At 45.1% G+C, this 57,671-nt stretch carries 56 protein-coding genes and 1 tRNA gene (2 of these 57 only partly in view); 32 read left to right on the top strand and 25 right to left on the bottom strand.

Annotated features, from left to right (window positions below; all coding sequences use genetic code 11):
- The 3 genes from QUA01_RS08440 to QUA01_RS08430 form a co-directional block, all read left to right on the top strand.
- Positions 1-284, top strand: the end of a protein-coding gene (locus QUA01_RS08440) for a glycosyltransferase family 39 protein (protein ID WP_333089113.1). 1,336 nt of this gene lie to the left of the window's left edge; 284 of the gene's 1,620 nt are visible here — the last part of the coding sequence; the start codon falls outside the window, past its left edge; the stop codon is at positions 282-284.
- 14 nt (positions 285-298) lie between these two features.
- On the top strand, positions 299-1,939 hold the full coding sequence (locus QUA01_RS08435; RefSeq protein WP_333089111.1) for a glycosyltransferase family 39 protein: 1,641 nt from the start codon (positions 299-301) through the stop codon (positions 1,937-1,939).
- A 153-nt stretch (positions 1,940-2,092) separates the two neighbouring features.
- On the top strand, positions 2,093-2,572 hold the full coding sequence (locus QUA01_RS08430) for a hypothetical protein (protein WP_333089109.1): 480 nt from the start codon (positions 2,093-2,095) through the stop codon (positions 2,570-2,572).
- A gap of 152 nt (positions 2,573-2,724) precedes the next feature.
- Here QUA01_RS08430 and QUA01_RS08425 read toward each other — a convergent pair whose 3' ends face one another.
- On the bottom strand, positions 2,725-4,770 hold the full coding sequence (locus tag QUA01_RS08425; RefSeq protein WP_333089108.1) for a S8 family serine peptidase: 2,046 nt from the start codon (positions 4,768-4,770) through the stop codon (positions 2,725-2,727).
- A gap of 103 nt (positions 4,771-4,873) precedes the next feature.
- Between QUA01_RS08425 and QUA01_RS08420 the strand changes: the two genes are divergently transcribed.
- Entirely contained in the window at positions 4,874-5,950 is a 1,077-nt protein-coding gene (locus QUA01_RS08420; protein WP_333089106.1) for a lysylphosphatidylglycerol synthase transmembrane domain-containing protein, read from the top strand.
- Positions 5,951-6,209: 259 nt separating this feature from the next.
- Here QUA01_RS08420 and QUA01_RS08415 read toward each other — a convergent pair whose 3' ends face one another.
- Positions 6,210-6,944, bottom strand: coding sequence for a Uma2 family endonuclease (locus QUA01_RS08415; RefSeq protein WP_333089105.1), 735 nt, complete (start codon positions 6,942-6,944; stop codon positions 6,210-6,212).
- Positions 6,945-7,105: 161 nt separating this feature from the next.
- Between QUA01_RS08415 and QUA01_RS08410 the strand changes: the two genes are divergently transcribed.
- Entirely contained in the window at positions 7,106-8,566 is a 1,461-nt protein-coding gene (locus tag QUA01_RS08410) for a 16S rRNA (cytosine(967)-C(5))-methyltransferase (RefSeq protein ID WP_333089103.1), read from the top strand.
- Positions 8,567-8,926: 360 nt separating this feature from the next.
- On the opposite strand, the gene priA is transcribed toward QUA01_RS08410, so the two are convergent.
- The 3 genes from priA to QUA01_RS08395 form a co-directional block, all read right to left on the bottom strand.
- Positions 8,927-11,512, bottom strand: coding sequence for a primosomal protein N' (gene priA / locus QUA01_RS08405; protein ID WP_333089101.1), 2,586 nt, complete (start codon positions 11,510-11,512; stop codon positions 8,927-8,929).
- A gap of 285 nt (positions 11,513-11,797) precedes the next feature.
- A complete protein-coding gene (locus tag QUA01_RS08400; protein WP_333089098.1) occupies positions 11,798-12,868 on the bottom strand; it encodes a sensor histidine kinase in 1,071 nt (356 codons plus the stop codon).
- Between the two features lie 152 nt (positions 12,869-13,020).
- Positions 13,021-13,263, bottom strand: coding sequence for a hypothetical protein (locus QUA01_RS08395; protein WP_333089097.1), 243 nt, complete (start codon positions 13,261-13,263; stop codon positions 13,021-13,023).
- Between the two features lie 175 nt (positions 13,264-13,438).
- Here QUA01_RS08395 and QUA01_RS08390 point away from each other — a divergent pair, with 175 nt between their 5' ends.
- Positions 13,439-14,383 (top strand): fused MFS/spermidine synthase, encoded by a 945-nt coding sequence (locus QUA01_RS08390; protein WP_333089096.1) that lies wholly within the window; start codon positions 13,439-13,441, stop codon positions 14,381-14,383.
- Between the two features lie 39 nt (positions 14,384-14,422).
- Positions 14,423-14,593 carry a YqaE/Pmp3 family membrane protein gene (locus QUA01_RS08385; RefSeq protein ID WP_333089093.1) on the top strand — a complete coding sequence of 57 codons (171 nt, stop codon included), beginning with the start codon at positions 14,423-14,425 and terminating at the stop codon, positions 14,591-14,593.
- A 185-nt stretch (positions 14,594-14,778) separates the two neighbouring features.
- On the opposite strand, the gene QUA01_RS08380 is transcribed toward QUA01_RS08385, so the two are convergent.
- Positions 14,779-16,038, bottom strand: coding sequence for a lipid-A-disaccharide synthase (locus tag QUA01_RS08380; protein WP_333089092.1), 1,260 nt, complete (start codon positions 16,036-16,038; stop codon positions 14,779-14,781).
- Between the two features lie 36 nt (positions 16,039-16,074).
- On the opposite strand from QUA01_RS08380, the gene QUA01_RS08375 reads away from it, so the two are divergent.
- From QUA01_RS08375 to QUA01_RS08365, 3 genes are all read left to right on the top strand, one after another.
- Entirely contained in the window at positions 16,075-16,551 is a 477-nt protein-coding gene (locus QUA01_RS08375; RefSeq protein ID WP_333089090.1) for an ankyrin repeat domain-containing protein, read from the top strand.
- Between the two features lie 217 nt (positions 16,552-16,768).
- A complete protein-coding gene (locus QUA01_RS08370) occupies positions 16,769-16,891 on the top strand; it encodes a hypothetical protein (RefSeq protein ID WP_333089089.1) in 123 nt (40 codons plus the stop codon).
- A gap of 38 nt (positions 16,892-16,929) precedes the next feature.
- Positions 16,930-17,088, top strand: a complete 159-nt coding sequence (locus QUA01_RS08365) for a hypothetical protein (protein WP_333089088.1) — start codon at positions 16,930-16,932, stop codon at positions 17,086-17,088.
- A gap of 78 nt (positions 17,089-17,166) precedes the next feature.
- Here QUA01_RS08365 and QUA01_RS08360 read toward each other — a convergent pair whose 3' ends face one another.
- From QUA01_RS08360 to QUA01_RS08350, 3 genes are all read right to left on the bottom strand, one after another.
- On the bottom strand, positions 17,167-18,210 hold the full coding sequence (locus tag QUA01_RS08360; protein ID WP_333089087.1) for a calcium-binding protein: 1,044 nt from the start codon (positions 18,208-18,210) through the stop codon (positions 17,167-17,169).
- Between the two features lie 171 nt (positions 18,211-18,381).
- Positions 18,382-19,443 (bottom strand): calcium-binding protein, encoded by a 1,062-nt coding sequence (locus QUA01_RS08355; RefSeq protein WP_333089084.1) that lies wholly within the window; start codon positions 19,441-19,443, stop codon positions 18,382-18,384.
- A gap of 526 nt (positions 19,444-19,969) precedes the next feature.
- Positions 19,970-20,956: a calcium-binding protein gene (locus QUA01_RS08350; protein WP_333089083.1), complete on the bottom strand. Its 987-nt coding sequence runs from the start codon at positions 20,954-20,956 to the stop codon at positions 19,970-19,972.
- 531 nt (positions 20,957-21,487) lie between these two features.
- On the opposite strand from QUA01_RS08350, the gene QUA01_RS08345 reads away from it, so the two are divergent.
- Positions 21,488-25,483, top strand: a complete 3,996-nt coding sequence (locus QUA01_RS08345) for a magnesium chelatase subunit H (protein ID WP_333089236.1) — start codon at positions 21,488-21,490, stop codon at positions 25,481-25,483.
- A 164-nt stretch (positions 25,484-25,647) separates the two neighbouring features.
- Positions 25,648-26,223: a Uma2 family endonuclease gene (locus QUA01_RS08340; protein ID WP_333089080.1), complete on the top strand. Its 576-nt coding sequence runs from the start codon at positions 25,648-25,650 to the stop codon at positions 26,221-26,223.
- A gap of 88 nt (positions 26,224-26,311) precedes the next feature.
- Here the strand turns inward: QUA01_RS08340 and QUA01_RS08335 are convergent, their stop codons facing one another.
- Positions 26,312-27,685: an ATP-binding protein gene (locus QUA01_RS08335; protein ID WP_333089078.1), complete on the bottom strand. Its 1,374-nt coding sequence runs from the start codon at positions 27,683-27,685 to the stop codon at positions 26,312-26,314.
- Positions 27,686-27,963: 278 nt separating this feature from the next.
- Here QUA01_RS08335 and QUA01_RS08330 point away from each other — a divergent pair, with 278 nt between their 5' ends.
- The 3 genes from QUA01_RS08330 to QUA01_RS08320 all read left to right on the top strand — a co-directional run bounded on the left by QUA01_RS08330 (position 27,964) and on the right by QUA01_RS08320 (position 29,380).
- The gene (locus tag QUA01_RS08330) at positions 27,964-28,203 is read left to right on the top strand and encodes a hypothetical protein (RefSeq protein WP_333089075.1); all 240 of its coding nucleotides are present in this window, start codon (positions 27,964-27,966) and stop codon (positions 28,201-28,203) included.
- A 77-nt stretch (positions 28,204-28,280) separates the two neighbouring features.
- A complete protein-coding gene (locus QUA01_RS08325; RefSeq protein WP_333089074.1) occupies positions 28,281-28,553 on the top strand; it encodes a hypothetical protein in 273 nt (90 codons plus the stop codon).
- Between the two features lie 164 nt (positions 28,554-28,717).
- Complete coding sequence (locus QUA01_RS08320; protein WP_333089073.1) at positions 28,718-29,380, top strand: GUN4 domain-containing protein; 663 nt, start codon at positions 28,718-28,720, stop codon at positions 29,378-29,380.
- 101 nt (positions 29,381-29,481) lie between these two features.
- Here QUA01_RS08320 and QUA01_RS08315 read toward each other — a convergent pair whose 3' ends face one another.
- From QUA01_RS08315 to QUA01_RS08290, 6 genes are all read right to left on the bottom strand, one after another.
- Positions 29,482-29,709 carry a hypothetical protein gene (locus QUA01_RS08315; RefSeq protein ID WP_333089071.1) on the bottom strand — a complete coding sequence of 76 codons (228 nt, stop codon included), beginning with the start codon at positions 29,707-29,709 and terminating at the stop codon, positions 29,482-29,484.
- A 92-nt stretch (positions 29,710-29,801) separates the two neighbouring features.
- Positions 29,802-30,056, bottom strand: coding sequence for a ParE family toxin-like protein (locus QUA01_RS08310; RefSeq protein ID WP_193972563.1), 255 nt, complete (start codon positions 30,054-30,056; stop codon positions 29,802-29,804).
- Positions 30,056-30,256, bottom strand: coding sequence for a hypothetical protein (locus tag QUA01_RS08305; RefSeq protein ID WP_193972564.1), 201 nt, complete (start codon positions 30,254-30,256; stop codon positions 30,056-30,058). Before QUA01_RS08305 ends, QUA01_RS08310 begins: the two co-directional genes overlap by 1 nt.
- A gap of 68 nt (positions 30,257-30,324) precedes the next feature.
- Positions 30,325-30,555, bottom strand: coding sequence for a hypothetical protein (locus QUA01_RS08300; RefSeq protein WP_194068128.1), 231 nt, complete (start codon positions 30,553-30,555; stop codon positions 30,325-30,327).
- A 298-nt stretch (positions 30,556-30,853) separates the two neighbouring features.
- Positions 30,854-31,048 (bottom strand): type II toxin-antitoxin system RelE family toxin, encoded by a 195-nt coding sequence (locus QUA01_RS08295; RefSeq protein WP_194068127.1) that lies wholly within the window; start codon positions 31,046-31,048, stop codon positions 30,854-30,856.
- Positions 31,048-31,263 carry a hypothetical protein gene (locus tag QUA01_RS08290; RefSeq protein WP_194068126.1) on the bottom strand — a complete coding sequence of 72 codons (216 nt, stop codon included), beginning with the start codon at positions 31,261-31,263 and terminating at the stop codon, positions 31,048-31,050. Before QUA01_RS08290 ends, QUA01_RS08295 begins: the two co-directional genes overlap by 1 nt.
- A 74-nt stretch (positions 31,264-31,337) precedes the next feature.
- On the opposite strand from QUA01_RS08290, the gene QUA01_RS08285 reads away from it, so the two are divergent.
- Positions 31,338-31,574 carry a hypothetical protein gene (locus tag QUA01_RS08285; protein WP_333089064.1) on the top strand — a complete coding sequence of 79 codons (237 nt, stop codon included), beginning with the start codon at positions 31,338-31,340 and terminating at the stop codon, positions 31,572-31,574.
- 164 nt (positions 31,575-31,738) lie between these two features.
- On the top strand, positions 31,739-32,314 hold the full coding sequence (locus QUA01_RS08280; RefSeq protein ID WP_333089062.1) for a hypothetical protein: 576 nt from the start codon (positions 31,739-31,741) through the stop codon (positions 32,312-32,314).
- A 93-nt stretch (positions 32,315-32,407) separates the two neighbouring features.
- Here the strand turns inward: QUA01_RS08280 and QUA01_RS08275 are convergent, their stop codons facing one another.
- Positions 32,408-33,088, bottom strand: a complete 681-nt coding sequence (locus QUA01_RS08275) for a class I SAM-dependent methyltransferase (RefSeq protein WP_333089060.1) — start codon at positions 33,086-33,088, stop codon at positions 32,408-32,410.
- Positions 33,089-33,148: 60 nt separating this feature from the next.
- On the bottom strand, positions 33,149-34,327 hold the full coding sequence (locus tag QUA01_RS08270; RefSeq protein ID WP_333089059.1) for a glycosyltransferase family 2 protein: 1,179 nt from the start codon (positions 34,325-34,327) through the stop codon (positions 33,149-33,151).
- Positions 34,328-34,483: 156 nt separating this feature from the next.
- Here QUA01_RS08270 and QUA01_RS08265 point away from each other — a divergent pair, with 156 nt between their 5' ends.
- The 4 genes from QUA01_RS08265 (at position 34,484) to glcD (ending at position 39,308) form a co-directional block, all read left to right on the top strand.
- Entirely contained in the window at positions 34,484-34,876 is a 393-nt protein-coding gene (locus tag QUA01_RS08265; protein WP_333089056.1) for a transporter, read from the top strand.
- A gap of 99 nt (positions 34,877-34,975) precedes the next feature.
- Positions 34,976-36,925, top strand: coding sequence for a hypothetical protein (locus tag QUA01_RS08260; protein WP_333089054.1), 1,950 nt, complete (start codon positions 34,976-34,978; stop codon positions 36,923-36,925).
- Between the two features lie 30 nt (positions 36,926-36,955).
- Complete coding sequence (locus tag QUA01_RS08255) at positions 36,956-37,819, top strand: DUF6671 family protein (RefSeq protein WP_333089052.1); 864 nt, start codon at positions 36,956-36,958, stop codon at positions 37,817-37,819.
- Positions 37,820-37,832: 13 nt separating this feature from the next.
- Positions 37,833-39,308, top strand: a complete 1,476-nt coding sequence (gene glcD, locus QUA01_RS08250) for a glycolate oxidase subunit GlcD (RefSeq protein WP_333089050.1) — start codon at positions 37,833-37,835, stop codon at positions 39,306-39,308.
- Positions 39,309-39,366: 58 nt separating this feature from the next.
- Here the strand turns inward: glcD and QUA01_RS08245 are convergent, their stop codons facing one another.
- The gene (locus QUA01_RS08245) at positions 39,367-41,259 is read right to left on the bottom strand and encodes a PAS domain S-box protein (RefSeq protein ID WP_333089048.1); all 1,893 of its coding nucleotides are present in this window, start codon (positions 41,257-41,259) and stop codon (positions 39,367-39,369) included.
- Positions 41,260-41,789: 530 nt separating this feature from the next.
- Here QUA01_RS08245 and purH point away from each other — a divergent pair.
- A complete protein-coding gene (purH, locus tag QUA01_RS08240) occupies positions 41,790-43,334 on the top strand; it encodes a bifunctional phosphoribosylaminoimidazolecarboxamide formyltransferase/IMP cyclohydrolase (protein WP_333089047.1) in 1,545 nt (514 codons plus the stop codon).
- A 364-nt stretch (positions 43,335-43,698) separates the two neighbouring features.
- On the top strand, positions 43,699-44,634 hold the full coding sequence (locus QUA01_RS08235; RefSeq protein ID WP_333089045.1) for a 2OG-Fe(II) oxygenase: 936 nt from the start codon (positions 43,699-43,701) through the stop codon (positions 44,632-44,634).
- A gap of 402 nt (positions 44,635-45,036) precedes the next feature.
- On the opposite strand, the gene QUA01_RS08230 is transcribed toward QUA01_RS08235, so the two are convergent.
- A complete protein-coding gene (locus tag QUA01_RS08230) occupies positions 45,037-46,518 on the bottom strand; it encodes an ankyrin repeat domain-containing protein (RefSeq protein WP_333089044.1) in 1,482 nt (493 codons plus the stop codon).
- 96 nt (positions 46,519-46,614) lie between these two features.
- Between QUA01_RS08230 and QUA01_RS08225 the strand changes: the two genes are divergently transcribed.
- Entirely contained in the window at positions 46,615-47,085 is a 471-nt protein-coding gene (locus tag QUA01_RS08225) for a DUF4079 domain-containing protein (RefSeq protein WP_333089042.1), read from the top strand.
- Positions 47,086-47,902: 817 nt separating this feature from the next.
- Here QUA01_RS08225 and QUA01_RS08220 read toward each other — a convergent pair.
- Both QUA01_RS08220 and QUA01_RS08215 read right to left on the bottom strand, forming a co-directional pair.
- A tRNA-Ser gene (locus tag QUA01_RS08220) sits at positions 47,903-47,987 on the bottom strand.
- A 34-nt stretch (positions 47,988-48,021) separates the two neighbouring features.
- Positions 48,022-48,939 carry a TIGR04168 family protein gene (locus QUA01_RS08215; RefSeq protein WP_333089040.1) on the bottom strand — a complete coding sequence of 306 codons (918 nt, stop codon included), beginning with the start codon at positions 48,937-48,939 and terminating at the stop codon, positions 48,022-48,024.
- Positions 48,940-49,164: 225 nt separating this feature from the next.
- On the opposite strand from QUA01_RS08215, the gene nadA reads away from it, so the two are divergent.
- From nadA to QUA01_RS08175, 8 genes are all read left to right on the top strand, one after another.
- Positions 49,165-50,133 carry a quinolinate synthase NadA gene (nadA, locus tag QUA01_RS08210; protein WP_333089234.1) on the top strand — a complete coding sequence of 323 codons (969 nt, stop codon included), beginning with the start codon at positions 49,165-49,167 and terminating at the stop codon, positions 50,131-50,133.
- 250 nt (positions 50,134-50,383) lie between these two features.
- Positions 50,384-51,001 carry a TIGR04282 family arsenosugar biosynthesis glycosyltransferase gene (locus QUA01_RS08205; RefSeq protein ID WP_333089038.1) on the top strand — a complete coding sequence of 206 codons (618 nt, stop codon included), beginning with the start codon at positions 50,384-50,386 and terminating at the stop codon, positions 50,999-51,001.
- 617 nt (positions 51,002-51,618) lie between these two features.
- On the top strand, positions 51,619-52,335 hold the full coding sequence (locus QUA01_RS08200) for a TIGR04283 family arsenosugar biosynthesis glycosyltransferase (RefSeq protein WP_333089036.1): 717 nt from the start codon (positions 51,619-51,621) through the stop codon (positions 52,333-52,335).
- 114 nt (positions 52,336-52,449) lie between these two features.
- Positions 52,450-52,959, top strand: coding sequence for a photosystem I reaction center protein subunit XI (locus QUA01_RS08195; RefSeq protein ID WP_333089034.1), 510 nt, complete (start codon positions 52,450-52,452; stop codon positions 52,957-52,959).
- A 57-nt stretch (positions 52,960-53,016) separates the two neighbouring features.
- Positions 53,017-53,133: a photosystem I reaction center subunit VIII gene (locus QUA01_RS08190; protein ID WP_194012095.1), complete on the top strand. Its 117-nt coding sequence runs from the start codon at positions 53,017-53,019 to the stop codon at positions 53,131-53,133.
- Between the two features lie 339 nt (positions 53,134-53,472).
- Complete coding sequence (locus QUA01_RS08185) at positions 53,473-54,030, top strand: hypothetical protein (protein WP_333089033.1); 558 nt, start codon at positions 53,473-53,475, stop codon at positions 54,028-54,030.
- A gap of 138 nt (positions 54,031-54,168) precedes the next feature.
- Positions 54,169-55,056: a hypothetical protein gene (locus tag QUA01_RS08180; protein ID WP_333089032.1), complete on the top strand. Its 888-nt coding sequence runs from the start codon at positions 54,169-54,171 to the stop codon at positions 55,054-55,056.
- A gap of 183 nt (positions 55,057-55,239) precedes the next feature.
- Positions 55,240-55,875, top strand: coding sequence for a DUF2996 domain-containing protein (locus QUA01_RS08175; protein WP_333089030.1), 636 nt, complete (start codon positions 55,240-55,242; stop codon positions 55,873-55,875).
- Between the two features lie 412 nt (positions 55,876-56,287).
- On the opposite strand, the gene QUA01_RS08170 is transcribed toward QUA01_RS08175, so the two are convergent.
- The 3 genes from QUA01_RS08170 to QUA01_RS08160 all read right to left on the bottom strand — a co-directional run.
- A complete protein-coding gene (locus QUA01_RS08170; protein WP_333089029.1) occupies positions 56,288-57,109 on the bottom strand; it encodes an alpha/beta fold hydrolase in 822 nt (273 codons plus the stop codon).
- Positions 57,110-57,291: 182 nt separating this feature from the next.
- Positions 57,292-57,450, bottom strand: coding sequence for a hypothetical protein (locus QUA01_RS08165; RefSeq protein ID WP_333089028.1), 159 nt, complete (start codon positions 57,448-57,450; stop codon positions 57,292-57,294).
- Positions 57,419-57,671: the 3' portion of a lysophospholipid acyltransferase family protein gene (locus QUA01_RS08160; protein WP_333089026.1), read on the bottom strand. 473 nt of this gene lie beyond the right edge of the window; the window shows 253 of its 726 coding nt (coding positions 474-726); the start codon falls outside the window, past its right edge; the stop codon is at positions 57,419-57,421. The genes QUA01_RS08165 and QUA01_RS08160 overlap by 32 nt, the downstream gene beginning before the upstream one ends.

Genomic DNA, 57,671 nt, shown 5'->3' with positions numbered 1-57,671 from the left:
TTAACTCAGCTTCTGGGCCTTTACTGGTTGCAGATTTGTGGGTGTATAGTGTAGATAAAATCGCTAATTTACTCAGTCTGAGTTACCTGCTGGTTCCCCAAACTAAATTTATCGTATTCCCGCCTCAAACCGTGGAAATTCCCCCAAATTTTAAGGAGATATTTTTATACGGAATTTCCCCTGAAGTAAAAGCCGAAATCGAAAAAAAGACTCCCTATGAAATCGAAAAAATTTATTCTCTAAAAGGTGGAGATACCATTTTGAGTAAGTTGCGAACCAAGTAAAAAATATTTAAAAAATGCGTTTTAATTTACCTAGAAATTGGTTGGGCTTTCTGATAATCGCCGTATTAACAATCGGCATTTTATTTCGATTTGTCAATCTCGATGGCAAATTTTACTGGATAGACGAAACCTATACTTCTTTAAGAGTTTCCGGCTACACCGAAGCGGAAATGCTCAAGCAAATTTCCTACAATAAAATAACCTCGCCCTCGGATTTACAAAAATACCAGCAGGTAAATTCCGAAAAAACCTTAAGCGATAGCCTGAATTCCTTAGCAACCGAAGACCCGCAACACCCGCCGCTGTATTACGTACTAGCGCGATTTTGGGCGCAATGGTTCGGCACTTCAGTTACAGCAATGAGAAGTTTGGCCGCCGTGATTAGCTTGCTAGTATTTCCCGCCATTTATTGGCTGGCTTGGGAGTTATTTGAATCCTCAGCAGTAGCATGGATGGCGATCGCAATTTTCGCGATTTCTCCCTACCAAATCTTATTTGCCCAAGAAGCCAGACAGTACAGTTTGTGGACATTAACTACTATTTTATCGAGTGCAGCCTTGCTGCGAGCAATGCGCCCCGAAGCAAATCAAAATCCAATTTGGCTGGTTTCTCACTGGGCGCTTTACGCAGTCACAGCAGCAATGGGATTTTACACCCACTTGTTATTTGTCTGCGTCGCCGCCGCCCATGCAATCTACGTCGCCTTGATTGCCAACTGGCGCGATATTAAAACATTTATTGCCTATTATGTAGCCGCTTTAATTGCTTTAATCGGCTTCATGCCTACCCTCGTAAATACTGTAGAAAATTTAAATCAAATTAGAAGCACAACAGTATGGGCAGAACAGACAAATCTCTTAAGATTAGTTAGCAGGTGGGTGGGCTCCCTCAGCATAGCATTTTTTGATATTGGCATTGATGGAAGTGCCAGTGCCACACAACTAGCCTTGATAATTCCCGCTGGTATCGCGATTCTAGCTTTAGTCGGCTATGCGATTTATTTTCTGTGCCGGCAAACACCAAAGCGGGTGTGGTTGATGGTATTGTTATTAATTGCCACAACCGCAATATTTTTAGCATTACCCGATATACTTAAAGGCGGCAGGCGATCGGCAAATCCGCGATATTTAGTTCCTTGTTATGTGGGAATTCAGCTAGCAGTTGCTTACCTGCTGTCTACAAAAATTAGCAACAAATGTGATAACTTAAAACAGCAAAGATTGTGGAAAATAGTTATAGTCTCACTGTTTTGTGCAGGCATCATATCCGGTGGAGTTAGTTCTGGGGCCGATAGTTGGTGGAACAAAGGCAGCGGCTGGCTGCGCGCCGAATTGGAAGTAGCGGCGATTGTCAATTCTGCCAGCAATCCCTTAATAATCAGCGATGCGAATATCGCATACATGATGGCTTTGAGTTATCGCTTGCAACCACAAGTCAAACTGCTAATAGAACCGCGCTGCTATACTTCTTGCTACAAAAATCAAGAATTGGCACGAAAAAAACCTGAACCCCCGACAATTCCCGGCGGTTTCAGCGACTTGTTTTTATACAGACCGTCCTCAAATTTGCGATCGGCAATTGACCAACAAAACTATCAAATAAATCCGGCGGTTAGTAATGTCGATCTCAATCTCTGGAAAATTACTAAGAAATAATCTAAAAGATTGGGGGAAAAAAATATCTGGTTCGCTGTGAAATACGGCCCAGCAACTGAATTTTTGAAAGTATGTCGCAAGTAGAGTAGAATATGGCTGCTTTTCGGGGTAAGCTAGAAATTAAGCATCTAAAAATAACATAAAAAATCTACAATGACAGTAACTGAAACCTCCAATATTCGCAAACTGCTGTGCGATCCAGAGTTAGGACTGATCCCTCATCTAGAAAAGTGCCTGAAAGACTTGCACTCGTCTGCGATCGCCAGCGGAGAGAAATTTAAGGTAGAACCTTACGATATCGAACTGCAAAGCTGCGACACCCAGAAGCATCCCAACGACCAAAGACCGATCGTCACTCAGTCAGTGTTAATCAAAATTCCCTTGACAGGGAAAGCTGAAGACAAGATGCACTTATTTCTGATTGCAAGTGACTTGCAGAACCAAATCGACATCAAAATTATCGACTGGAGTGCCTTAGAACGCCGCCAATATGACATTCACGGCATCCCCTTAAAGCAGCCGATTACCAAAATTGAGGGCGAGATGAAATACGATTTAGTATTCGATCGACCAAATCACTGCTGCATCACTCTGTGCCGCAAATTTGACTTGATTTACGCCGCCAATTATTAAGGATCGGAGTTGATGGTTGACGCTGCAACTATACAAAATTAGGATTAAAGTCATCAATACAAACCTACGATCAAGTTTGTAGTGAGGACTTTATTCCTTCTTGAGATTTTGATGAGAAAGGACTACAATCCTGACTACAAACCGGATTGAATTTAAACCGATCGATTGGCAGTTTCCGCCAGAATCTGCTTAATTTGAGCAGGAGTCAGACTCGGATTTGCCTGCAACATCAAAGCTATCACCCCAGCTACGTGCGGCACTCCCATTGAAGTACCCGCAAAATATCGATAGGGAATCCCCGGTTGAGAAAGCGGTACAGTTGAATAAACGTCACCAGAATCTGCCCTGCCACCATCACCACCCGGAGCAACAAAGTAATTAATTAGCTCTGATCCCGCCCGGTTAGAAAAATCGGCAAATAAGCCGTTGCGGCTAACCGCACCGACAGCAATTCCTACGTCATTTGCAAACCGAGCCGGATAATCTACCTGCGGGCGAGCATCATTTCCCGCTGCTGAAACTACGAGTATGCCGCGAGCTTCGGCAGCTTGAATTGCAGTCAATTCTCGATCGTTCAACTGTTGGCCACCCAAACTCACATTAATCACTTTTGCTCCATTTGCTACCGCATAATAAATCGCCTCAATTTCATTGTTAATTGTCCCCACTCCGGCGCTATCGAGTATTTTTAAAGGCATAATTTTCGCAGTCGGAGCCGTTCCAGTAATTCCCACTCCATCTTTTTTCGCAGCAACTAAACCCGAGATATGAGTGCCGTGACTGTTATCATCCATCGGGTCATTATCGCCGTTGACAAAATCCCATCCCCGGAAATCGTCCACAAAGCCATTGCCATCATCATCAACGCCGTTGCTAGCTTTATTGCGACCACCCGCATCAACGCCGCTTTCCCCCGGATTGCTCCAAACATTCCCGGTCAAATCCGGGTGATTGTAGTCAATTCCGCTGTCGATAACTGCTACTACAATGCCGTCTCCAGTCAAGCCTTGCGCCCAAACTTCTGGAGCTTTGATTAAATCTCGACCCCACTCGTCGCCGCCCAAGTCGGGAACGTCAGGAAAAGTTGGAACACCCGCAGCCTTAGCAACTGCTGCCGCCGCATTCACCAAACCGAAGCCGAAACGACTGTCAAAACCAGGTAAGTTGCTTGGATTGTTATCAGAAATAGTTGGAGGGGTTGCAGACAGATTTAGGGTAAAGTTTGTATTGCCTTGGTATTGAGAAACTCGGATAAAGTAAGTTCCTGCTGCCAAATTTTTGAGGTCGATTGACTCCGGCGATAAACCAGGTTCTTGAGAAGCAGCAATAATATCGGTAAAGTCAATAGAATTGTCGCCATTAATATCTTTAATCAGAGCAACGCCAACATCACCCGTAAAATTGTTGACTGTTAATTTAAAGTCGCTAGTTGCGGGCAAAGTAAAGCGGTAAATGTCGTCTGGTTGAGCGCTGCTAACCGAGTCGGTGATGGTTTGAGTGCTGTCCAAAACGCCTAAATCGCGGGCTTGGCTGAGTTGGTTTCCCAATAGGGTGCTTGCAGAGATAAATTTATCGGCGAGGTCTTGTGGAGATGCGTTGGCTACCAAGCCTAAAATAGCATTGGATTGGCGAATTTTAATTAATGTATTGGAAATGCCGGGGGCGATCGCGATTTCTTCGAGCATCAAGTCAGCTTCGGTAAGATTGTCAGTCAGTCCGATCGCATCGACAAAACTGTTAAAGTCTGTAATGATGTCAGCGGCTGCGGGATCGGAGACTGCCGTGTCGCTGCGGAGGACGAAGGTATCGGAGCCCAAACCCCCTGTCAGGGTATCTGTGCCTCCATCGCCTACTAAAACGTCGTTACCGCGGCCGCCGTAGAGGTCATCATCTCCCCTACCTCCCTGCAGGGTATCGCTGCCAGAATTGCCAAATAAGAAGTCATTGCCGGTACCGCCGTTGAGCAAGTCATTCCCGACGCCACCGAATAGTGTATCGGAATTGCTGCCGCCGAGGAGTCTGTCGTTACCGCTGTCACCGTTGAGGCGATCGGCATCCGAGGAACCGACAATCAAATCGTTACCTCCGAGGGCAAAAAGTCCGTTAGGATAAGGAGTCAAAAAGCCCGGAGTTAATGCGAAACTGTTGGGACTATCATCTAAAAGATAGGAAAGACCGTCTGGACTCGGGCTGGCCATAGAAATTTACTCCTTAAGTACGATCGATCTAAATTTTAGATATAAAACATGAAATTGTGGTTAAGAAATCTACAATCCCAAATTCACTAATCAGGATCGGAAAATGGGAAAACAACACTTGCATCGACTTCAGAATTTTTTCAAGCTGGCGAAATCGCGTTTAAAGCCTTATGTTCGCTATGTGATTCTGGGCGGGACGTTTTTATTTATTGCGAAAGCTTTTTTCACTCACTGGCGAGAAGTTGCGAACATCCAAATTCGAGCCGAAAGTTTTCCCTTGCTGGCGATCGCCCTCGGCATTACTTTAATGTCTCTGATTTTTGTTGGCTGGGTGTGGATGTTGATTTTGCGGGAATTCAATCAAGTTGTAAGTGTCCGGTGGGCGATTCAAATTTTTCTCAAAACTAATATTGCCAAGTATTTGCCGGGGAATATTTGGCATTTTTGGGGTCGAATTTCGGAGGCAAAAAAGGCTGGTATTTCGCCGAAAGTTTCTATTCTCAGCGTGTTGTTGGAACCGCTGCTGATGGCTTCTGCGGGGGTGCTGATTGGTTTGATTTGTTTTGACAAATTCAACGGTTTTTTGCGGATTTTCGGTTGTGCTGCGATTTTAACGGCGATTCAGCCCCGAATTTTAAATCCGATCGTCCTATTTGTGGAGCGGTTGAAGTTATCTAAGAAGAACGGGGAAAATTCTGAGATTGGGGAGGAAATTGGGGAGGAGATTGAGGAGGTTGCGGGCGATCGACCAACTTGGCGTTTGGGGTCTAGCTCCAATATAGCTAAAAACACATCTGGTGTCAAGTCTTCGCCGGCAATTAATTTACCAATTAAACGCTATCCTTTAGTGCCGTTAATCGGACAAATGTGTTTTATCGGATTGCGGGGCTGCGGTTTTTTGCTAACGGTAATGGCTTTAAATCCGGTGAATTTGATTGATATTCCGAACTTGTTCGGTGCTTTTTGTTTTGCGTTTGTTGTGGGTTTAGTTGTACCGGGTGCGCCCGGAGGGATGGGAGTATTTGAAGCAACGGCGATCGCCCTGCTGTCCGATCGCTTTTCTGTGGCTATAATCTTGAGTGCGGTGGCGTTGTATCGGATAGTGAGCATTTTGGCGGATGTTGCGGGTGCTGCTGTGGCTAAGTGCGATCGGCAGCGCAGACAGGTTAAAAAAAGGTAAATTTAACTGTTTCGGCATCAGTTACCCGCTGAAAATATCGGAGAATCTGTAGATTGCAGGTAATAGGAATAGTGCCATAGAGTAGGGAAACGATTAGAACCGTTGGTGTCAACTTCACCCAAAAAAACACTAACAGCAACAAATGGAAGAACAACGACAAAAAGCCGATCGCCTTTCCGACAAATTGCGAGAAATGGGCATCAATCCCGACGAAATTTGAACAAACAAGACAGCGGTTGAAACCACGTCTATACTGATTTCAATCGCCCTTTCCCGACTCTCCCGACAAAATCCCAACAAACTCCGCGTGTTCCGGCGAATTAATCCCCTCCTGCAAAACCGCCATCACCTCCGCCAAATCTCCCGAAAACAAAGCCGGTACAGCCAACCACAAACCCGGAAAAACTCTACTGCAAATAACACCATTATCATCCGGTTGGATAGAAACATAGTTGCCTTTTTCCAACCTAAACCCATGCAAACGTTGTTTGTTAATCTGCCAAACCATATACTCCTGCACCCCATTTCGCCGATAAGCATTTTTCTTATCATGCAAATCCTTAGATGCTGTACTTGCAGCTATTTCTACAATCAATTCTGGCGCACCTTGCACGTAATCATCATCAGTAATTCGCGAATTTCCTCCATTCTCAATTCGCAGCAAAGCGTCGGGCTGCGGTTCATTTTCTAAATCTAAAAATACAGTAGTTTCAATCCCTAAATCTACCCCTGGTGTTGCCACTTGGTAATTCAACAACAATCCAGTAATCGCAGCATGGGGTTTACCGTGGCTTCTGTGACGTACTGGGGATGGCATATACACAATTCCTTCAATTAATTCGGCTTTCTTGACCTGCGGCATGGCGAGATAGCGATCGTGAAATCCAGGTCGTGAAAGCCGATCGCCATTTTCCAGCTGCAGAATACTCGCATCGTCATCAGCAGGAGTTGGTTGCTCAATATTTCTTGTACTTTTTACAGATATTTGAGTCATCAGAAATCACCTTTTACTACAGGTATAGAAACTCGAAATAGTCAAATAAATAAGCAGTTATTTACATTATACACTTAACATCAACCTCGTTTCATCTTGTGAAAACAACGCTTTCAATCCTCAGACAACCTATAATAACTTGACATATCAACCAACCAGCCATGCAAAATCCGCGCCAAATAGCCTTTCTCGCACTCCGCGAAGTCCACCGCCGAGGTGCGTTTGCAGATGCCGCCCTCGATCGCACTTTAGGCAATTCTCAACTCAACGACCTCGATCGGCGTTTAGTCACAGAGTTAGTTTACGGTAGCGTCAGGAGAATGCGGTCGATCGACTTTATCATCGACAAACTAGCAACAAAAAAATCCTCCCAACAACCGCCAGACATCCGCACCATCCTACATTTAGGCTTATATCAACTGCAATATCTCAACCACATCCCCCCCTCCGCCGCCGTCAACACCACCGTTCAACTAGCAAAAGAAAACGGATTTTCAGGACTCAGCAGTTTTGTCAACGGTTTGCTGCGACAATACATCCGTTTAACCCCCTCAAGCGGGGCCCGCACGCACCATCCATTACCCCTAGAAGAAGGGGCTAAGAGTATTCCGAATTCCCCTCAGCAACCAGAGACTGAAACCACATCAAATCCCCCCCCTTACCAAGAAGGGGCTAGGGGGAGTTTGAATTTCCTAACATTACCGGAAAATCAAATCGAACGCCTAGGAATTCTGCACAGCTTCCCCGACTGGATTGTCAAATTGTGGATCGAACAAATAGGCGAAACCGAAACCGAACAACTCTGTGAATGGTTCAACAAATCTCCCAAAATTGACCTAAGAATAAATCCCTTAAAAAGCTCGATCGCCCAAATCGAAGCCGCCTTCACAGCTTGCAACATCTCAACTAGCAGAATCCCCAACTTACCCCAAGCATTAAGACTAAATAGCAGCACCGGCGCAATTAAAAACCTCCCCGGATATAGAGAAGGTTGGTGGACAATCCAAGACAGCAGCGCTCAATTAGTCACCCATTTACTCGATCCACAGCCTGGAGAAATCATCATCGATGCCTGCGCGGCCCCAGGAGGGAAAACCACCCACAGCGCCGAATTAATGCAGGATACAGGCACTATTTACGCCTGCGACAAAACCGCCAGCAGACTCAAAAAACTTAAAGAAAATGCAGACAGACTCCAGATGAAATCTATCAAAATTCATACCGGAGACAGCCGCCAATTCCCAGAATTTATCAACCTAGCAGACAGAGTTTTATTAGACGCACCTTGTTCCGGCCTCGGAACCCTCCACCGCCGCGCCGACGCCCGCTGGCGGCACACACCTGAAAACATTCAACAACAATCCCAACTGCAATCAGAATTATTAGCAAATGCAGCGAAATTTGTCAAGTCCGGCGGCGTATTAGTTTATGCAACTTGCACGATTCATCCCTTAGAAAACGAACAAGTTGTGCGATCGTTCTTAGACAACAATCCTCACTGGCAAATCGAACCGCCAACCATTGATTTACCTGTACAGCCATCACCCGAAGGATGGGTGAAAGTTTGGCCACACAAATATCAAATGGACGGCTTCTTTATGGTTAAACTCAAGCAAGATTAACTTGCAAGACGATTGAAGTTCGCAATTGCATCGGCGTTAATCAGTCTTAATCTGCGGTTGACCATTCACAATTTAGATTGTTACAATAAATCCAATGTACATTTAAATTGTTGGTTGGGCGAGGCGGTTTTTTTCAATTGTTGGTGGGAATGAAGGATTGTTGGTGAACCCTGCCCGGAAGGATTGTGATATCATGTATTTTTGATCAATGGGCGATCGCACTGGTATTGCAAAGAAGACCGGGCGGTTGAAACCGCATCTATACAGACAAAACCCGCCGACGCGGGTTGAATACCCGGCAGTTTAAATTACGTTGTTTTCTTCAGGTTTCAACCGCCGTCTTATCTTTTCCACCACCAATCAACCAAAATTCAACGGATCGACATCAATAGTTAGACTAACAGAACGCGAAGTGCGTGAAGCGAAGCTATCCCGAAGGGAATCGCGCAACCCGATCAAATCCGACAAATCCACAGACTCATCCACAGGTAACTTCAGCAAAATCTGCCACCGATAGCGATTCGCCACCCGCATAATCGCCGCCGGCGCAGGCCCCAACATCTCGCAGCCAGTCACCGAAAGTCGATCGATATACTGTTGACAAACAGACGCCAACTGTACCGCAGTCACCGCAACTTCCGCCGCATCAACACTACTCAACCGCAACAAAACCAACCGCCCCGAAGGTGGATAATTCAACAGCGCCCTTTCTGCTAATTCCGTCTCCACAAAACCCGCATATTCATGCCGCCTCACCGCTTGAATTACCCGATGTTCGGGAGTGTAAGTTTGGATAATTACCCGCCCCGGATCGTCACCTCTCCCCGCACGTCCCGCCACTTGAGTTAATGTTTGAAAAGCCCGTTCGCTGGCCCGATAATCCGATAAATTCAGCAACCCATCAGCCGACACAACTCCTACCAACGTTACTCCTGCTAAATCTAACCCTTTCGTCAGCATTTGCGTACCCAACAAAATATCAGCTTCCCCATTAGCAAATTGAGTTAACAATCTGCGGTGGTCGCCCTTATTTCTAGTAGTATCGCTATCAAACCGAATCGCCCGCAATTCGGGAAACAATCTGGTTAATTCCTGTTCCACTCGCTGGGTGCCGCTGCCGAAGTTTTTGAAGTAAGGAGAACTGCAATCTGGACAGTTTTGAGCGTGTCGTTCCGTGTGGTTGCAGTAGTGACAGCGCAAAATTTCGGCACTTCCTTCGCCGATGTGGTGATAGGAAAGCGAAACATCGCAATTCGGGCATTCCATCACGTAGCCGCAACTCCGACAAGAGACAAAGGTACTGTGTCCTCGGCGGTGAATAAATAGGATGCCTTGCTGTTGTTTTGCTTGCAATTGTTCCAGGGCATTTTGCAGGGAAGTGCTGAAAATTGAACGATTTCCTTGCCGCAATTCTTGTCGCATATCGACTACTTCCACGGGTGGCATCGGGCGGGAATAAATGCGATTTGGTAATGATAAATAATGGATGTTTGGTAATGAGTAATAATCTCGGCGCGTCCCCACTAATGTCTCTAAGGCTGGCGTTGCAGAACCTAAAATTAAGGGACAATTTTCTAATTCCGCGCGCCATTTGGCAACGGTGCGGGCGTGGTAGCAGGGCGCTCGTTCGTCTTGTTTGAAGCTGCTGTCGTGTTCTTCGTCGAGGATAATTAAGCCGAGGTGAGGCAATGGTGAAAAAATGGCCGATCGCGTGCCGATGACAATTTGCGGGGCTCCAGCGAGCATCTGCCGCCATGTATCGTAACGTTCGCCGTCGGATAGGGCGCTGTGGTACACGCAAATTTGCTCGCCAAAACGGGCGCGGAATCTGTCTGTAAGTTGCGGTGTCAACCCGATTTCGGGGACGAGCACGAGGGCGGATTTGCCACTGGCTAGGATTGGGGCGATCGCCTGCAAATACACTTCGGTTTTCCCGGAACCTGTAACGCCGTGCAGCAGCACTTGACGGAATCCCGAAAAACTGTTAATAAACGCTAAAGCTTCAGCTTGAAAATGAGTTAAAATTTTCGGCGCATCGGGTAATTGAGCAATTGCGCGATCGGCCCTGAGCACTTCCCTTTGATCGATCACAATACAACCTTTTTCTGCCAATTTTTTGACAACAGAAGAACTCGTACTGCAAATTCTCAGCAAATCGTTCATCCACATTTCACCGCCGCCCAGCCGCAAAACTTCTAATACTTCTTGTTGTCGCTTGGTTAAATCTACAACAAAGCCGCTAGGAATTAATGTCACTGCCGGTTTGAATTGTGCTTTGGGAGGATTGGGCGGTTCTATATAACTTTCTACCCAACCCCGTTTCAACAAATCTCGCAATCCCCGATAGCTTCCCTTGACTTGTCCCTGAAGATATTTCCAAGTGTAATCGCCGTTTTTTTGAGCTTGCAGCAATTGCAATATTTGACTAGCGGCGGGATTTAGAAATGTTTCGGCATTGGGAGAAATAGCTTCTTTAATTAAGCGAATGCGACGCACAGAACGGCTTAATAAACCGGGCGGTAGCGCAGCTCTAATTACTTGAATTAATGGCGTGCAGTAATAAGTAGATACTCGTTCTAGTAGTTGCCAATAACTAGCCGGAAAAAATCCCGTAGTGACAATATCTTCGACATCTTTCACCCGCGCCGGATCTAAGTCGGTTGGCAGTTGAGAAACGAACCGAATCGCGATCGCCCCTACCTGTTGACTGCCAAAGGGTACACTCAAAATATCCCCCGGCTGCACGTTCAATTGGGCTGGTAAGCGATAGGTGAATAGTTTGTTTTCCTCCCCCGGCAAGTCCCCCGCACCCCTGAAAGGAGAGTCCACCAACACCTCGATCCACTCTGCGCGCACGGTGGGGGGGTGCGGCGGTTGGCTGCTACCGTAGGATGCCCCGGCCTCTGCTGCGGAGGGGGTTGATAAACCAAAAGTGACAGTAGACATAGGGTTGCACATCAAACTAGGAGGAGCCGCGGTCATAGGGAATTTTTATTATCTCTCAATTTAGCTCGATCGATCGAGACTTACCCAGAACCTATAGGTGTGCGGTGCAGCATCAGCACTCAGCCCTATCTGGCACCGTCAAAAAGTCCCTCAAACCCTTGAGGTATGGTACTTTATAGGGCGCGCAATGTGCACTGGTGCGAGTCTGTAGATAATTAACCGCACCTGTGCGTCAGCGCGAAATTTCTTGAGTAATTACTAAAAAAACTTTCCCCCTCTCCCCCTTTAGCTACGGGATTTGGCGATCGGAATCTCGATCGCAAATTCAGTCCCTTCTCCCACTGTCGATATACACTCCAACCTCCCGCCGTGTTTGTCCACCACAATTTGATAACTAATTGACAGCCCCAAACCAGTCCCGTGTCCCACTGGTTTAGTTGTAAAAAACGGATCGAAGATTTTCCCTTTTACAGCTTCATCCATTCCCATACCATTATCCTTGATGCTAATTTTAGCCCAATCTTCTGCAAGACTAGAAGTAGTAATTTCAATTTGGCTGGGGTTGGCTTCCATCTCTTCTGGCGATCGGTTTTTTTCTTGATACCGCAGCGCATCAATAGCATTATTAATGATATTCATAAATACCTGATTTAATTGTCCTGGATAACATTCTATTTTCGGTAGATCACCATAATTTTTAACAATTTTAATAGCTTTACAATCCGGTTTTTCCTTAGTTGAGTTCTGCAAAATCAACAAAGTGCTGTCAATTCCTTCGTGAATATTAACAGGTTTCTTTTCAGCTTCGTCAACCCGCGCAAAATTGCGTAAAGTCAGCACAATTTCGCGGATGCGTTCGGAGCCAACTTTCATTGACGAAAGAGTTTTTAACAAATCTTCCCGCAGAAAGTTCAGGTCAATCTCTTCAATAAAATCCTCAATCTCCGTATCAGTTTCTGGATACCTACTCTGGTACATTTCGAGTAATTTTAAAATGTCGCCAGTGTAGTCATTGACATAGGTAATATTGCCATAGATAAAGTTGACTGGATTGTTGATTTCGTGAGCTATACCAGCCACCAAAATCCCCAAAGCCGACATTTTTTCAGCTTCGATCAATTTAATCTGCATTGCTTGCTGATTTTCCAGAGCTTTTTCTAGTTGAGACATTCTTGCTTTTAATTTATTTTCTGAATCGAGAAATTCTTGAGTAACTGTTTTTAGCAAAAATTCTTTTTCTTGATTCTGGAGTTCTAGTAGGCTGCGTTCGGTTTCCGAAATTTCTAATTTTTGTCGCAAGCTTAAATTTTCATCTTCAACATTTTTAATTGCATTTTCCCAGTCTGTTGGTTCCATTTGCTATTACTTTAAACCCAAAAATAATCTCACAAAAGTTAGATTGTGAATTTGAGTTGCACGCTTAACTTACTTATAATTTAGTCGCAGCTCGCTCCGGCATTTTTGTTGATAAAATTAATAACTCCTTTATTTTGCTCGATCTAAAAATCTTATCTAATATTCATTGAAAATGTCAAGAGATTAACAACAAAGCAAGTTAAAACCGATCGCAGTTTTTCATCCCTGCACTCGCCATCGTTCCCGTTGCGATCGCCCGGGGTCGATCGCACCGCACTCCGCAAGGGTTGCTTGCATTCGAGAGGATCGCGCATTTGTCGGAGGGCCAGGGCGTGAAAAATTGCCAGATGAGTGACAAGATTTGTACAAAAGCCGCCCAGGGCGATCGACCACAAGCAATCTCAACTAACGAGCCAAGTGCCCTATCTCCCAGAACGCAATCACACTATACGATTGCTGAGAAATTTCACTCTTGTGTGTCGATCGCACTTACGCACCCGCACCATTTTGTGCTAAGAAATACTACTTGTGACAACATCGAGACAGCATTCTATATTTGGAGAGTAATTGATGTCAGGTAGCGAAGTTCGTGCAGACTTTTGGATGAGCGAGTACATTACCCCCTGGGATATTTACGTTCACGGCATCATCAGCGTCCTCGCTTACAAGAAAACTGCCTATCAAGAAATGTACGTAGTTCAGACCGGTACCTACGGCAAAGGCTTAGTTTTGGACGGCAAATGGCAATCTTGTACCGGCGACGAGTTTCTCTACCACGAACCCCTCGTGCACCCAGCCATGATTGCTCACGGTTCGCCCAAAAAAGTGCTCGTGCTCGGCGGCGGAGAAGGAGCTACAATTAGAGAAGTGCTGCGCTGGAAAACAGTCGAAAAAGTCGTGATGATCGACATTGACGGCGAAGTAGTAGAAGCTTGCCGCGAACACCTGCCAGAAATGCACCAAAATGCCTTTGACGACCCGCGCTGCGAAGTAGTAATCGGCGACGCCTTGGATTATTTAGACAATACCGACAGCGATTGGGATATTGTCATTTCTGACTTGTCAGATCCTATTGAAGAAGGCCCATCTTTTCAGTTATTTACCAAGGAGTATTTTGAGAAAGTCCGCAAAATACTGTCACCTGACGGATATTTTGTAGTACAAGCGGGCCCCGTTTCTCCGGCAGAAATGAAAATGCACGCCCGCATCGTCAACACCCTGAAATCGGTATTTCCCAACGTTCAATCCTGCACCAGCTTTATTTCTACCTACGGAGCTCCTTGGGGTTTTGCCATAGCTTCAAGCCAGGAAATAAACACGCGGCCAGAACCCGAAGTTACCGACAAAATACTGGCCGAAAAAACAACCGGCGGGTTGCGGATGTTGGATGGGATTACACTGTTGGGGTTGATGCAAGTTCCCGGTCACTTGCGGCGGGTAATCGCCGAGGAAACCGAAGTTTACACTATGGCAGCACCGCCTAAGTTTTTCGGGAAAGGTTCTGTCAGTCAGTGAAGCTAAATTGAAAGAGAAAAGTCGTTTGGAGTAACTGAGATGAGCAATTTAATTCGCCTACTCGCTGCAATTTTTGTTCCCCCTCTAGGCGTATTTTTGACTGTCGGCATCGGCAGAGATTTTTGGATCAACCTGGTTCTAAGCTGTTTTTTCTTGTTTCCGGGTACGATCCACGCTGTTTGGGTGATTGCTAAGCACGATCGAGGTTAAACTATTTTTGTAAGGTGCGTCGCTGCCAAATTTTCGAGTTTATTTGGAGATGGTGGATAGCGACGCACCCTACAATATTTACAAGGTTAAGCTATTTTTGTAAGGTGCGTCGCTGCCAAATTTTCGAGTTTATTTGGAGATGGTTGATAGATCCGCACCCTACGATATTTACAAGGTTTTATTGATTATTGCACCTCAATTTCTTGACAAACCAATTCAGCAATTTTTTTCGCGGCACCGGATTCTCCTCGAACTGCACGCAAACGATCGCCCATTCGTGCTAATTTATCAGGATGGCTCAAATAGTCGATCGCCAAATCCGCCACAGCATCCGCTTCCAGCCGCCCGATTAACTCCGGCACAATCTCCTCCCCAGCCCAAATATTCGGCCAAGCATAAAGTTTTCCCTTCCCCAATTGCAAGATTGCCCAATTAATCGCCGTCGCAAAAACAGAACCGACTAACGGCAAATTTGCCAGCAATCCCGGCAAACCATCCCAAGCCTTCATCGCATCCAACTGCTGCGTCGGAATCAACACAATCATCGGTACAGCTAAGGAACCCAATTCCGCAGTATTCGCCCCCACAGTAGTCAAACACAAACTGCATTCCGATAGTAAATCATAAGCTGGAGTCTCAGTCCAAAGTTCTATTTTTAAGTTATTTGCTGTCTGCAAAAACGGCGATTCTGTTAAATGCAGTTCGGCGCTGGCGCTGTCAAATAAATGCAGGCAAGGATTTTGTTTTGGGTCGGCAAAACCTGCTATAGTTTGCACATCTATGGTAGGCGCAACCGGAATTACAAAGCGTGTTTGAGGTCGGATGCGGTGGATGGATTGGGCGATCGCCAAACATAAAGGCACACCTAAAGCTAATTTCGCCGCCTTAGAACCCGGTAACAATCCAATTAATTCTATTTCCCGTGGGGGCGGTGCGCCGTCTTTTGCCTCCGATTGGCGATCGCCTACTTCTGCAATCAAATCTCCCACAACCGTAAATTTATCAGCATATTTTTTCGGAACTTTAGCAAAAACTTCCGGTTTCATCGCCCCAAACTTATCAATCCAGCGATACCACCGCGCGTCCCATTCCGCATAAGTAACAGTGCGATATTTTAGCCTTTTGCCAATAACAACTGTAAAAAATTGGTCGCCACCTAAAAATAAAACAACTCCGGTTTCGTGCCAATCCCAATTTTGGGCAGTTTTGCCCGATAATAGGAATGAAAAAAAATGCTCCGGTGCTTGCACTCTGTCCACTTCTGGATAGGAAGATGCGATTTGTGCTTCTTTCCCCGTGGCGTGCGGACAGGGGGACAGCACTACCGAGATTCGGGCTTCTGTGCCGCTGTTTGCCAATTGCTGGCGCAATGCTTGCACGGCGGGACGCACCCAAGTTGCTAATTCTCCGGGCCCGTTGGAGAGGATTAAAATATCGACTGCCATAGGATTTAATATTTGAAAGGATACAACGGAGAATTTATGACCGATTTAATTGATGCCGTCAAGATGAGTGATATTGTGGCTGTGGAAAGTGCGATCGAACAACGCGCAGATATCAACGCCAAAGATGGCGAAGGCGCGACGGCTTTGACCGCTGCGGCTGAGGCTGGCAACGCTGAAATTGTCAAAAAAATCCTCGCAGCAAGCGCGGATGCTAACAGTCAGGATAATGACGGGTGGACGCCGTTAATGAGTGCCGCTGCTGCCGGACATAGCGAGATTGTACAGCTTTTGCTGGATGCGGGGGCGGATGTGAATGCTAAAACTAATTTTGGTTTGACGGCTTTGATGAGTGCGGCGGGTAGCGGGCGCGCTGATGTTGTGCAGGTTTTGCTGGAGGCGGGTGCTGATATTAAAGCTAAGGATAATAATACTTGGACTGCTTTAATTTGGGCATCTTCGGAACATCATCAAGATGTGGTTGAGGTTTTGAAGCTGGCGCGCGATCGGCATTAGAACTTTTGCAAAAATACAGTGCACCCCACCCCAACCCTCCCCGAACTCGCGGGGAGGAGGCAAGATTATTTCTTGTTTCCCCCCGCGGGAGGGGGGACTTGCGGGGGGTGAATTTGACTTTTCCAAGATATATATTAAAGACTTAGAAGCCGGGTTAATTGAATAAATCCGGTTTCTGGATGATACAATTAATTAATAAATTTGCCATTTTTATATCATGGTACCACTCGATCGAGAAATGCGTTTGCCAACCGGTGCCGAGCTTCCTTCTTCGGATGATACTCCTGTGGATAACGAAAATCAAAACTCGATCAACCGTTTGAAGTTTGCCAAACGATAAACGGCGAGTACGAACAACAAATTGGCAAACCTTTTTGGATGCCGGAAGTGGGTTTAGGCATTGGTCGAGGTCGATATAGGGAGGGAGAAAGGCAGTTAGAAGTTTTGTATTGGTTTGATGAAAGAGGTAGCAGGTATTTGACGGCTGAAGAATTGGTAGTTAGATACCGCGATCGCTTTGGCGAGTTGCCGGAATAGGCAAGGGCGATCGGGCTTAGTTGTTGAGAAACCCGGTTGCTGGGAGCGATCGGGTTTCTCGTTAGTATTAATTGCTTTCTAGCCGAGAAATACATAACCTATGTCAGGAATATTGAAAGGATTTACGATGTAAACCCGTTTCAGATTTAGATTTGCACCGCCCAGAATTTTGGCAATTGTGTCTCCCAATTTTTCGATGATTAAGTCTCCACCTGACGGAAATATGTTAAAGGGATCCAAACTCCCTGCAAGCTGGATAAAATCCTTACCTTTTTCAAAATTGACAATTGTTGCTTCGCCGTTACCTATATAGAATGTAATTGGGCCAATCAAACTCGGTCGATTGTTAGGAAAAACATCACCCAGAACGAAGTAATCAGAGCCGGGAGTGCCAATCAGGGTATCGAATTCACTGGTAGAAATGAAAAACTCCCTGGTGGATTCCTGGAATTTCACAGTTTCATAGCTATTGGGAGTAAATATATTCTTGGATAAAGCCACCTGAAGTCCATTGATTTGATTTTTACCTGTTTGAAAGCCAGTTACGATATCGTTTCCGTTGGTTCCAGTAAAAATTGCAGAGCGATTTGCCTCGAATTGCCCGAATTTGAGATAGTGTTCTCGCCCGGTTTTTAAACCTCCAGCCTCCACAACTGCGGCCACATCAGGGTTGTCTCGCAAGTAACGCGGTTCAAAGAAACTTGTGCCGTACCTACCTTCTGTTTTTCCGAATTTGATAAAATGCTGAAACCCAGATTTAAAAGTTCCGTTGTCCACGAATGGAGTTATCTCCGGATGACGTTTTAAATAAAAAACTTCGTCGTAGTCAGGCGATACGCGGGTGCGACCTTCTTCGTAGCCAAACTGAACAAAGTGGTCTAAACCTGAAGCAAAAGGCGCGTTTGGATTGTTTGGGGTGCGAACCAAGGGAGCAATATCTTGATTTTGAGCTAGATAAGTTTCTTCGTCAAAGTACCGCGATACTTTGGTTAAGCCGCCAGCTTGACCGAACTTTTCAAAGTGTTCTTTCCCAGATTTGATGATTCCTGCATCAATGGCAGGTTTAACCCAAGGATATTGCGAAAGGTAGTATTGTTCGTCAAAAATTGCGTAGTTAGCCATGTTTTTATACTGCGGCTTTAAATAGCGGTTTATGCAATTTATCAATCATCTGGAACTGAGAAAATCACCCTATAGGGTGATTTTTTTTTCAGTGTCTAATCTCATTAAAGCTCAATTAGCGATCGCACTCCCCAGCAACAATCAGCCAAATGCCCAATAGCTTAGAGATTTCTAGCCAAGTAAAAATCTAAAAACAGTAGATTCTGGTAATACATTCAAACTGAGATTTCCGCCACCTTCAATAACAGCGATCGTGTCAAAGCTACTAATTCCCGGACTTCCATCTGGACGGGAGACGAACAAGCCGTTCGTTTGGATAGCTAAATCTCGATTGTTGTTGATCGGCAATATCAAGAATTGATCTGAGAAAGGTGATAAATTATCTCCTAGCAGGATGCTATCCTCACCTTTCGTAAAGTTCCGAATTGTCGCAAAACCCGGCCCGATATAGAATGTTGCGGTTCCGGCCGGATTCCCCTTACTGCCTTCTATAAGGTCTCCGAGTACGAATTTATCGCGGCCGCTACCGCCAATGAGAGTATCGAATTCATTGCTGCCGTCACCTTCATACACTCGGCCCTCGCCAAAGCCATTACCTGTACGTAAACCTACTTCAGTTCCAATTAATTCGGTATTTCCCACCCCAGCACCGGCAATCATGTCATTCCCGGAACTTCCGATAAAAGTCGCAGAGCGGCTTGGATCGTTTTTGCCGAAATTGAAGTAGTGTTCCCGACCAGTTTTCAAGGCTCCCGATTCGACAAACGGCCGAACATCGGGATTTTTTTGTAAGTATTCTGTTTCAAAAAATGAAGTCCCAAACTGACCGTCTTTGATGCCGAATTCAATGAAATGCTGGTAGCCGTTTTTAAAAGTTCCATTCTGAATAAACGGCTGCAACTGTCGGTTATTTGCTACATAAAACGCTTCGTCATACTCAGGCGATACGCGAGTGCGACCTTCTTCGTAACCATATTGGATAAAGTGGTCTAGTCCGGTCGCAAAAGGTGCATTTGGGTTGTTGGGGGTGCGGACTAAGGCAGCGATGTCTGGGTTGCCAGCCAGGTAGGTAGCTTCGTCAAAATACCGCGATACTTTAGTTAAGCCGCCGGCTTGACCGTATTTTTCAAAGTGTTCTTGTCCAGATTTGATAACTCCTGTGTCGATCGCTGGCTTGACCCAAGGATACTGCGAAAGGTAGTATTTTTCGTCAAAAATTGCGTAGTTAGCCATGTTTTCCTCCTGCGGCTTTAATTGGCTGTTTGTGCAATTTATCAATCATCTGGAATTGAGACAATCACCCGATAGGGTGATTTTTTTTCATTGTCTAATCTCATTAAAGCTCAATTAGCGATCGCACTCCCCAGCAACAATCAGCCAAATCCCCAATAGCTTCGAGATTTCTACCCAAGTAGAAGTAGAGAACCATTAAGTTGTGGTAATAAATTCAACTTGACATTTGCGCCGCCTTCAATGACAGCGATCGTGTCAAAGCGACGGGTTGTATTGTTCGTCAAAGATATCGTAATTCATTTTTGCTTTTTTAAGTAAGAATAAAAAGTGCGATCGATCAAACTATTTTACGGCACAATTGCCCAACCAATCAAAAGTCATCAATCAACAGCATTAGCTAGTGACTGATGACTGATGACTGATGACTAATCACTAATCACTACTAAGACGGCCCGCACGGGGAACTGCCCCTACTGACTACTAACTAATGACTAATGACTACTGACCAATGACTAATGACTAATGACTAACCAATTAAGAAAGTACCGTTACCGTTAGATTCTTGGAAAGTCAAACCCAAAGTTGCACCTCCTTCAATCACGCCCAGCACATCTCCAAAACGCTGGATTGATAAATTGTTGCCAACGGGATTCAGAGTGTAGCCGTCGTTTAAAGAATTTCCTTGCAGTTGGATCAAATCGTTTTCTATGTCGAAGTTCCGAATTGTAGCTTGACCGTTACCCGTATACAGGGGTGTCGCGGAGGGATTCTGGGCTGCTGCTGGAACTCCGAGGACGAATGTATCAATGCCCGGACTGCCGGTCAGCACATCGAATTCATTGGTGCCAAAGCTTTCATACTGCCGGTTCCCGTTGCGATCGATGCCTACTTCCACTCCGACAAGTTCCGCATTTCCCGCGCCTGCACCAGTGATGACATCGTTGCTGCGGCTGCCGACAAAAGTCGCAGACCGGCTGGGCTCATTTTTGCCGAAATTGAAGAAGTGTTCGCGACCGGTTTTCAAGTTTCCTGAGTTGACAAACGGTACGATATCGGGATTTTCTTTTAAGTATTCCGGTTCAAAAAATGAAGTTCCAAAACGACCTTCTTTGGCCCCGAATTTAATGAAATGGTCGTACCCAGATTTGAAAGTTCCGTTCTGAATAAACGGTTGCAGTTCTGAGTTGTTTGCTAAATAAAAGCTTTCGTTGTATTCGGGAGATACGGAGGCCCGGCGCTGTCCTTCATCGTAGCCGAATTGAATAAAGTGATCGAGACCGGTTGCAAAAGGTGCGTTGGGATTGACTGTGCGGACGAAGGGTTGAAGGTCTGGGTTGGCGGCGAGGTAAGTAGCTTCGTCAAAATACCGCGATATTTTAGTTAAGCCGCCGGCTTGACCGTATTTTTCAAAGTGTTCTTTGCCGGATTTGATGATTCCTGCATCAATGGCGGGTTTGACCCAAGGATATTGAGCTAGGTAGTATTGTTCGTCGAAAATTGCGTAGTTAGCCATGTTTTCCCCCTAGGGTTTTGATGAGCCTGACAATAAAAAGCAATTAATTTCGCTGGCGATCGATCGCGGATCGGGAACTTATACAATACTGAATTTATGAAACTGTTTTAAGTTCCCGACCAATATATAAATTTTCTCATGCGGAACTCATCAGAACGGAAAATTGCAGATTCGGAACTGATTTTTTTCTGCATTTGATTAATTGCTCGATCGCCAGTTTAATTAGTTCTACAAACTTTGGAACCTTGGTCAGGAGCGTTTTTCTCAAAGATTGGTCTATCGTTTATTTTTTTATCATATTTTATGAATTCATATATTTGTTTTTCTGTCAAGTAAAGATTTACTAATAAAATTTGGAGTGTTTGCTCAAGGAATTTGTCAAATAATGTAACGAAAAATCGTCATAAATTTGTCGAATTGTGTCATGTGCAGGCTCAAATCGCCCAATGGCAAGCGTTTTCTGGTAAAAATGCTTATGGGATAAAAAAATTCCCGATTGCCGAAAACAGCATCTTAAAGGAGCCTAACCGGATGTTCACTCACGTCAAGCCCACCATTCGCCACGTCGTGCCGGAAAACTTGCAGGGGCGATCGCTCATGAAGGTGGTCTATGTCGTACTAGAACCGCAGTATCAAAGCGCCCTGTCGGCAGCGGTTCGAGCGATAAATAACAAAAATCCGAATCTGGCAATAGAAATCAGCGGCTACCTGATCGAGGAACTCCGCAGCCCGGAAAATTACGAGGCCTTCAAGCGGGATGTGGCCGATGCCAACGTATTTATTGCTTCTCTAATTTTTATCGAAGATTTGGCCGAAAAAGTGGTAGCGGCTGTAGAACCGCTGCGCGACAGCTTGGATGTCGCCGTTGTCTTCCCGTCGATGCCGGGGGTGATGCGCCTGAATAAAATGGGCAGTTTCTCGATGGCGCAGTTGGGACAAAGCAAAAGCGCGATCGGCGAATTCATGAAAAAACGGAAGGAAAAATCCGGGAGTTCCTTCCAAGACGGAATGCTGAAACTGCTGCAAACTTTGCCGAAAGTGCTGAAATATTTGCCGATCGACAAAGCCCAAGATGCCCGCAACTTCATGCTGAGTTTCCAGTATTGGCTGGGCGGTTCCCAAGAAAACTTGGAAAACTTCCTGCTGATGCTGTCCCATAAATATGTCTTCAAAGGCCAGGAACAGCTAAGTTTTCAAGAACCGGTTGTCTACCCAGATATGGGGATTTGGCATCCCTTGGCACCAGGAATGTTTGAGGATGTCAAAGGATATCTGAACTGGTATAATGCCCGCACAGATATTTCCGCAGACCTCAAAGACCCCCTCGCACTCTGCATCGGTTTAGTGTTGCAGCGCACTCACTTAGTTACCGGAGATGACGCGCACTACGTCGCAATCGTGCAGGAATTTGAGGCAATGGGGGCGCGGGTTTTGCCGATTTTTGCCGGCGGTTTGGACTTCTCTAAACCAGTTGAGACTTTTTTCTTGGAAGTCGGGGCCAAAGGTGTTACACCTCTGCCGATAGTTGATGCGGTAGTTTCTCTGACTGGTTTTGCTTTGGTAGGTGGCCCGGCGAAACAAGATCACCCAAAGGCGATCGATACTTTGAAAAAGCTCAATTGCCCTTATATGGTGGCTTTGCCGCTGGTTTTCCAAACGACGGAAGAGTGGGAAAATAGCGATTTGGGCTTGCACCCGATTCAAGTTGCTTTGCAGGTTGCCATTCCTGAGTTGGATGGTGCGATCGAACCGATTATTTTGTCGGGAAGAGATGGCGCAACTGGCAAGGCGATCGCCCTACAAGACCGAATCGAAGCAATTTCCCAGCGTGCCATGAAATGGGCAATGCTGCGCCGCAAACCAAAATTAGATAAGAAAGTTGCGATCACAGTTTTCAGTTTTCCTCCCGATAAAGGCAACGTCGGAACAGCCGCTTACCTCGACGTTTTCGGCTCAATTTACGAAGTATTGAAAGCCCTAAAAGGCAACGGTTACGACTTGCCCGAACTGCCGGAATCTGCCGAAAAGCTGATGCAAGAAGTCATCCACGACGCCACAGCCCAATACCAAAGTCCTGAGTTAAATATTGCTCACCGGATGTCCGTAGCTGAGTATGAAGAATTCACTCCTTACTCGGAACGATTGCAAGAAAATTGGGGCCCGCCTCCGGGACATTTGAACAGCGACGGACAAAATTTGCTAATTTACGGCAAACATTTTGGCAATGTGTTTATCGGAGTGCAACCTACTTTTGGATACGAAGGCGATCCGATGCGGTTGTTATTCTCTCGTTCCGCCAGCCCGCACCACGGTTTTGCTGCTTACTACACATATTTGGAGCGCATTTGGGGTGCGGATGCGGTGCTGCACTTCGGCACTCACGGTTCCCTAGAATTCATGCCCGGTAAGCAGATGGGAATGTCTGTCGATTGTTATCCTGACAGTTTGATCGGCAAGATTCCTAACCTCTATTATTACGCTGCTAATAATCCTAGTGAGGCAACAATTGCTAAGCGCCGCAGTTATGCTGAAACAATCAGTTATCTGACTCCTCCGGCTGAAAATGCTGGGTTGTACAAAGGTTTGCAGGAACTCAGCGAGTTAATTGCTTCTTATCAAACTTTGAAAGAGACTGGGCGCGGTGTGCCGATTGTGGATGCGATCGTCGAAAAATGCCGTTTGGTCAATTTAGACAAAGATATTGACCTACCTCCCGAACAGGAAAGAGGCGTTGCTGCGGGGATGACTGCCCAGGAACGGGACAATTTAGTTGGCTTGGTTTACCGCAAGTTGATGGAGATTGAATCGCGGTTGTTACCTTGCGGTTTGCATATTATCGGTAAGCCGCCAACTGCCGAAGAGGCGATCGCAACTTTAGTAAATATCGCCAATTTAGACCGCGAAGAAGACAACTTGATCAGCTTACCGCGAATTATCGCTAACAGTCTGGGACGCGATATCGAAGAAGTTTACACTAACAGCGACAAAGGCATTTTAGTTGATGTCGAATTGCTGCAAAACATCACCCTAGCCTGTCGGGATGCAGTCAGCGCTTTGGTGAAGGAACAAACCGACGCTGAAGGCCGAGTTTCCCTAGTTTCCAAGTTGAATTTCTTCAACATGGGCAAGAAAACACCTTGGATTGATGCCTTGCACGCCGCTGGTTACAAAAAAGTCGATCCAGAACCGATTAAACCGCTGTTTGAGTATCTGGAATTCTGCTTGCAGCAAGTTTGTGCCGACAACGAATTAGGCGCTTTGTTGCGCGCCCTAGAAGGCGAATACATTATCCCTGGGCCCGGCGGCGATCCGATTCGCAACCCGGATGTTTTGCCGACTGGCAAGAATATGCACGCTTTAGATCCGCAGTCAATCCCGACGACGGGTGCGGTGAAGTCTGCTAAAGTTGTGGTTGACAGACTATTAGAAAGACAGCGCACCGATAACGGCGGAAACTATCCCGAAACCATCGCCGTTGTGCTCTGGGGAACCGACAACATCAAAACCTACGGCGAATCCCTCGCCCAAGTAATGTGGATGGTGGGAGTTAAGCCAGTTCCTGATGCTTTGGGCCGGGTAAACAAACTGGAATTGCTGTCTTTAGAAGAGTTGGGACGGCCTCGAATCGACGTAGTAATTAACTGTTCCGGCGTATTCCGCGACTTGTTCATCAACCAGATGAATTTGTTAGATAAAGCCGTGAAAATGGCAGCGGAAGCCGACGAACCGTTAGAGATGAACTTCGTCCGGAAACACGCATTGAAGCAAGCGGAAGAAATGGGAATCAACCTGCGACAAGCAGCAACCCGGGTATTTTCCAATGCCTCTGGTTCCTATTCATCTAACGTCAACTTGGCGGTGGAAAACAGCACTTGGGAAAGCGAAGCCGAGTTGCAGGAAATGTATTTAACCCGCAAATCCTTCGCCTTTTCTTCCGACAATCCGGGAACAATGGAACAAGACAGGCAGATTTTTGAGTCATCCTTAAAAACTGCTGATGTCACCTTCCAAAACTTAGATTCTGCGGAGATTTCGCTAACTGACGTGTCGCACTATTTCGACTCCGATCCGACTAAATTGATCGGCAGTTTGCGCGCAGATGGAAAGAAACCGACATCCTTTGTTGCTGATACAACCACAGCCAACGCGCAGGTGCGGACGCTATCAGAAACCGTGCGTTTAGATTCGCGCACCAAGCTGCTGAATCCGAAGTGGTACGAGGGGATGTTATCCCACGGTTATGAAGGCGTGCGGGAGATTTCTAAGCGTCTGGTAAACACGACTGGATGGAGTGCGACTGCTGGCGCTGTGGATAATTGGGTGTATGAGGATGTCAACACTACTTTTATCGAAGATGCGGAAATGCAGAAGCGTTTGCTGAATCTGAATCCTCATTCGTTCCGCAAGATTGTGAGCACTTTGCTTGAGGTGAATGGCCGGGGTTATTGGGAGACTTCGGAGAACAATTTGGACAGGTTGCGTGAGTTGTATCAGGAGGTGGAAGACCGGATTGAGGGAGTAGAATAAACCTCCGAATTTCGGACGATAGCCTTTAATCTGTAGGGACACAGCAATGCTGTGTCCTTATATTTTTGGGAGGGTTTTGATGAGTAGGAAGCGATCGCCCTCGCAACTCACTCGATATGCTACAATCGCCAATAAAGGTCGTTTAGCCGCGATAAAATACCGCTATGACTACCCTCACCCTCAACCTCAACCCAATTATCAAGCTGACAGACGAGCAGTTTTTCCAACTCTGTCAGGAGAATGAAAATATTAGATTGGAACGCACAGCTAAGGGAGAATTAATTATCATGTCACCAGCAGGAGGAGAAACTAGCAACAGCAATGCAGGATTAACTGCACAAATTTGGATTTGGAATCAGCGAAATAAACTGGGTAAAGTTTTTGATTCCTCTGGCGGTTTTAAACTTCCCAATGGTGCAAATAGAGCGCCTGATGCTTGTTGGGTAAAGCTAGAACGTTGGGATGCACTAACTCCCGAACAACAAAAGAAATTTCCGCCCATTTGTCCTGATTTTGTCGTTGAGTTAATGTCTCCCAGCGATAGTTTGAAAGAAACTCAGGATAAGATGAAAGAATATCGAGATAACGGTGCTGTTTTAGGTTGGTTGATTAATCGCAGATCGCGACAAGTAGAGATTTATCGTCAGGATCGAGAAGTTGAAGTTTTAGAATCTCCAGCCACTGTATCAGGTGAAGATGTTCTCCCCGGATTTATTTTGAATCTTGAGTCGATTTGGTAAAGTGCGATCGTACCTGTCCGATACAGTAAAACGGTAGGGAAACGGCAGTGCCGTGTCCTAGGGATACGGAAACGGCAGTGCCGTTTCCCTACGTCTGAGTTTTTACATACTGTTTCACCACTGAATTCAAACTAAACAAAGTTATCTGTTCCTGTTCCTGCGTATCCAATAAAAACCGATTTCCAAGAGATCGCACTGCATTGACTATTTCTGACGGCGAAAATGGTATTTTGTTGAAAATTTGCGACACAGCAACGGGTTCAGGTTGATTAGCTAGGTGAACCATAACTGCCAATTCTGCCGCAGTCAAACGCCCAAAAGGTTGAGATAACTGAGATTGCAACCCTTCATCTAAAATCGGCATCTCGCAGTGCAAAAATTCAGAAACTCTCCCCCCAAACAACTCTTGAATCAGCGTTGCAGTGAACTCCAACCACAGAGGATTGCCTTGATAAATATCAATCAAAGTTGACCATGTTTCCTCATAGGATAACTTTTGTGAGTGCAAAATTTCTTTAGCTGCGACTCCTAAACTTCCCAATACCAGACATCGCACGGGATGATTATCTTTTGATAATCTGGCAATTTCTCTGGGTTTTTCCCAACTATTCAATATCAAACAACTTTGATGACAAACTTCGCCAATTAGTTTAAACAATAACTGATAATCTTCATATCCAGTTTTATATTGTCCCGCTAGTTGCCCGCTGCCCAAAAGCATCTGTACGTCATCGAGGACAATCAGACATCGGTATTTTCGCAGGTAATCGAGGATTTGGGAAATTTTGGTTTCGATGTTTTGGGGAATTTCTGATTGTTGGGAAAAGATTTGCAGCAGGTTGGTGAGGGTTGCATCGAGGGTTGGGGAAAAGCGGAGGCTGCGATAGATGACGTAATCGAATTGGGTTTTGATGCGATCGATCAGGCTTAGGGAGAGGGTTGTTTTGCCGATTCCGCTGATTCCCAGGAGTGCGATCAGGCGTGTGCGATCGCCCGTTATCCAGTTTTCGAGGGTGGAGAGTTCAGAAGTGCGATCGAAAAAGGTGAATATTTCCGGTGCGTCGCCTAAGTCAATTTGGGGTTGTTTAGAAGTTAATTGGGAGTTTTGGGGTTCTGTTGGACTTCTCGCCCTTTCTTGACAAAAGTTGACGTTATGATTAACTGTTCCATAATTTTCACCAATAGCTGATGAATGATTATAAAAATTCGCTCTTTCCAGTATAGCTCTAACATTTACCTTGCTAACTTCTTCGCCGAAGACATCTGATAATATATTCCATAATTCAGAAGCAGCAACCCTAACATAACCTTCACTACAATCGCGGTCTTGCGCTACTCTTGTTGCATATTTTCTACCTTGCAGCACTTCTTTTAAAATAGCTTCTTGCAGGTCGTCTAAGTGCTTTCCTGTTGTGGAAAAAACTTTCTTATCTGCAAATCTTAAGACTTCGTTAAGCTCCATAGAGCGCGTCTGGGGTAATTTTTAGTTATTATAACTTATTTTTTATAACTTTTTAGATAACATTACATAACATTTTCTAAAGTGAGTGGGTGGGCGATGAGCCAAAGTGGTCATTGTATGATTTTTGGAGTAGAGGTTGGTTGCACTGAGGGCGATCGTGCTACAACCGGGCTTGTCGATATTTCTGGAATTTGCGGGGTGTCTGGGGTAAGTCCCGACATCTCTGACTTACTCAACCTCATGAACATCCCATATTCAGCGTTACAGAACTCAACCAAATGGAAACTGTCCCTGTAAAAATGTCAGATATTCGAGTCCCAAATAGAAGCGAACTCATTGAAGGAAAAATAAGGTCAATAGAAAATTCTCCTGACTCTATCTCAAGTCTGCTTCACGACGAAACAGATCCTATAACTCTGCATAAAGGTACACCACCTTACGAAGTTTATAGTGGAAGACACAGAGTTTATGTAGCCAATCAAAAGGGGATTAAGATCACTCCTGCGGTTTTTAATTAATCAGATATCACGCTTTTATTTTGAAAATGTTGGAGGGTTAATGGAACGCGATTGCCAACATTTATAGCAAAGGTTAAATGTTAGACGATAACTTCACCAAACCTGCTAGTCAGAGTTCAGTTAATACTGAGATTGAGTTGAATCTTACAAACATCAATGGAGTAGTTATGGCTAGAAAACACATGGGTACAGTTAAAACGCCAGAAGATTCCCCTTACGATTATTATTGGGATGAAGATACCGGCGAAGTATATGTTGGTAATGAATCTGCTGGTAAAGCCTCATCCGCTGATGAAGCTTGGCGTAAAGCGAATTTCTACGCAACTACGCTTAAGAAATGGAAGGATTGATTGAGAAAACTTGAGATCGCCCACATTTACAGGAAAAGTTAAAGGTTGGGCGATCGCTCTCTCGGATCTACTATGCGGTAGTGGGAAGGATGAGAGAGGGCGCAAGGGCCATCATTTCTTAAGCTCTCCGTTATATATAAAATATTTGTCGATAAGGATTGATAATGATGACATTAATTCTAATTGTAATTGTGATTGCCACTATTGCTTACTTTGTCTTAGTTAATAAAAAGGAAAATCAAACTCCTAGCCTTCCTAATCGTAATGAAATAAGATACCCCACTATTGATGAAAGTCAACTGAATGACGATCTGAGTTCAGCAGTAGGGATAGATTATCGAAACCTGCGGAAGTGTCTAGCAGTTAAAGATTTTGAATCCGCAAATAAGGAAACTAAATCTCTTTTTGAAAAAATTTCCTCTATAGACCTTGACCTAATGGATCCCGATCCTCAAAACAGGAAAATACCAAGAATTCCTTGCACAGATATATGTACTATAGACAGGCTGTGGGTCAAATACAGCGAAGGACGTTTTGGTTTTAGTGTTCAATTTATGATTTGGAGTGATATTTATCTTCGTCTTTACAATGAGAAAAAAGAATTTAACAGGCGAGAAAAAATTGAAAGTAGCGAGGACGAACTTGAATTATCAGCTAATTTCGATGCCATGTATAAATTCTATAACATAATAGGATGGGACGATTCTCGTCGAATTTATCAAGAGTCAGCACCAGAGGGTCATTTGCCCTCCCTATTTTGGCATCATCCATTTCATTACCGTACTATGGTAGGCGTGTTTCATCGACTTATGAGCTGTCGTAAGTAGAAAAAAAGATACCTAGGCTCAGTCAACACATCGCCCAACTTAATCAAATGGATTCAACATTCTTAACCCATCAACGCGCTTAAAATCCTCAGCATTGCGAGTTACCAAGACACTTCTCTAAGTTGCAACTGGAATTCCAAAGCATCCACACGATACGGCAAAAAACCTCGCCATCTCTTGAGATTTTTCCTGGGCAATCTTTGACTGCTACCCTCAGTCTGGGTTGTTACCCGATCGCGCATCAAAGCTGACAATACTTCTAAAAGCTGCTGTTGCTCATCAGGAGTAAGATTTTGAGCCTGACTCAGTACCTCGCTATAAGTAGACATAGGCTTTATGTTGAGATTTTTGGGCTGATTGTCATTATAGCAATTTAGGATCGAGGGAAGTACGATCGCCCCTTTTTTCCATACGATCGCCCTTATTTACCAATCAGCCGATCGTACTCTGCGTGAGTCCCAATCCAAAACCACAAAATACCTGTTTCAATTTCCACACCCAAGGCGCGATAAGCCTGTCCAGCCCTTACAGACCAATACTTACCAACTTTCTTAAAATGTAAAGAAGGATGAGACGGATCGACCCTCAGCAACTCATAACACTGATCTGCTGTAGCCTGTACCGTTGAGGGTAAAGCGTTATAACAGTCCCAAAATTTTCGAGTAGTATAGTGCATTAAATCTCTCGATAGTTACCACTCTCAAAATCGGCGATCGCTTCTCCTGCTAAAGCATCCAGTTTACCCTTAGCAATATCTTTCTCTAGCTGAATATCCCATCGTTGGTAATCCAAATTCAAAAACCACTCTAACAACTCTCCAATTTCGTTCGGCGGAAGTTCGAGAATCGCATTTTCTATCTGTTCTACAGTCAACATAGGCTGTCTTAGATTACACTTTATTTCGCTGATTTTATCGTAGCACTGCGATCGAAGTGATTGAGATATTACTCATCCCATTCTTCTCTTAGCTGCAACTGGAATTCCAAAGCATCCACACGCTTCGGTAAAAAACCGCGCCATCTCTTTAAATTTTTCCTGGGCAATCTTTGACTGCTATCCTGAGTCTCGGTTGTTTCCCGCTGACGAATCAATGCTGACAAAAATTCTAAAAGTTGCTGTTGCTCTTCAAGAGTGAGACTTTGAGCCTGACTTAGTACCTCGCTATAAGTAGACATAGGCTTTATGTTGAGATTTTTGGGCTGATTGTTATTATAGCAATTTAGGCTCTAGGAAAATGCGATCGCCCGTTTCTTCCCAAGTACGCCCTTTTCTTCCCGAAGTGCGATCGCACTTCAGTTAATCATAAATTTCTCTCCGGTGTCCAATCTGGTGAATAGTAATCACATTTAAATCATCATCAAAAGAATAAATTACCCGATATAGCAATCCTAAGTGATTTTCTAGATCCGTAAAATTTGAAAGCCTTGCTATACAACAAGTCTAGGAAGACAAGAGGGCGTTGTGTTGTGAGACTCAGATCGGATTGCTATAATCACCCACTCTTAACTTAAAGAAACCTGCCAGATTAGCCGACAACGGCATAGGAGTAATTTGTTCAAAATTTTCAGCCAACCAATTGATTTTATTACCTATACGCTCCCGCACAGGCTGAGTCAATCTTTCTTGGTTAACCAGAGCTTCTGCTGTCAACTCAACCAAATAGCTCATTACGCCTTCATGCCGAGTTTTTGATAAACTTCCCCCGCTTCGATGCTGCTTTCTCCTGCTTGCTTGCGCTTCATTGACTCTAACAATTTCAGCTTGACTTCTTCCTTAACTTCTAAACCTGCATCAGGATCGCCCAAATATTCTTCTAAGCATTGTTCAACGGTATGCCGAATCAAGTCCCGCAGTTGCTCAACTGTCATATCTTTGACTTGCATATTAATCTCCTAGTCTGTGGGATTATCGATAAATTATAGCAACTTTCTTTGAGCCAAACCCAATCAAACTGATTTTGGCTCAAAGAAAGTGCGATCGCCCTTTTCTTCCCGAAGTGCGATCGCGCGGATTAACTATCGATCGCCTGCCGGATCGCTTTGGCCCGCCACACTCAGCATCGGAAGAAAATCAGTATAATGCCAGATCCCCGCTAGCTTTTCGCGCGATCGAACGCCAGAGGATATTGCTGTTAGGGCGATCGACCTTTTGGTGCTCTCCTCGGGCGATAGTTAATCCCCAAATTTTAACTTAAAAATAAATTTTTCCACCATCGTTTTCCAACCGCCAAGCAGCTTTATCTATGACAATTGCAGCGGGATTGGCAATAGTTGCCGTGTACTTACCGAAAATGCCAACCCTTTTCGCTATTCTTTCTCCCACCTATTCCCAGCAATTTTAATATTGCTCGCAATAGCAATGACCGACACGGACCCATCAAATAAAAACAAAGCAGGCAATTTTTTTCTGGTTGCTGTATTTTGTGCTGGTTTGGCAATTAGCTACGATTGGGATACCACCAAACAAACTTATTCAGCGTATCTAAAAAACATTCAATTTGGACTAACAAATCCATCGTTAGCTACAGCCAAGCAAAAGTCGCAATATGCAGCCCTACAGCAGTCTATTCCACAAGGAGAAACAGTTTTGACCAGACTAGACGCACCTTTTATTCTCGACTTTAAACGCAATCAAATTTTTCTCGCTGACTGGCCCGGGGGAGCTAGTTTGCCACCCGGTATGCCTGCCTTCAAAGGCCCTGAAGCCTTGGCAAACTATTTAGCCACAAAATCTATTCGATACATAGCTTATTCGTCTTGGAGTCTCCATCATCCTGCTGTAGATACTTCAGGGCCTGGATTGTCATCTTGGTTTCGACTGCAAGCAAAACTTTCTCACGACTTTCGGGATAACGTGTGGGAACTTGCAAAAACTCGAAAACAATTGTATGAAGACGGAGAAAATTTTGTGCTGGATTTAGAAACAAAATTGTAGAAAGTCTTGGACGCGGAGATAGTCAGAAATTTGGTTTTTTCCAAACATCTTTCGTTGCAGCCAACAGTAAAAGTAAAAATCAGGTTTCTTCGATCACAGGGGATTTTTTACATAAAAAAGCAAATTGGATATTAAACCGAGAAGCCGGAAATGTTTGGTATCAATTTTAGCCTCTGCTGGCAGCATCTGCAATACATCTTTTTCGGATAAAAGATTGAGGTTTTCTTCTTGGGCGAAAAAGTTCTTGCCCAGCAATCTCAAAAGAGCTCGAAACGAAGAGGGGGGAAGCCAGTGAATTAAGGGGACAGCGGTGTGGAATTCTACGGGAAACCAGCGGTTAGGAGTAGTGATGCAGCAGGTTTTGCCGACGCGGCAAAGTTCTCGAATAAAAGTTTTTTGCTGAGTTCGATTGCCGACGTGTTCGATGACAGCAAAACTCACGACTAAATCAAAACTTTTGTCTGGAAATGGTAAAGTCAAACCGTTAGAACGGACATACTTTAAACCGGGATATTCTTGTTCTAAAAATGCAGCATCTTCCATGCCCACAGCGGTGATTTTGTGGGGGTAGGGATAGAGTTTCTCAAAAAAATTGCAATCTTCGCGGCGGTCGGAAGTTACTCCTACATCCAACACGGTTGTGTCGCCGCTGGGATTGGCTAATGCCATGAGTAAATTAAACATTTTTTGGCGGGCGTACCAAGATAGTTTGGTGGCGAAACCACCAAGCTTGGGGCCTACGTACTCGCTGGAGTTTTTTTGATTTATTGTCATAGGATTTGAGGTTTTGGATGTACTCAGAGCAGAGGTTGTAGTGTTTCAGTGATAATTAGTTTACCTGCGCTTCAAGCCCAGCACGCTGAGAAAAAAGCTGGATAGAACCATCTGTAAACCGACGGTCAGGCACGTGAGCGAGGGAATAACTAAACGGAGAGTTTTAGAAGGATCTAGAAAACCGAAAGCTGTATCGCTCCAGATAGTTAATGACAAAAACGAGCCAACTATTCCGATTAATATCAGCGTGACTCCGGTAATCAATCCTGTTTCTAAGGTAACGTAGCGAAATATTTTGTTGAGTTTGGGGTCTTCCGGCAGCAGTTTTTCGCTGATGGCGAAAACTTTGGTGAAGAAGGCGAAAGTTACTGCTTGAAAACCGACGATAATTGCGATCGCCCCATAAAGCAGCGTATGTACGTCAAAGTTAATACTGCCAATCTTTTGAGTACCGGGCAACAGCCAGATGGTAACAATTATACCCAAAATCATCAGCGCCACACCAGGATACAAAAACAGCCAGCGAGGACTGTAAAGCAACAAAAATCTGAGATGCCGCCAGCCATCTCGCCAAGTTCGCAAGTGCGGCGGGCGACTGCGCCCGTCGGGAGATAGTACCGTTGGGACTTCAGCGATTTTCAACTTGTACAGAGATGCTTTGACGACCATTTCGCTAGCAAATTCCATACCCGTTGTTTGCAAGTCGAGTTTCAAAATTGAGTCTCTCCTAAAACCCCGCAATCCGCAGTGAAAATCGCCGGCGGGACTTGCAAAGAATAACCGCCCAACCCATGTCAGCACCGGATTTCCTAAATATTTGTGCAGCGGCGGCATTGCACCCGGTTTGATGCCTCCTTGAAAGCGGTTTCCCATGACTAAATCGCAGCCTCCCCGCAATTTTTCGACAAAGGCACCGAGGTTAGAAAAGTCGTAGCTGTCGTCAGCGTCGCCCATGATAATATAAACTCCGCGCGCCGCTACGATGCCTCCCATCAGGGCGCTGCCGTAGCCTTTGGCTGCTACGGGCACGACTCGGGCCCCCATTTTGGTGGCGATATCTTGGGAACCGTCAGTGCTGCCGTTGTCTGCTATGATGACCTCGCCGGCAATATCCAGTTCGCGCAGTGACCTCTGAGCCTTCTCGATGCAAATTTCTAAAGTTTCTGCTTCGTTGAGGCAGGGCATGAGTATCGAGAGTTCGAGAGTGTATTCCCCGCTGGTGTTGGTCTGTTCTGCCATAGGTTTATTCCAGGCGTTGCTGGCGATCGACAATACTTACTTTTCCAGTATCTCTGCTTAAATTATTAGTTGTGAATAAAAATCAACAAAACTTAATTAAAGTTTTTCAATTTTTTCCCAACTGCCGTTTTTTTGTAATATTAGGTTAGTTAATTTATGAGTAGAAGCGTTTTTCTAGTTTTGCTCGCTGCTATTTTGTGCAGTGTAGTGGGTCAATTTAGTCTGAAAGCAGGAGCAAAAATCTTAGGGCCCATTGGCGCGGCTAATTTAGTGGAAAAAATTCTCGCAATGGCAACTCAGCCTTTGATAGTTGGAGGTCTGTGTTTGTATGCAGTTTCTTCGATCGGCTTTATCGTCGTTTTGTCTCGCGCCAACATTAGCATAGTCTCGCCTTTACTGTCAATTAGTTACCTGTTTACTGTGTTGGGCGGGAAAATTGTATTTAACGAGCCTTTGCCACCGCTGCGGTTGGTAGGCGTGGGGCTAATTATGACGGGAGTAATTTTTGTACTCCAAGGTCAAAGTGGGGGAACCGCTGGGGGCAACTAGCGATCGCTTTTAACATTGATCATTGAGTGCTGAGTTGATAACTTAATTCAAAGGGTGTGTCTGATCGTAACCTTCTAAATCGATACTGAGGTCACAATTATGAATTATTATTATTTTATTTCTTTTGCCTGGGGAATTTTCATTCTTGTATCCCTGATTGGTTGGGGTGGAGTAGTCAACCGCATCCTTTTTCCTCAGTACAGAGTTGACTGGGGACAAAGAGCCGCTTGGGGGATAGCTTGGACGATTATATTTGGTGGTTTATTAAATGTGACATGGACTATTTCGCAAGCAACTATTTTAATATATATATGCTTGGGCGCACTTTACGGAATAATAGATGCCTGGGCAAATAAAACTTTGATCGCCGACGAGCTGAATCGGTTAATTAATGCTTTTAAAGAAAATAGTTTTTTGGCGATCGGGACTTTTATCGCTTTGCTTCTGGCTGCTGTGCAATACAGTGGTTCAGTGGCCTGGTATAATTTTAATCCTCACGATGACTACCACGCCTATTTTGTATTCCCCCATAAAATGCTTCAAATAGGTTCTCTTGGTTCCGATCCTTTCAGCGAAAGAAGATTGGTATCTGCACTGGGAGGACAATCATTCTTGCATACATTAATTCTCAGCCTGTTGGATGAAAGAAGTTTATATCTGATCGATCCCGGATGCGCCTTAGTCGTAATGATAGGACTCACGATCGGATACTGTCAGCAAAAACAATTTTCAAAAAGCTCGACATTACTGATTGTGTTCGCATTTTTATTAATTAGCCGAGATCATACAAATACAACTGGTATATTAATTCCGGTATGTCTTTTCTTCAGCTTATTTAGAGTTTTTGATTGGGACAAGCTAAAAGCAACAAACATCCACAGTAATGCTGCGATTGTAGGATTGCTTGCAGCCGCCATCTGCGCTTTAAAAACCACCTTGATTCCCGCGTGTATTATTTTCTTCACCTTTAGTTATTTTTTCTATATCCTTGGCAGCCAAATAAAGCATAAAGCAATCTACGAATTTTGTTTGGCTAGTATTTTATTGGCTGTGTTTATTTTACCCTGGTCGATCTCACTGTATCAGTCATCAGGGACTTTACTATATCCCATACTTGGGAAAGGTTTTCATGGTTCTGTATACGGAGGCTCGGTCAAGCTTCCTAGCAATGAGATTTTTGGAGAGCTTTTTCGATTTTCAGCACTTAGACTCAAGCTATATGCAATTTTAGCAATTGTTTATTTACTGACTGTATTGAGAATTAGATTTTTCATGGTTGGTCTCCATAAAAAGCCAATTGTTAGGGAAGCAACTCTGTCTATTAATCTTAGTAATGTGATGGGCGTTGCAATCATAGGAATTTCTACTGGAGGCTCGGATATCGACCGCTATTCATATTCACTACTATTAGTTGTGTTCCTGATATTAATATTGGTTGTTATGGAAAACATCGAGCCAAAAATGTCAAACTTCAACTTAAGAAATAGGCGTTTCATTGGTGGATTATTTTTGTCATTGTTGTTAGCGATAAATTGTAAGGGCGACAAAATGTTTAGACAATATAATAATTATTTAGAGAACATTGCCTCTGGTTTAAAAAATGTACCTTTAGTGACACGAGACGAGCGAGAAAAATATTCAAAAATGCTAGATTCGGTTCCTGAAGGAGAAATAGTTTTAACAAGACTTGACAAACCTTTTTTAATGAATTTTAAGAAACATACAATCTGGATTGCAGACTACCCAGGCGGGGCTAGCCTTCCGCCCGGTATGCCTTCCTTTAAAGGAGAAGAAGCGCTAGCAGATTATCTAGTTTCAAAATCGATTAGATATGTTGCATATTCTTACGCTGATGAAGCGAACTTTCCTAGGAAATCTCTAGAATATAGACTCGAAGTCAAGGCACTAGGTTTTTGGCTCCGAAATCAGGCATTGAACACTTTTGAATTTCAAGATAGCTTACAAAAACTCGGTCAAACGAGAAAACGGATTTATGATGATGGAGCAAATTTTGTAATTGATTTGTCAAGCAATAAAAACAAGCAGTGATATCAGTTTTATTTGCAGTATTTAAAATAGATGAACCAACATCACTTATTGATCGATCGCACCGCCGTTATTGCTACAATGCACCAAAAAGAACGGGTGATGGCTCCCATTTTGGAACGAGAATTAGGCGTAAAACTCGTACTGTCGCCAGAGCTTAATACAGACGCTTTCGGAACATTTACTAGAGAAGTTAAACGCTTGGGCACTCAAATAGAAGCCGCCCGCCGGAAAGCAGAAAAATCTCTAGAAATTGCGGGCGAAACTCTGGCATTTGCGAGTGAAGGTACTTTCGGGCCTCACCCAATGATGCCGTATCTGCCAGCTAATCGAGAAATCGTAATTTTATTAGATCGAGCCAACAATCTCGAAATTATCGGCGAATCATTGTCTGTAGAAACTAATTACAGTCACCAGTTAGTTGCCACTATAGAAGAAGCAGATGATTTTGCTCAAAAAGCTGGATTTCCCGCACACGGACTGGTGGTTATAGTTGGCGATGCTGCTAAAGGGGAGGGAGACATTGTTAAGGGAATAACTACCGAAAAGCAGTTGTTTGAGGCGGTGACAGCAGGCTTGAAAAAATCTTCAACTGGCAGAGTTCACATCGAAACAGATATGCGGGCGATGTACAATCCCACTCGGATGAAAAACATCGAAAATGCAACTCTCGATTTAGTTAGAAAATGTCAGCAATTGTGCCCGCAGTGCGGTTGGCCGGGATTTGAAGTTACTGACAAAAAAATCGGATTGCCCTGCGGACTTTGCTATTTTCCGACTCAGCTAGTGCGATCGACTATTTATCAATGCAAAAACTGCGGTTATACTAAAGAAGAACTGTTTCCCGACGGTCGAGAGACTGCCGATCCAGCTCAGTGTCAGTATTGCAACCCTTAAAATTAAGTTACTAATGATAGCCGTAGCAACCGAACGCAACTGGAAACCCGTTATTAAAGAATTTGAGGCTGTAGTCGGCAAAAACGGGGTAGTGCAGCGCCGCGAAGAATTGATTGTTTACGAGTGCGACGGGCTCGCCAGCTACCGCCAGCGCCCCGCTGTGGTAGTGTTGCCGCGCACTACCGAGGAAGTGGCAAATGTGGTCAAAATATGCGATCGCAATTCCATTCCCTGGGTAGCTAGAGGCGCAGGAACCGGGCTTTCCGGCGGCGCTTTACCCGTAGAAAACTGCGTGCTGATTGTCACAGCCCTGATGCGAAAAATCCTAAAAGTAGACTTAGAAAATCAGCAAGTAGTCGTACAACCGGGAGTAATTAATAACTGGGTAACGCAAGCAGTTAGCGGTGCCGGTTTCTACTACGCACCCGATCCTTCCAGTCAAATTGTTTGTTCGATTGGTGGCAACGTTGCCGAAAATTCTGGCGGCGTTCACTGCCTCAAATACGGAGTTACAACCAATCACGTTTTAGGATTAAAATTGGTAATTCCCGACGGTTCCATTGTCGATGTTGGCGGCGAAATTCCCGAAATGCCCGGTTACGATTTAACAGGTGTATTTGTCGGTTCCGAAGGCACTTTAGGTATCGCCACGGAAGTTACTTTGCGAATCCTGAAAGCGCCGGAATCGATTTGCGTTTTGTTGGCGGATTTTGCCAGTATCGAAGCAGCGGGCGAATCGGTTTCCGATATTATCAGCGCTGGGATTATTCCAGGCGGTATGGAAATCATGGACAATATCAGCATCAATGCTGTAGAAGATGTGGTGGCAACTGGTTGTTATCCCCGCGATGCAGCGGCAATTCTGCTGATAGAAATTGACGGTTTAGAAGTGGAAGTTGCCACAAACAAACAGCGAATTGCTGATATTTGCAAGCAGAATGGAGCGCGAAATATCACTACTGCCCATGACCCGGAAACGCGGATGAAAATTTGGAAAGGGCGGAAAGCTGCTTTTGCGGCGGCGGGTCATCTCAGCCCGGATTATTACGTGCAAGATGGCGTAATTCCGCGCACGCAAATGGCTTATGTTTTGAAGGAAATTGAGGGTTTGAGCGAGAAATACGGTTATCGGATTGCGAATGTATTTCACGCGGGAGATGGGAATTTGCACCCGCTGATTTTGTACGATAACTCGGTAAAAGGTGCGTTGGAAAAGGTGGAAGAATTGGGGGGAGAAATTCTCAGGCTGTGCGTGAAAGTCGGCGGCAGTCTTTCGGGGGAACACGGCATCGGTGCTGATAAGAAGTGTTTTATGCCGGATATGTTTTCGGAGGTAGATTTGGAGACGATGCAGTGGGTGCGTCAGGTGTTTAATCCGAAAGGTTTGGCGAATCCTGGGAAGATGTTTCCGACGCCGAAGACTTGCGGGGAAGCGGCGAGGGCTAAGGTTGAAACTATGAAGAAGTTGGAGGGTGCGGAGGTTTTTTAATTCCCCAGATAAGACGGCAGTTTCAACCGCCGTCTTATCTAATGTGCGATCTAATGTGCTAATGTGCGATCGGCATTTTGATAATAAATTCCGTGCCCTTGCCCAATTCCGAAGTACAAGATAATTCGCCATTGTGTCTTTCTACAACAATTTGATAGCTAATTGACAAACCCATTCCCGTGCCTTTACCAACGGGTTTGGTAGTAAAAAATGTATCGAATATGCGCTGCTTAACTTCTTCAGCAATTCCCGGCCCGTTGTCAGCAATTTTGATTTCTACAAAATTCTCCCTAACTTCTGTGCAAATCTTAATCTGGCTGGGACTCTCTCGCATTTCTTGAAAACTTTGCTTACTATTCCCATCACCTAAAGCATCGATCGCATTACTGAGAATATTCATGAAAACTTGATTTATCGGCCCACCAAAACACTCCACAGGTGGTAAGTTTCTATATTCTTTGATAATTGCAATTGGCGGTATTTCACCATTTCCTTTCAAACGGTGATTTAGTATTAACAGCGTGCTGTCAATACCTTCATGGAGGTTAACGGGTTTCATCTGTGAATCGTCGTGCCGCGAAAAGTTCCGCAGCGACTTGACAATCTGGTCAATCCGCTCGATACCGACGCTCATTGAAGATACGATTTTGGGGAAATCTTCAACCAAAAAATCTAGCTCATTCTCTTCTATTTTCTGTTGAATTTCTACAACTGGATTGGGATAGTGCTTTTGGTAAAGTTCGAGGTAATTAAACAAGTCTCTAGTATAATTTTTGAGGTAAGCAAGATTGCCGTAAATGAAGCTGACGGGGTTGTTGATTTCGTGAGCGACTCCGGCAATTAGCAATCCCAAACTAGACATTTTTTCGCTCTGCACTAATTGGGAATGAGTGGATTTTATTTCTTTTAGTGCTGCTGCTAGTTGAGCTGCTTGTTTTCTGCTTTGTGCTTCCGAATTATGCAATGCTTCTTCGGCTTGTTTGCGATCGGTTATGTCTCTCTGTACACCGATGAAATGAGTTAATTTACCTGTTCTATCGCGCACTGGAGATATTGACAAAGCATTCCAAAAAGCGGTTCCGTCTTGGCGGTAATTTTTTAATCTTACCTTGCATTCGCTCTCTGTTTTCAATGCTTGGCGGATGGTGTTTAGCGCATCGGAGTCTGTATCGCTTCCTTGCAAAAATCGGCAGTTTTTCCCGATAACTTCCTGTCGCCGATAACCTGTCATGCTCTCAAATGCGGGATTGCAATAAATAATTGGATGTTCTGGGTTAGTTGCGTCAGAGATGACTATTCCGGTGCTGGTAGCTGCCATAGCCCGATCGTACAACCAAAGCATTTCTTCGGCGCGCTTGCGATCGGTAATGTCCCGCAGCGTCGCTAAATAAGCCATTTCTCCTTCCCATTCCGTTTCCACCAACCGCATTTCTACCACAGCATTTTCTTGCTGCTTGCGAATAACTTTAACTTCTGTTTGTACGACGCGAATTCCTGCTGTAGCTGCTTTTCCAACTGGGGGAATAATATCTGCGTTCATCTCCAGATCGCAAGCAGAACCTTCTACTAGCAAACCACCAAAAAACTCTCGACCTAAAAGTTCCTCCACCGTGCAGTTAAACAGCGCTTCTGCTGACTGATTTACAAAACAAACCAGTCCTCGTTTGTTGACAATTACCATGCCGTCTGCATTCTTTTCTATCGTATTCCGAAACCGACCTTCGCTAGCTTTCAAATCCTGCTTGAGCTGTTCCATTGCTCGCTGCATCTGCTGCATTTCACACAAACTCAGACTGTAAGCTTGTGAAAAGTTGGCCTGTGTCGAAGTTTCTGCTGATTTTTTGGATATCTCTTGAGAGTTTATTCTATTGGTCATGTTGCTAGCAGTTTGTTTCGGGTTCCTGCTAATATTACTGAGCTGATTTTCTGAATTTGCTTCTTGAAAAAACATATTTGAACCTACTATTTTTTTTATTAAGATGTCGCTCTTGCCCAATTTTTTGGCTAATTTAGGGATAGAACAATTTATAACCGATGCTAGCACATGAATTTGATAATTAATCCTAAAATATCCTTAAGATTATAGAGCGATCGCCAGCGAATTATCTATTACACTTGAATAAGTAATTTTAACAGCATAGACCTGGGCGCGGGAGGCTGCCGTGAAGGGGAAAGATGGCTTCAATCCCTCTGACAGCGGACAATATAATAGGATCGACGCACCAGTTATAAATATTTATAGCCTTTCTCCGAAAGGTGAGGTACTGTCCGGCATAGGGCATATGGTATACCTCACCACGCTTGAGAACAGCTATATAATTAACTGAAAAGTGTTTTATTGTATAGAAAAAATATACTTATAACAAGCCAAGTCATGTTGAGATAATGTAATCACAGTCACAAACTACCAAATTATTCCCCTACCACCAGATTTGATATAGAATATAACCTGTCTATTTTTGCGATCGCAATTTCAAACCAATGGCACGTCTAGCACTTCTGAGCGTATCCAACAAAACCGGGCTAATCGACTTAGCGCGCAGTCTAGTAGAAGAATTTGAATTTGACATAATTAGCAGCGGCGGGACAGCAAGCGCCCTCAAAGAAGCAGGAATCCCAGTCACAAAAGTTGCAGAATATACTGGTTCCCCCGAAATTTTGGGAGGGCGAGTCAAAACACTTCACCCGCGAATCCACGGAGGTATTTTAGCGCGCCGCGATGTAGCGCAAGATATCGCAGATTTAGCCGAAAATCAAATTCGGGCGATCGATCTAGTTGTAGTGAATTTGTATCCATTTGAACAAACAATTGCTAAACCGGGAGTAACTCTAGCAGACGCAATTGAACAGATCGATATCGGCGGGCCGGCAATGCTGAGAGCTTCAGCTAAAAACCACGCTCATTTGACAGTTTTGTGCAATCCCGAACAGTATAATACTTATTTAGCAGAACTGCGGGAAAACGGCGGGGAATCCTCTTTAAAATTCCGGCAAAAGTGCGCGCTAGAAACCTTCAAACATACAGCAAACTACGATCGCGCGATCGCCAATTATCTCAGCAGCCAATCCGAGCCAGAATCGAAGCTACCAGAAGATTTCAACGTATCGGGAACAGAACTGCAAACACTCCGCTACGGCGAAAATCCCCATCAAGCGGCCACCTGGTATCAAAGCGGAACTGCACCCACAGGCTGGACGACTAGCACCATCCTGCAAGGCAAAGAATTAAGCTACAATAATTTAGTAGATTTAGAAGCAGCAAGGCGGCTAATTGTAGAATTCCCGGACACTCCCGCCGCCGCTATTCTCAAGCATACAAATCCTTGCGGTACAGCCTTGGGAACAACTATTTCCGAAGCGTATCAAAAAGCTTTCGACACCGATTCAGTCTCAGCTTTCGGTGGAATTGTCGCCCTTAACCGCCCGATTGATGCTGCTACCGCAACGGCGTTAACTAAAACATTTTTAGAATGTATTGTTGCGCCGGGGTGCGAACCAGAAGCGGAAGAAATTATCAAGAAAAAGGCGAAAGTTCGAGTCTTGATTTTGCCGGATTTGACTCAAGGGCCGCCGCAAACTGTTAAAATTATTGCAGGTGGTTTGCTGGTTCAAGAGTCAGACAATGCAGTAGAAGAAACTAGCAATTGGCGCGCAGTTACTGAGAAACAGCCGACGGCGCGAGAGTTGGAAGAGTTGCTGTTTGCTTGGAAGGTAGCGAAACACGTTAAATCTAATGCGATCGTTGTAACGCGCGATCGCACTACAATCGGTGTCGGTGCGGGACAAATGAACCGCGTCGGATCGGTTAAACTAGCATTGGAACAAGCAGGAGAGAAGAGTCAAGGAGCGATTTTGGCTAGCGACGGCTTCTTCCCCTTCGACGACTCCGTAAAAACGGCGGCGGGCGCGGGGATAATTGCGATCGTCCAACCGGGAGGTAGTATGCGCGATAAAGATTCGATCGAAGCAGCCAACCAACTCGGAATCACAATGGTTTTCACCGATATCCGCCACTTTTTGCATTAGGAATAATACCTAGCAATTTTCAATTGTGTATCATAGGGTAGGGATACAATAGTGTTTGGGGATGTCAATAAGCGCCTAATTTTTTTGTATCCCTCGTTGATAGCAGAGTCTAGATCCCCCTAAATCCCCCTTAAGAAGGGGGACGAAAGAGAATACTCTTATCCCGTCTTAAGACGGGAGACTGTGACACTCTTATCCCCTACTAAGACGGGAGACTGTGACACTCTTATCCCCTACTAAGACGGGAGATTATGACATTCTTGTCCCCCCCTTTTTAAGGGGGGTTAGGGGGGATAGAAAAGACTGTGACACCAATCAAAACTGTTATATCCTAACGACTTCCCAGTTGCATCCTTAAAAAATTATGACTTACACTCAACAGCAAATTCAACCCCAAGACGTAAAAGTTAAAATCCTGCTCACCGGCGGACATCAGTGCACCATTACGCTCAAATCCGACACACCATTATTGCACAGCCTAGTCAAAACATTAGTCGATCGCACCCAAGCAACAGTAGGTTTTTCCACCTTATTTCAAATCCCCATAGACGATGGGCGTTCTAGCCTTTCCTTTCCCGGCGAACACCTAGTCGGATTAGTCACTGAACCCCCAATTTACTTGCAGCAACTGCAACCGCAGCAGCCAGCAACTCCCGCAGAAATCCCCGCCGAAATCCCCGCCGAAATTCCCGCCGCGCCTGTAAATGACGACTTAATATCTCGCTACGCCCAAATAGATAACTTTTTGACACCAGCCGAAAAAAACAAATTAATCAAATATGTTTTAGCAAAAGAATCAGAATTTGTGAGTACCAGCACCTCAACAAATGCCGAAGATTACCGCCGTTCTATGGTACTTCATTCATTCCCCGAATTTTCAACACTGATGGTAAATCGGATTAAAGGAATTCTCCCCGACGTGCTGCGGAAATTAAATATCCCATCATTTCCGCTTGGTGATATAGAATCTCAGCTAACCACACACAACGACCACAACTTTTATAAACTTCACAACGACAGCGGCTCGCCCGATACCGCGAGTAGATTTTTTACTTACGTTTACTATTTCTATCGAGAACCCAAGGCTTTTTCCGGTGGCGAATTGCTGATTTATGATAGCAAAGTCGAGAACAATTTTTATGTGGCGGCCGACACATTCAGAACGGTAGAACCTCGGAATAACAGTATCGTATTTTTTCTCAGCCGCTATATGCACGAAGTTTTGACAGTTAGCTGTCCCTCGAAAGCTTTTGCTGATAGTCGCTTTACTATTAATGGCTGGGTGCGGAAAGCGGATTGAGATAAGATTTGCGGGTTAATCTGGGTGCGCAAAGTAAAGATAAAACGGCGGTTAATATCAATTCCGGTTGCACTCATACATGATGTTAACTGTTAACAGTGAATTTATATCAATTCTGTTAGCATCAGAATTATTCATTTCTCTCTAATCTCTCTGTGTTCTCTGTGGTTAAATCATTCCGATGCAACCGGAAACGATATTACTATTCCGATGAAGAGAGAATTTGATATAAAACCAGGTTTACACAAACAAAACCCAATCTGAGAGGGGTTGAAGAATGGATGGTTAACATTACGTTTTTTTCTTGATACGGCATTTTTTTCAGTCGGCGGAGGCGGACTAAAGTTTTTGTAAACCTGGTTTCAACCGCCGTCTGCATCTGCATCTCCCATGATGCGATATTTATTCCTGTGCTCCTGCATCTTTTAGCAATTTCACAATAGTCGAATAACCTTTAAACTCAGCCAGCATTAAAGCTGTATAATTGCCGGGATTTTTGTGATTTAGTTCTGCACCGGCGGCGATTAAAATCTTAACTGCATGAGTATAACCGCGATGGGCGGCCCACATTAAGGCAGTTGCACCGGAATCATCCAGCAGGTTGACATCCGCGCCTTTTTCGACTAATAATTGGACGATCGCCAAATAACCGCGATCGCACGCCTTCATTAAAGCTGTCTTCCCCAAATCTGCCGGAACATTCGGATTTGCACCGCCGTCGAGCAAAACCTTCACCGTCTCAGTATGTCCGCCAAAAACAGCCAGCGTCAAAGCCGTCTCCCCAAAGTTTTTAGCATTCAGAAAATCTGCCTGATTTGAGTTGACTTTTTGCAGCAAAGCCGCTACGATCGCACTGTGACCGTGAACAGCAGCCACCAGCAAAGGCGTATCGCCCAACCGATTTCTGGCTCCGACACTAGCACCTCGGTTTAATAGCAATTCCACCACATCTTCGCAGCCTTCAACCACCGCAAAATTCAACGCAGTTTCATCATCTCTGTCCTTAGCGTTGATATCCGCTCCAGCATCGAGTAACATACGTGCGATCGGCAAATTTCCCCCAGCAGCAGCCGCCATCAAAGCCGTGCCCCCATCTCCATTCTTCACATTCGCATCAGCCCCCGCACCCAGCAAAGCCCGCACCGCATCAATATTGCCGAAATCCGCAGCCAAAGTCAAAGCAGTTTCGCCGTCTTTGTCGCGAATTTCCGCATTAGCGCCATCCGCCAACAGCACCCCGACAACCGCCAAATTGCCTGCCGTTACAGCCTGCATCAAAGCAGTTTTGCTCTCTAGATTTTTAAGATTAACATCCGCACCGCGATCGAGCAAAATTCTGACAATTTCAGCGCTACCTTGACTAACAGCTAAAAACAGCATGAAATTGTCAGCAACAGCACCCGCATCAGCCAAAACTTTCACAACAGCTTCGTTCCCGGACAAAGCCGCTATTTTCAGAGCAGAATCTCCATCTATATCTCGGACATTCACATCAGCCTTAGCATCAAGCAAAAGCCGCACAACATTAACATCTCCTTTGAGAGAAGCGGCCATCAAAGCCGTACTTCCATCATCATTTTTTGCATCAACATCAGCCCCCGCAGCCAACAACAGCCGCATAACATCAGCCTGTTTGTGAGCGGCGGCCAGCATCAAAGCCGTCAGCCCAAAACGCCTGCTCGTGAGGTTGACATTAGCGTCATTGTTTAGTAGGATACGCACGATTTCCGTATAGCCATTTTGGGCGGCAAACATCAAAGCCGTTGTCCCCTCAGAGTCTTTGGCATTAGCGTCAACGCCTTTAGCGAGTAAAGCTTGGACGTGAATAATATTGCCAGTCTTGGCCGCTTGAATCAATACAGCGTCTTGTTTAGTGGCAGGCATAATAGTATCTCGTTCTGTATGTTTTTACCATCACATGAGAGGGACTTACTGGTATACTAATTTTTATGAAGTTTTTTTGCTAATTCTGAGAACACTATGAACCTCGAAATTCCTGAGTCAGTGAAAGTTTGGAGCCAATTCTTCCACCCAATTTTAATGTGGGTATTGCTGGCTCTGTCATTTTATGCTTTGTATCTCGGTCTTCAAATCCGCCGTACCAGAAGTGCTGAAGGCGAGGCCAAAAAAGAATTAATTAAGGGCAAATTCAACATCAAGCATCACCAAATTGGTTCTTTGCTGCTAGCCTTGATGGTAACAGGGGCGATCGGCGGAATGGCTGTCACCTACATCAACAATGGCAAACTATTTGTGGGAGCCCACTTGCTAGCAGGCTTGGGAATGACCGCAATAATTGCCATTTCAGCCTCGCTGACTCCTTTGATGCAAAAAGGCAATGATTTGGCCAGATACAGTCACATCGTTCTAAATGTGGCGCTATTGGGGCTGTTTGGCTGGCAGGCGGTAACAGGTGTGGAAATCGTGCAAAGAATTATCAGCAAAATGTAATCGTTAAAGCACGATTCACTCTTGGACGCGCGAGTGTCCTGAAACCGGGTTTTTCACGAGAATAATTCGTTTGTAGACGTAGATTATCCTAAAAACTCGGTTTTTTTAGTCCCAGTGCGTAAGTGATATAATTGCGATCGGGCTGTCATATAGCCTTTCTCAAAAAAGTCAGATACAGGTTGAAATTTGAGACTTGAGATTGAGGGTTTGATACCTCATTTTTGTCAGAACTACTATAGCGATTCTCAAGCGTGGTGAGGATAGCCCAATGCCCTGCGCGGGCAAATGCCCTATCCCGGATAGTACCTCATATGAGAGCTTGAAAGGCTATAATAGATTAATCTATTTTTGTTGCCAAATTTTCAATTTACTCTAAATTGTGCTTTGCTCAAAGTATAAGTAAGCAAATTAGTTTGCGGTCAAGTTTAGTTTAGCAAAGCCAACCAACTAAAATGCCCTCTTTAAAAAAATATCCTTTATCAAAAAGTTTAGATGTTAGATTTTTCGGCTTCGCGAGCGAACAAGTTTTAGATGGGAGGATTGAGGGAGCGAGCGATCGGTCAATACCTCCTATGATATCAAATCCTCTCTTCATCGGAATAGTAAATAGACAGTTAACAGTTAACAGTTAACAGTTAACATCATGTATGAGTGCAACCTGAATTGATATGAGAGCTCGAACTGCGATAATTAATTTTGTTTAACTACTTATCGACTTTCTATCCAAAACTCTATCCAGTTCACTTTGTCGGGGGTTTTGCTGGAGCCGAGAGTGTTGCTAAAGCTTGATATTAATTGGCTCAAAGCCTTGAAAAAACGGAGAGGGTGGGATTTGAACCCACGGAACCTTACGGTTCACCTGATTTCAAGTCAGGCGCATTCGACCACTCTGCCACCTCTCCCGGTAGATAAACTACATCATACCAGTAGTTGCCACTAACTACAAGCCTTTGCCGATTCTGTGTGCCGGTAAAGAATTTGTTCTAAAACCACTGCGAAATCTTCCCCCAGCCAAACTAGAGACGCTTCCGACACTGTGCCATTTTCCAGCAGCACGATCGAGAAATTCCGCAGTTTCGAGCACTCTCTCTCGACAATTCGCGGTACGCTGGCCGCATTCAAATACACCGTACCCTCCGCACTCACCTCCAGCGACTTCCGCAACTCGTGCTTAGTGTGTCGCAGTTTGTGGTGCATATGACCAAAAGTTACCAGAGGTACGTGCTTCCCAGCACTCCGAGTTCGATCGATCGCCTCAGCAAAATCCGGGTCTCCCCAATCCCCTCCCAGCGGCTTCCAATCTCGACCGCAGGGGTCTTCAGGAGCCTCTCCCAGACCCGTCGGGCCCGTGTGACCCAAAAAAATCACATTTTCGCAATCCGCATCCGCCGCAGCTCCTGCAATGCGTTTGGCCGACTCCTCAAAACTTTCTACCCCAAACCATTCCGAGTAAAAATCGTTGTACTTCCACTCCGACCCCCCCCAAGTAAACGGGCGGCTTCCCACCACAGTTACGCCCAATTTGGGAAAATCTCGCTTGCTGTAACCGACGTGGGCTTCTCCCATTAAATCTAACTGCTGTTTTACCCAATTTTCTTTAGTGCGATCGTAGGGGCACTGACTCCGGCCCCACTCGGTTGCTGTGTACCAAGCGTCGTGGTTTCCAAACACCGCAGCTTTCGGAATGTCCAATTGGGCGATCGCCCGCACTACATCCACCGACTCGTTCCCAAAATCCCCCACAAACAGCACCAAGTCAACGCCCAAATGCTTCAGCGCCTCGCCGTCTTCTGCTTCCCAGTGATCGTGAACGTCCCCCACCACCGCAATTTTGATAGATTTAGCTTTATTCATTTGATTTGTTATGTGCGATCGAGCCCTAGCCCCTTCTTATCAGCATAGGAAACAGCGACCAATTTTTGCACTCTCCCCCAGGCAATTTTAGATTTTAGATTTTAGATTTTAGATTTTAGATTTTAGATTGGCCCAACCAGCCACTTGCAACCGTTTTTGGTGAATTCAACTATAATTCAAAATACATTTGAGTCCAGCCGCCACCATTCACCCAAGATTCTAACTGTGTTTACCACCGCACCTGCTCCCAACTTTACCCAAACCAGACTGCCCGACGACTTGTTTGCCGCAATCAACGCCCTCAAACAAGAGTTAAACGCCGTCATTCTCGCCCACTACTACCAAGACTCCGACATCCAAGACATCGCAGACTTCATAGGCGACTCCCTAGAACTTGCCCGCAAAGCCGCCAACACCAGCGCCGATGTCATAGTTTTTGCCGGAGTTCATTTCATGGCAGAAACCGCCAAAATCCTCAATCCAAACAAATTAGTATTATTGCCAGACTTAAATGCAGGTTGTTCCCTCGCCGACAGTTGCCCGCCCGAAGCCTTTGCGGCATTCAAAGCCGATCGACCAAAACACTTAGTTATTTCCTACATTAACTGTACCGCCCAAATAAAGGCAATGAGCGACATAATTTGCACCAGCTCCAACGCCGTCAAAATTGTCAACCAAATTCCTGAAAATCAGCCAATAATCTTTGGGCCCGATCGCAATCTCGGCCGCTACGTCATCGAACAAAGCGGTAGACACATGGAACTCTGGCAAGGAGCCTGCATCGTCCACGAAAACTTCTCAGAAAAAAAGATAGTTCAACTCAAAATCGAAAATCCCGAAGCCGAAATCATCGCCCACCCAGAATGCGAACCTCCCGTACTTCGCCACGCCAATTATATCGGTTCCACCGCCGCTTTGCTCAAATATACTCAATCGAGTTCCAGCCAAGCATTTATTGTCGCGACTGAACCGGGAATAATTCACCAAATGCAAAAGCAAACACCACACAAACAATTTATCCCCGCTCCTGGCAACAACAATACTTGTGCTTGCAACGAATGCCCGCACATGAGATTAAATACCTTGGAAAAATTGTACCTATCCCTCAAAAATCAAACTCCCGAAATTACCATGTCCCAAGAACTGCAACTAGCCGCCTTGAAACCAATCCAGCGAATGCTAGAAATGAGCTAACCATCAATCACTAATTTTCAGTTAACCTATTGTAGGGTAAATTGGGTGCGACAATTAACTTAAGCCACCAAAAAACAAATATTAAACCGCGCCCAACCCACCACTATTAGATTTGCATTGCACTCAATCGCCGACAATATTAAAATTATCTGCATTTATCTGTGTCGATCTGCTTAAAATCTGCAGTTTACCCGCTCTATCCTGTGATTTGTGCAAAAACTCCCCTCAAAAATCTCAAATTTCAAATGGTATGATTCCAGAAAAACTGATTGTTTTCAGCCGCTATCCCGAACCCGGAAAAACCAAAACTCGACTGATTCCTGTGCTGGGAAAAACAGGTGCTGCCAATCTTCACCGCTTGATGGCCCAAAAGGCGATCGCCCGCGCGCGCTCTCTCCAAAACTCCCGCCGATTATCAGTAGAAATTCATTACACAGGCGGCAGCCCACAACAGATGCAAGACTGGTTGGGAACCGATGTTATTTATCAAAATCAAACAGACGGCGATTTAGGGGCCAGAATGACCGCAGCATTTCAAAATTCTTTTAATTCGGGGATTGACAAAGCTGTAATTATCGGCACTGATTGTCCCGCTCTGAAACCAGAAATCATGGCAAAAGCTTTTGACGAACTGAGCCAACACGATTTAGTTTTGGGTGCGGCAAAAGACGGAGGTTATTATCTGATCGGGCTGGGGCGATCGATACCGGAATTGTTTGGCGGCATTAACTGGGGAAGCAGCGAGGTATTTGCTGCTACGCGGGCGATCGCCCAAAACCTTGATCTGAAAATTGCTTATCTTCCCACTCTTGCAGATATCGATCGACCGGAGGATTTGCTAGATTTAGATATGAATATGTTGAAATAATTAAACTCTATTGAGCAGATTTAATTCATTAGTAATTCTCATGTTTAATCAATAAAAAACACTTGTTTGTGAAACCAGAAGGTCATAATATAGTAATTGTATTTGTCTGACCAAATGCAGTGGTTAGACAGCGCTTGCGACAATAGTCGCAAGCGCGACAAAAAGCTAAAATACAACAAACTTTAGTTCAAAATAGAATCATGATTTGAGGGCGATACTCTACAATAATCGTCGCCAAAATCGTAGAAACTGGGTTTCTGACTGAATTTATCGTAAAGTCGCCCAACTCTTAGAAACCGGGTTTCTTGCTATATTTATCGCTACTCAACCCAAAACTCGTAGAAACCCGGTTTCTGATGGTGAGAAATCCGGTTTCTGACTATATAGCGGTTCTCCAGCGTGGTGAGGTATGCCCTATGCCCTATGCCCTAGGCTCTATCCCGGATAGTACCTCATATGACAGCACAGAAAGGCTATATTTATGGCTACTCAACCCAAAACTCATAGAAACCCGGTTTTTCGACCTTATCTGTAAAGCCTAAAACTGTCCCAAGCTGTTGAATAACAGATAAGCTTTGTACAACCCGCCCTCTATGTCACGGGTTGCTTAATTCTGTATGCCATCAGAAAATCATAATCTCAAAATTTCTATTATTATTCCAGCCTTAAACGAAGCACCTACGATCGCCCCCGTCATCTCCACCGCCCGAAATGCTAAAAATGTTGAAATCATTGTCGCCGACGGCGGCAGCAGCGATGGCACCGCAGATATAGCCCAATCTTTGGGCGTGCGAGTTATCTCTACCGCCCCAGGCCGCGCTACTCAAATGAATGCAGGTGCCGCCTCCGCTACTGGAGATATCCTGCTGTTCCTCCACGCCGACACTCTTTTACCCCCAGGCTACGACTCTGACGCGCGCATGGCATTAGCTAAACCGTCCGTAGTAGGGGGGGCATTTCCACTCAAAATTGATGGGCGCAGGCTCTGTCTGCGGCTGGTAGAAACAGGGGTAAACTGTCGATCGAACTTTTTCCAAATGCCCTACGGCGATCAAGCCATTTTTCTGTATTCAGCTACCTTTGACAAAATCGGCGGTTTTCCCGACTTACCCCTGATGGAAGACTTTGAATTCGTGCGCCGGTTGAAAAAACAAGGCCGCATTGCCCTATTACCCCAGCCAGTGCTGACCTCCGACCGTCGCTGGCAGCAGCTTGGGGTACTCAAAACCACTGCCATCAATCAAATAGTAATTATCGCTTATTTCCTGGGAGTGTCGCCCGATCGACTCGCTTTCTGGTATAGAGGACACAAGAAAAATTCTTCTGAAAACTAAAGAATAGTGAACTTTTCTAAAGCTCGGTAGCATTTATGCAAATAGGAAGCCCGTCCCTGCGTAAAATATGACTTGAACGCCTCAAAATTTACGCACAGCGAGGAAAAAGAGAATATGGCCGATCCCAGAGATGCAGAGCTTATTAAACCCTTTAACGGCGACCCCTTCACGGGTCATCTAGCAACTCCCATCAGTGCTTCTGATTTCACCAAAGCATTCATCGGGAACTTGCCTGCCTACCGCAAAGGACTCTCGCCCCTAGTTCGAGGTCTAGAAATCGGTTTGGCACACGGCTATTTCCTCGTAGGCCCAGAAATCGTCTTCGGACCCCTGCGGGATTATCCTGAAGCAGCTAATCTTGGCGGACTAATTACAGCCCTAGTCATAGTTCTACTCGGCACACTAGGTATGTCTGCTTACGGTTTGGTCTCTTTCAAGCAAGACAACACCAGCTACCCCAGTGCTAATCCCATGACTCCCGATTCCCTCAGAAATGGTGAAGGATGGAGTCAGTTGACCGCTGGTTTCTTCATTGGCGGCATGAGCGGCGTCTTTGCTGCCTACTTCTTGCTGGAAAACTTTAATGGCGTTGATGCCATTTTCCGGGGTTTAGTCAACAATTAGACTCCGCTGCTCGATATCCCTGTTGGAACACGCTAACTTTAGTTTGGAGAATTTGACATGACAGGTACCTACGCTGCCTCTTTCTTACCTTGGATTTTGATTCCGGTAATTACCTGGCTGATGCCAGTTGTGGTAATGGGTTTGTTGTTTATCTACATTGAAAGCGACGCCTGAGCTTTTCCCACAAAGCAACACCTCAGTTGGAAGATTGACAGACAACTTCTCTGAAACCTCTCTCATAAGTCTAGGGAAAATCCGAAAAAATTGTTTTGAGATTGCTGGTAATTAGGAAATTTGCTTTCTTTACCCCCACCCCCAGACTCGACTGTGTGGAGCAATCTTTCTGTCTTCTTCCATCTGAATTCGCCATTGCAAAAAATCCTCTGTCATGCGGGCAGAGGATTTTTTTACAAATATTTTTTTCCCGCAAGCACAAATCACCCGATCGCTAAAGACAAATTGCCAAATTCTGAGCCACAATTGTTATGGAAACCTACTCATCAGGAGACAGCGATGCAATTTCTCTCCGCGCGCAAAATCTTAGCTCCATTCCTGATCTCGGTACTGCTGCTGGTGACTTCCTGCGGTCAGAATCAGGCCTCATCCTCTCGCTGGGATCAAGCCCAGAAGGAAAGTACCCAAAAACCCGCGGCTAATACCAAGCAGGCTACTGACAAATCCATAGCTCAAAGTCAAAACCTTCCCAAGAAGGCAGTCGCAGGTGGCAAGTTAAATAAATACTTCCCCTCTTCAGGTGCCGGATTCGATCGCGTCTTCGCTCAAGAAAAATCCGGTTTTGCTGAAGCTAAGCTCAACAAAGGCGGTAAAAATGTCGCGGTACTCTCGATTAACGATATCGCCGGCAACCCCTCGGCTGGTACAAAATTCCAGCAAAGTACCAAGCAAATTAGCGGCTATCCTGCTGTCAATCAGGGTGCTAATATCACTGCTGTTTTGGTGGTAAATCGCTATCAGGTGAAAGTTCAATCCCGCGATCCATCTTTTACTGCTAGCGATCGCGAAGCTTGGCTGTCAAAATTTAACCTCCCCGGCCTCGCCCGCCTCAAGTAGCAATGTCCCCGATAGAACTCCCCGCCCGACTTTAGTCAGGCGCAATCAGAATTAAGTCTGCCCAGACAAAATTGTGAAGTTCTTGCCATCTGTCAAAAGTAATATCTTTGATTCTTGTTCAGCTATAAGGAGTTTTTTGTGAGCAAAACAGTCTTTGAATTAGTCGATCAACTGCCAAAAGACAACATGACTGTCAAAGCCCTGCGAGCGCTTGACTTTGTGGTTCCCGGCGAGTGGAACAATTTAGTGGGCTTTGAAAATACCATTCGCACTGTTACTGGCGAAACTGATGAAGATTTGATTCAGCAAATTGGCGATCGCGCCATCTATCTCTACAACGATAAGTCTGAGGGCTACCAGCGCGCTCTTTGGCTTTACCAAACGATCGACAGTGCTTCAGGTGCCCTAGGCGCTGCTGCTATGGCCAACAAAGTATCCGAAAATGTCCCGTTTTTGGGCTTCCTCGGCAATCTCACCCCGAAGCCAGAAAAAGCTCAGACGATCGACCTTTCTTTGAAGTTAGTCACTGAGTTGCTCGCTTTTTGCCAAATTAACGGGATTCCCGGCGACAGCATCGGCGATTTTGCCGGGGCTTTGGGCGACTACGGCGGCGAATCCCTGATGCGGATGGCTGCTTTGGTTTGTTTCGACGGTTTGATTCCCCTGGGCCCAGACTTTATTATGGCCACTCAGTCTTGGATTCAACGCCTCTCTCCGCAAGATTTGCAAGATAATGTAGTGTTTAAGTCGATCGGCGGCATGATTCCAGGCGGCTCTCCCGCAGGCCAGCTCGGCTTTATCGGCGAAAGCTTTAACTCGGTTTCCGGTTGGATGGGATCTTTTGTCAGCGATCGAGGTTTGACTCCCCAAAACGTACTCGGCCACTTGCAGAATTTTGTCGAAATTTCTGCCGATAAGGTGGACTATGTGGGCGCATTCCTCGACATGACTACCAATTACTACGAACACACCGGCGTTCAAACTCTCGCCCGCCGTTTGATTGAACGAGCTGTCGCTGAAATTTAGAGTCATCACAGGAGTTGCAATTTGTCAATAGGAAAACCCGGAAGCGAGTGTTTTGATCTCAAAGTTTTTTGACTGACAATTCTTTAAGCTTGGTTTTCGATAAAATATCTGTGCGATCGATCGAGTCGATCGCCCGGATCTCAACTCAAAACTCCTACCAATCAATTTTACAAGGAAGCCTTAATGCCAGAAGAACCGCAAAACCCTACCGCTGGCGAATCAGAAACTCCCAGTGCTGCGATCGAGAACGCCCCAAGTTCCGACGCACCCGAGACAACCGACTTACCCAGCACTGACAAGCCCGCAGCTAAAGCTAAAAAGCCCCCAGCTAAAGCCGCTGACGGCGACAAGTCCCCAGCTAAAGCCGCTGACGGCGACAAGTCCCCAGCTAAAGCCGCTGACGGCGACAAGCCCCCAGCTAAAGCTAAAAAAGAAAAAGCACCTGCTGTTGAAGACAAGCCCTTTGCAGAATTTATTCAACAAGATTATTTGCCCGCCTTGCAAACTGCTTTGACTAAGCAGGGCGTTAAGGACTTAGAGGTACGTTTTACCAAGCAAAAACTCCCCATTGCCGGTATGAGTACCGCTGGAGATTGCTGGCAGGTAATTGGTAAATTCCAAGAAGGTCAGCGCCAATTTAACCTGTATTTTCCTCAAGAAAATATTCAAAGTCAAAGGGCGTTTTCCTGTGCTGAAAATAATACCCATACCAGCACTTTAGAGCCTTTTTTGATAGACGAGCGCAAGATTACTCTCGACCTCATGGTGTTTGGCGTAGTCCAGCGGCTTAACGCTCAAAAATGGCTGAATCTTAATTAGTCAGTTGTTAGTAGTCAGTAGTCAGTAGTCAGTAGTCAGTAGTCAGTAGTCAGTAGTCAGTAGTCAGTAGTTGTTGGGAATTGGTTATTAGTTATTAGTTATTGGTTATTGGTTACTTGCTACGAATTCCCAATTTCCCATTCTCAATTCCCAATAACAACTAACAAATAACAACTAACAGCTAACAGTCATTAGTCATTAGCTATGACTTGTCATTTATTGGTCACTAGAAGCAAAATTACAGATTGAGCGATCGATAAAGTTCGTATCCAAATTAACGAGACCGTCACTAAAAAGTGCCTGGAGACAAGCAACTAATGACTGAGGACTATTGACTAATGACTCCAAACTAATGACTAATGACTAATGACTCCAAACTAATGACTAATGACTACTGACTATTGACTACTGACTATTGACTACTGACTAATGACTGCTGACTAATGGATTCAGTCAAAAAATTGCGCTCTTGCATAATCCCGTAAAGGTTAACATCTGTTTCTAACAAACAAGCATGACCGCTGTTACCCAGCAGCACCATCTCCGCGTTAGGAATTACCTTAACTAAAAGCTTCCCTTCTGCTAAAGAAGGTAGCAGCCGATCGGCACCGCTAGCAATTACTAACGTCTGCTGTTTGATGCCACGCAACTGATTTTGATCCACATCAAACGATCGCACTAACGCCAATCTCCACACAGACGTGTGTTGCGGTACCGCTTGCATCGCTTCTAGCAAAGCCCGCCGATCGTCGCGCCCAATCTTTCCTAATGATGCTAACATCGGCAACAAACCGATTACCGACAGCGGATAAAGATTCGCCGGCAACCACTGAGTTAGATGCGAACCCCACTGCACCCAAGGCTGTTGTCGGAATGAAGAAGCAGGATTCACTAAAATTAGTCGATCGCACAATTGAGGAGCTTCTAAAACAATTTTCATCGCTAAACAGCCCCCAAATGACTCCCCGCACAGATAAACCGGGCGCTGCTGCTTTCCGGTTTGTTTTTCTGCTTCGATTAAGGCAATTGTTTCGCTGACAAGTACCTCCCAACTAGCCATATCGTCAGCAGGTAAAGTTAAGCAGCGAATGTCGAAATGATTTGCCAATTTAGAAATTTGCGGCCGCAGCAGCAATCCGCTACCATCCATACCGGGCAGAAATATAAATAAAGGGCGATCGGCTTTCGGCGGTTTGGGGGTTAGAAAACGAACCTGGTTACTAGCATTTGGCATGATTAAAATCAGAAATTAAATTATATGAACTCTATCAGTCGGGGATTGCTGTCAAAAATAGGGGGATAATCAGAGAGCAAGAACAATCATCAATTAAGACATCAGACGAATCAAGAATCTTAAACCAAGAAGCGACTAAGAATCAGCCGAGGACGGCGACACAAGGAAAATGCGAGCAAAAATCACAAATTTATTCCCTCTTCCTTCTTCCCTCTTCCTTCTTCCCTCTTCCTTCTTCCGACGGACATCGGACTTACATCCGTTACATCCGTTACATCCCGTACATTGCTCGTTGCCGAACTTCCTTCGTTACAAACACCCTCGTTGGAGCAATTGTGCAATTTCCCCCTGACAGTGCTCTGTGAGTTCAGCAACAACGGCTTTGGCTTTTTTGCCTCGATATTGCTGCTGTCTCTCGACAGTAATCCAGTAAGGCCGACCGATTAAAACATTAACTCGCTGATAAACTATCACAGGATGCCACCCAGCGCGATCGAACAGCGGTTCGGAAGGATCGAACAAACTCAACAACTTGAGCGGTACACCAGAGCGCACCGACTTT

The sequence above is a fragment of the Microcoleus sp. S36a_B3 genome (assembly GCF_036700745.1).
Lineage (GTDB): Bacteria > Cyanobacteriota > Cyanobacteriia > Cyanobacteriales > Microcoleaceae > Microcoleus.
Note: the sequence above shows the minus strand (reverse complement) of the source record. Positions and strands in the feature narration are given on the sequence as shown.

Excerpts from the sequence above, each read along its gene's own strand:
- QUA01_RS08435 (WP_333089111.1), top strand. The coding sequence starts at position 299 with ATGCGTTTTAATTTACCTAGAAATTGGTTGGGCTTTCTGATAATCGCC.
- QUA01_RS08430 (WP_333089109.1), top strand. The coding sequence starts at position 2,093 with ATGACAGTAACTGAAACCTCCAATATTCGCAAACTGCTGTGCGATCCA.
- QUA01_RS08425 (WP_333089108.1), bottom strand. The coding sequence starts at position 4,770 with ATGGCCAGCCCGAGTCCAGACGGTCTTTCCTATCTTTTAGATGATAGT.
- QUA01_RS08420 (WP_333089106.1), top strand. The coding sequence starts at position 4,874 with ATGGGAAAACAACACTTGCATCGACTTCAGAATTTTTTCAAGCTGGCG.
- QUA01_RS08415 (WP_333089105.1), bottom strand. The coding sequence starts at position 6,944 with ATGACTCAAATATCTGTAAAAAGTACAAGAAATATTGAGCAACCAACT.
- QUA01_RS08410 (WP_333089103.1), top strand. The coding sequence starts at position 7,106 with ATGCAAAATCCGCGCCAAATAGCCTTTCTCGCACTCCGCGAAGTCCAC.
- priA (WP_333089101.1), bottom strand. The coding sequence starts at position 11,512 with ATGTCTACTGTCACTTTTGGTTTATCAACCCCCTCCGCAGCAGAGGCC.
- QUA01_RS08400 (WP_333089098.1), bottom strand. The coding sequence starts at position 12,868 with ATGGAACCAACAGACTGGGAAAATGCAATTAAAAATGTTGAAGATGAA.
- QUA01_RS08390 (WP_333089096.1), top strand. The coding sequence starts at position 13,439 with ATGTCAGGTAGCGAAGTTCGTGCAGACTTTTGGATGAGCGAGTACATT.
- QUA01_RS08385 (WP_333089093.1), top strand. The coding sequence starts at position 14,423 with ATGAGCAATTTAATTCGCCTACTCGCTGCAATTTTTGTTCCCCCTCTA.
- QUA01_RS08380 (WP_333089092.1), bottom strand. The coding sequence starts at position 16,038 with ATGGCAGTCGATATTTTAATCCTCTCCAACGGGCCCGGAGAATTAGCA.
- QUA01_RS08375 (WP_333089090.1), top strand. The coding sequence starts at position 16,075 with ATGACCGATTTAATTGATGCCGTCAAGATGAGTGATATTGTGGCTGTG.
- QUA01_RS08370 (WP_333089089.1), top strand. The coding sequence starts at position 16,769 with ATGGTACCACTCGATCGAGAAATGCGTTTGCCAACCGGTGCCGAGCTT.
- QUA01_RS08365 (WP_333089088.1), top strand. The coding sequence starts at position 16,930 with ATGCCGGAAGTGGGTTTAGGCATTGGTCGAGGTCGATATAGGGAGGGA.
- QUA01_RS08360 (WP_333089087.1), bottom strand. The coding sequence starts at position 18,210 with ATGGCTAACTACGCAATTTTTGACGAACAATACTACCTTTCGCAATAT.
- QUA01_RS08355 (WP_333089084.1), bottom strand. The coding sequence starts at position 19,443 with ATGGCTAACTACGCAATTTTTGACGAAAAATACTACCTTTCGCAGTAT.
- QUA01_RS08350 (WP_333089083.1), bottom strand. The coding sequence starts at position 20,956 with ATGGCTAACTACGCAATTTTCGACGAACAATACTACCTAGCTCAATAT.
- QUA01_RS08345 (WP_333089236.1), top strand. The coding sequence starts at position 21,488 with ATGTTCACTCACGTCAAGCCCACCATTCGCCACGTCGTGCCGGAAAAC.
- QUA01_RS08340 (WP_333089080.1), top strand. The coding sequence starts at position 25,648 with ATGACTACCCTCACCCTCAACCTCAACCCAATTATCAAGCTGACAGAC.
- QUA01_RS08335 (WP_333089078.1), bottom strand. The coding sequence starts at position 27,685 with ATGGAGCTTAACGAAGTCTTAAGATTTGCAGATAAGAAAGTTTTTTCC.
- QUA01_RS08330 (WP_333089075.1), top strand. The coding sequence starts at position 27,964 with ATGGAAACTGTCCCTGTAAAAATGTCAGATATTCGAGTCCCAAATAGA.
- QUA01_RS08325 (WP_333089074.1), top strand. The coding sequence starts at position 28,281 with ATGTTAGACGATAACTTCACCAAACCTGCTAGTCAGAGTTCAGTTAAT.
- QUA01_RS08320 (WP_333089073.1), top strand. The coding sequence starts at position 28,718 with ATGATGACATTAATTCTAATTGTAATTGTGATTGCCACTATTGCTTAC.
- QUA01_RS08315 (WP_333089071.1), bottom strand. The coding sequence starts at position 29,709 with ATGTCTACTTATAGCGAGGTACTGAGTCAGGCTCAAAATCTTACTCCT.
- QUA01_RS08310 (WP_193972563.1), bottom strand. The coding sequence starts at position 30,056 with ATGCACTATACTACTCGAAAATTTTGGGACTGTTATAACGCTTTACCC.
- QUA01_RS08305 (WP_193972564.1), bottom strand. The coding sequence starts at position 30,256 with ATGTTGACTGTAGAACAGATAGAAAATGCGATTCTCGAACTTCCGCCG.
- QUA01_RS08300 (WP_194068128.1), bottom strand. The coding sequence starts at position 30,555 with ATGTCTACTTATAGCGAGGTACTAAGTCAGGCTCAAAGTCTCACTCTT.
- QUA01_RS08295 (WP_194068127.1), bottom strand. The coding sequence starts at position 31,048 with ATGAGCTATTTGGTTGAGTTGACAGCAGAAGCTCTGGTTAACCAAGAA.
- QUA01_RS08290 (WP_194068126.1), bottom strand. The coding sequence starts at position 31,263 with ATGCAAGTCAAAGATATGACAGTTGAGCAACTGCGGGACTTGATTCGG.
- QUA01_RS08280 (WP_333089062.1), top strand. The coding sequence starts at position 31,739 with ATGACCGACACGGACCCATCAAATAAAAACAAAGCAGGCAATTTTTTT.
- QUA01_RS08275 (WP_333089060.1), bottom strand. The coding sequence starts at position 33,088 with ATGACAATAAATCAAAAAAACTCCAGCGAGTACGTAGGCCCCAAGCTT.
- QUA01_RS08270 (WP_333089059.1), bottom strand. The coding sequence starts at position 34,327 with ATGGCAGAACAGACCAACACCAGCGGGGAATACACTCTCGAACTCTCG.
- QUA01_RS08265 (WP_333089056.1), top strand. The coding sequence starts at position 34,484 with ATGAGTAGAAGCGTTTTTCTAGTTTTGCTCGCTGCTATTTTGTGCAGT.
- QUA01_RS08260 (WP_333089054.1), top strand. The coding sequence starts at position 34,976 with ATGAATTATTATTATTTTATTTCTTTTGCCTGGGGAATTTTCATTCTT.
- QUA01_RS08255 (WP_333089052.1), top strand. The coding sequence starts at position 36,956 with ATGAACCAACATCACTTATTGATCGATCGCACCGCCGTTATTGCTACA.
- glcD (WP_333089050.1), top strand. The coding sequence starts at position 37,833 with ATGATAGCCGTAGCAACCGAACGCAACTGGAAACCCGTTATTAAAGAA.
- QUA01_RS08245 (WP_333089048.1), bottom strand. The coding sequence starts at position 41,259 with ATGTTTTTTCAAGAAGCAAATTCAGAAAATCAGCTCAGTAATATTAGC.
- purH (WP_333089047.1), top strand. The coding sequence starts at position 41,790 with ATGGCACGTCTAGCACTTCTGAGCGTATCCAACAAAACCGGGCTAATC.
- QUA01_RS08235 (WP_333089045.1), top strand. The coding sequence starts at position 43,699 with ATGACTTACACTCAACAGCAAATTCAACCCCAAGACGTAAAAGTTAAA.
- QUA01_RS08230 (WP_333089044.1), bottom strand. The coding sequence starts at position 46,518 with ATGCCTGCCACTAAACAAGACGCTGTATTGATTCAAGCGGCCAAGACT.
- QUA01_RS08225 (WP_333089042.1), top strand. The coding sequence starts at position 46,615 with ATGAACCTCGAAATTCCTGAGTCAGTGAAAGTTTGGAGCCAATTCTTC.
- QUA01_RS08215 (WP_333089040.1), bottom strand. The coding sequence starts at position 48,939 with ATGAATAAAGCTAAATCTATCAAAATTGCGGTGGTGGGGGACGTTCAC.
- QUA01_RS08205 (WP_333089038.1), top strand. The coding sequence starts at position 50,384 with ATGATTCCAGAAAAACTGATTGTTTTCAGCCGCTATCCCGAACCCGGA.
- QUA01_RS08200 (WP_333089036.1), top strand. The coding sequence starts at position 51,619 with ATGCCATCAGAAAATCATAATCTCAAAATTTCTATTATTATTCCAGCC.
- QUA01_RS08195 (WP_333089034.1), top strand. The coding sequence starts at position 52,450 with ATGGCCGATCCCAGAGATGCAGAGCTTATTAAACCCTTTAACGGCGAC.
- QUA01_RS08190 (WP_194012095.1), top strand. The coding sequence starts at position 53,017 with ATGACAGGTACCTACGCTGCCTCTTTCTTACCTTGGATTTTGATTCCG.
- QUA01_RS08185 (WP_333089033.1), top strand. The coding sequence starts at position 53,473 with ATGCAATTTCTCTCCGCGCGCAAAATCTTAGCTCCATTCCTGATCTCG.
- QUA01_RS08175 (WP_333089030.1), top strand. The coding sequence starts at position 55,240 with ATGCCAGAAGAACCGCAAAACCCTACCGCTGGCGAATCAGAAACTCCC.
- QUA01_RS08170 (WP_333089029.1), bottom strand. The coding sequence starts at position 57,109 with ATGCCAAATGCTAGTAACCAGGTTCGTTTTCTAACCCCCAAACCGCCG.